Here is a 51,971-nt window from a genome sequence, read left to right on the forward strand (position 1 = left end):
TTAGTATTACTTTACTAATAATTATTTTAAAATAAACTATGAGAAAACTTTTATCATCTGTAGCATTTGCTTCGGCAATTTGTTATTTTGCGCAAAATTTGCCATCATATCAGCTTCCTGCTCCCGGAATTTCATCTTCCATCTACAATTACAGCGAAAATCCAAGGACGATCATTTATGGAAAAACTCCTCCAAACTTTAACGGAAAAACATTGCTTTTCATGCATGGATTTATTTCATCTTCCAGTGTTTTTCTTTTGGATAACGATATGTATCTGGAAACATACAAAGCCGGTTACAAAACAGCCTTTGTATCTGCAACGAAAGGTGAAGGCGATTGGGTAAATGGTGAAATTCTTTCACAAGCGATCAACCAGATAAAAAATTATTTAGGAACTTCTACAGTAACTATTGTTGCCCATAGCAATGGCGGAAAAGCATCTGAAGTAGCCATGTTCGAATATAATAAGACAAGTTCTGTAGATAAAGTTATTACACTTTCCACGCCTTTCCGAGGAACTCAAATTGCCGATGTAGCAAGCAATCCCGCAATTAGCTGGATTGTAAATCTTGTAGGTTTAGGAACTGGTGCAGCTTATTCTACTACCTATTATTGTGATGGTTATTTTAGACCATATTTTGACACTAAATCCAATAATCTTCCAAAAAAATTCTTTAATGTGGGAGGTTGGGGATATTCCAGACTTTTTGGAGCTTCTTCTTACCTTATGATTCCGGCAGGCGGAATTATTTATGCAGCAGGTGGAGGAAAAAATGATGGTGTTACCCCATTTTACAGTTCAACCAGACCTGGAGGAAAACAAGTTTTTTCTTCTTCTGATGACCGAACTTATCTCAATCATAGTGATATTACCAATTCTGATAATGTTTGGAACAGTATTGTAAAACCAATTCTTGGCGGAACTTATGGCAAAATGAATGAAAATTCTTTAAATAATGATTCCGAGAGAACATTCGAATATAAAGTTTCCAGTAATTATCAAATTCTAAATTCTAATGAATATACGTATGCTTTGATTTCTCCAAAATCCCATCAATATGAAATCCAACTTATTACGGAAAAGAAAAATGATAAAGTGAATATTGTAGATTCTGAAAATTCTAAAAATATTAAAGAAATCATTACAGATAAAGAAAATAAAGCGATTCAGAAATTTGATAACATTTCCAATTCTGTACAAAAGCTGAAAATGGAAACTTCTAATAATTATCTTGCATTTGTAAATGATGGAATGGATGAACCAATGGAATACAAAAATGTAGCAAACAATATATTACAAGTAAATTTCCCTAAAACTTCATCTGACAAATTAGGACAAATTCAGATTTCCGCAAAAGCATATCTTATTGGTGGTTTGAAAGGAGAATCTATCAATAAACAAGAATTTGCTATTCAGTTTAATAAAAATGGTCAAAATTTCATTGCTGATGTCAATTCTCTTCCGGAAGGAATTTATTCCCTAAAAATATCAGGAGAAATCAAAAACGAATACAAACGTGATTTGATTAACGGATTTGTAATTTCCGAAAAGCAAATACTGAAAAATAATGATGCAGATATTGAAAACAATGATTTCAAATTATCCGACAATCCTGTAAATGAATCTACTCGATTAATCACCAATCAAAATCTTAAAAACACGATCAATATTAAGATTTACAATAATTTTGGGCAGTCGATAAAAGAATTGAATATTGAAGCGGCAGGATTAAAATCCTTAAACATTGGACAATATCTCAATAATCTAAGTAAAGGTTTTTATGTATTGGAAATCAACAATGGAGCTAAAAAACAGCAAATCAAATTCTTAAAATAATTTTAGTAATCTGGAAATTCAATTTTGCAGATTATTGATTAAAAAATTCTATTTGAATTTATCATTCATAAAAATGCCCCTAAAAAGTATATTTTTAGGGGCATTTTAAAATAGCAGAGCTATTATTATTTTTTAACAAGTTTCAATGATTTCACAAAACCGTCTTTATTATAAGTTCTTATATAGTAAATACCTGCCGTCAAATCTTTAACATCCACTTTATCCGTTTCATTATTGATATTTGCTTTTTTTACTAATCTTCCTTCTGAACTAAATATTTCCAATTCAGTAACTTTCATCAATGGAGAAGCAATAGAGATGTATTGAGTTGTAGGATTTGGAAATACATTAACAGCATCATATTTTTCGACATCAGTTACACTTAGCGTTGCACAGCCATTAGAATTTAACAAACTTGCTCTTGGGCCAACCATGGTATTTTGTGCTATTGTTTTTTGATCATTGGTAAACATTGCCATTTTATTGTCATTTACATAATCCATATAATTCATAAACATAGCTCCGTTTGCTGTTGGAGTACACATATAGGTATTATCCGGAAATGATGGTGCTCCATAATAAGCAGCATAAGTATTGGGTGTGTCTGCACAAAAATCATCATTAGTTGCACTTCCACATGTGTCAGTATCTCCATTTATAGATCCCCAAATATGTTCTAATCCAAAATAATGACCTATTTCGTGGGTAGCAGTTCTACCTAAATTATAAGGTGAGACCACTGTTCCTGTTGTTCCAAAATATTTATATCCAATAGCAAGTCCATCAAAAGCTTGTCCGGCAGCATCAGGAAGATATGCCCATCCAAGATAACCGGCGCTTATATTTCCTACCCATATATTTAAATATTTTGTAGGATCCCAAGCAAGTAATCCGGAAGATTTATAATAATTATTATCAAAATTAAAACCCGAAGCTACAGATTTTCTTTCAATACCAGTAGTGGCAGATCCATCTGGTTTTTTAGTAGCTAAACAAAAAGCCAGTTCAAGATCGGCTGCGGAAGGTTTAAAAACTGCAGGAACAGCTGTATTAAAATCCGAATTCAATTTTCTGAAATCATTATTTAAGACCGTCAATTGAGACATAATTTGAGCATCAGAAATATTCATGGTTGCATTTGAATATAATACATGAACTACAACAGGAATAGTAACTACAGCTTTTTTTGTTTTCTTGTAATCATTATGTACCAAAAAATCTTTTAAAGCCGCTCTATTTGCTTTTGCCTCTGGATGAGTTGCAAAAAACTCCGCCATTTTCTCATTTGTTGCACAATTTCTTTGACTATAAACATTTAGAAATAATGCACTGGATAAAAGTAATAAAACTTTTTTCATGATGTATTTTTTTTATTTTTTATTAATGCAAATTTATATACTTTTTTATTAGGATACAATTTTATTGAAATTAATTCAAAAAATAACCTTTGATAAAATTAATATGATAAAATTATCCTGAAATAGATCAATATTATAACAAAACCATTATAATAAAGGATTTTTATCTATTTTTGAGCAAAAACTTCTTTAATGTCACAAGAATTTAATCCCAGAGATATTACTTGGCTCGCCTTCAATGAACGTGTAATGCAGGAAGCAATGGACGAGACAGTACCTTTGCCTCTGAGAATCCGTTTTTTAGGAATTTTCTCCAATAATCTTGACGAATTTTTTCGTGTTCGTGTAGCCGGTCTTAAACGTGCAATGGATTTTAAACAAAAGATACTTTCAGATTCTTTTTATCAGCCACCTTCCAAAATTCTTGCCCGTATTACCAATATCGTAATCAAGCAACAGGAAGATTTCAATAAAACCTGGAAAAAAATTCAGGAGGAAATGGCAGAACATAAAGTATTCATTAAAACAGCCAAAAACCTTACCTCTAAGCAAAAAGAATTTGTAAAAAATTTTTTTGATGAAGTCGTAGAATCCAATATCATCCCAATTCTTCTTCATGAAAATAAACCAATGCCCTACATGCGAGATAAGAGTCTCTATCTTGGGATTGCAATGCGTAAAAAAGAATGGCTGTACCAAAGTAATTTTGCGATTATAGAAGTCCCATCAAGATTTGTGGGAAGATTTGTAATGCTTCCTTCCGAAAAAGACGAAAAAAACGTAATGCTTTTGGAAGATGTAATTACCTTTATGCTTCCAGAAATTTTTGCCTTTTTTGGATATGACGAATTTGAAGCTCATGCATTCAAGGTAACAAAAGATGCAGAATTTGATCTGGATAATGACATCCGTACCAATCTGGCAGAAAAAATCGAAAAAGGAATCAAAAGCCGTAGAAAAGGAAAACCAACACGATTTGTTTTTGACAAAGATATGGACAAGGCTCTTCTGGAATTTCTCATTAAAAAATTAAGCCTCTCTAAAAAAGATAGTATTATTCCCGGTGGAAAGATTCATAATTTCAAACATTTTATGGATTTTCCTGATGTATTTAAAGAATATGCAAAACCGGAAGAAAGAACCTCTTTCAACCATCCGAAATTTCCAAATGACCACAGAATTACTGAAACAATTCTAAAAGAAGATATCCTTCTTACTTTTCCCTATCACGAGTATCGACCTGTTATTGATTTGTTGCGGGAAAGTGCGATGGATCCGGATGTAAAATCCATACAGATTACCGCTTATCGTTTAGCAAGCAATTCCAAAATAATTAATGCTCTTATCAATGCTGCCAGAAACGGAAAAGAAGTTACGGTAATGATGGAGCTTCGTGCAAGATTTGATGAAGAGGCAAACCTGAAATGGAAAGAACGTCTGGAAGAAGAAGGAGTAAAAGTTTTAGTAGGAATTCCAAATAAAAAAGTACATGCTAAACTTTGCGTCATCAAAAAACGCCAAAACAATAAAACTTTGCAATATGGTTTTGTAAGCACCGGAAATTTTAATGAAAAAACGGCTAAAGTATACGGAGATCATCTCCTGATGACAGCCGACAGAGGAATAATGGCCGATATCAACAAAATTTTTAAAGCACTGAATAAACCAAAAGAAGATCCTTTATCCGTTCTGAAAACGTGTAAAAGTTTAATGGTCTGTCCACAATTTATGCGGGAAAAAATCATGCATCATATTGATCGGGAAATAGAAGAAGCAAAAGCAGGAAGAAAAGCTGAAATGATGATTAAAGTAAATTCCTTCAGCGATCGCGAACTTATCACCAAAATCTATGAAGCAGCCAAAGCTGGCGTAACCATAAAACTGATTGTACGAGGAATCTACTGCGCTGTAAACCAAAAAGATTTCAAAAAAGAAATAGAAGCTATATCTATCGTGGATGAATATCTTGAACATGCAAGAGTAATATATTTCTTTAATAAAGGAAATGAGGATATATACATCTCTTCTGCCGACTGGATGACACGAAACATGGATTATAGAATAGAAACTGCTGTAAAAATTACCCAGAAAAACCTGAAAAAAGAACTAAAAGACATTATAAATATCCAATGGAAGGATAATGTAAAAGCCAGAATTCTTGATAAGCAACTGAAAAACAAATATGTAAAAAATAAAGAAAAGGAGTTCCGCTCACAGATCGAAATCTACCGCTATCTTAAACAAAAAAGCAAATAGTTTCCATTGATCTGAAAAAATGTTTTTAAATTTAATTTTTATATCCACCTTAATTTAAAAATCGTAACTAAAAAATGATAATTGCAGCAATAGATATAGGAAGTAATGCAGCCAGACTGCTGATAAATGAAGTAAAAGAATCCCCAAAACAAAAACCCGAATTTATAAAACTGAATCTCCTGAGAATTCCTTTACGTTTAGGAATGGATGTTTTCACAAAGGGAGAAATTGGTAAAGAAAGGGAAAAAATGGTAATAGATTCCATGAAAATTTTCAGCGATCTGATGAAAATTTATAAAGTAGAACATTATCGGGCTTGTGCTACAAGTGCAATGCGTGATGCAAAAAATGGCAGCGAGATTATAAAACAGGTGAAAAAAACTTCAGAAATAGATATTGAAATTATTTCTGGAGATGAAGAAGCTACTTTGGTATACGAAAATCACGTTGCAGAAGGACTTGACAAAAATTTTGGTTATTTATATATAGATGTTGGTGGTGGTTCTACAGAGCTTACTTTTTATGAAAACGGAAAAATGAAATATGAACACTCTTTCAATATTGGAACGATCCGTTTACTTAATAACCTCGTTACAGATGAACATTGGAAAGAAATGAAAGAGGAAATCAAAAGTAAAATCACCAGCAAAAAACCAATCGTAGCTATTGGTTCCGGAGGCAATATCAATAAACTTTTTTCGATGAGTAAAGTGAAAGACGGAAAACCTATATCCAACAATTATCTGAAAAAATTTTTAAAAGAAACAAGTAATCTTTCCGTAGAAGAAAGAATGGTTCGGTATAATCTTCGAGAGGATCGGGCAGATGTTTTGGTTCCGGCGCTCACTATTTTCACGAATGTTTTATCTTGGGGAAATATCGGAAAAATTTATGTTCCAAAAATTTCGGTTGCCGATGGGCTGATTCATCATATCTATGATAATCTGAAGAAAAAAAGAAAAACAAATATAAAGTAAAACTCCACCTAAAACGTCATATCAACCTTGCTATTTTTCAGAATTCTGTAGCGAATTAATTTCTTGCATGGCAATCCAAGATATGATCATTCACCATTCCGGTTGCCTGCATATGAGCGTAAACTACTGTAGAACCTAAAAATTTGAAGCCTTTTTTCTTTAAATCTTTAGCCAATGCATCCGATACTTCTGTTGTAGCAGGTACATCTTTCAAGGTTTTAAAATTGTTTTCAACTGGCTTTCCACCTACAAAATTCCAGATATATTTAGAAAAACTACCAAATTCTTTTTGTACCTCCATAAATTTTTGTGCATTGGTGATGGTAGCCAGAATTTTCAGTCGGTTGCGGATAATTCCGGAGTCTTGCATCAGCTCTTCTACTTTTTCATCAGAATATTTTGCAATTTTTTTGTAATTAAATTTATCAAAAGCCTTACGAAAATTTTCCCTTTTACTCAAAATAGTATACCAGCTAAGACCTGCCTGAAAACTCTCCAGAATTAAAAATTCAAAAATCGTTTCATCATCATACACAGGTTTTCCCCATTCTTCATCATGGTATTTACGGTAAAGATCGTCTTTTTCGCACCACCCGCATCTTATTTTTTCGCTCATAACAAATAAGTTTCACAATTGATGGTTCAAATTTACATAATTTTCATATTAGTATTTATTTAACACTCATACTTTTTAAATGGCTGAATTATTGAATATTACAAAATATATTAATTCATTAAATAAACAAATTATTATGGACAGTCAAAATTATAACAAAGCCAAGAATGCCGTAAACAAGTCTCAGTGGAAAGTAAATGAATATGCTGAAAAAGCCAAAGAATACATTAGAGAACAAAAAGCGAAAAATGAAGAACCAACACAAGAAGGATGGCTTGAAAAAGTAAAGGAAAATGTTTCCGATAAATGGGAGAATACACAAGATACTGCAAAAATAGCATGGAAAAAAACTAAAATTTGGGCAGATGAAACTTGGGACAAAAAGTAGAAATGACAAGGATAAAAAAGCAACCAACTAAAATTAATTTTAAACTTTCTTCGGAAGGGAAAAGAGAATCAATTTTTTGATTCTCTTTTTAGTTTTTCTATTTCAGAAACAAAAAAATCAATAACGCTATCTTCCGTTGCCCATGATGTAACCAAACGAATGGCAGAAAATTCTTTATCTATCTTTTTCCAAACATAAAACTCAAAGTTTTTTTGCAAAATCTCAATTTCAGAATTCTTCAAGATAGGAAAAATTTGATTTGAATACGTTTCCGATAAAAAATCAAAACCATTTTGCTTAAAAGAATTTTTAAGTTTTTGGGATTGTTCATTCGCTTTTCTGGCAAGATCAAAATAGAGATCATCTTCAAAAAGGGTCTGAAACTGAATCCCCAAAAATCTTCCTTTTGCCAGTAGTCCTCCTTTCTGTTTCATGTGAAAGCGTATATCTTCCAAAATTCCGGGATGATTTACAACTACAGCTTCCCCAAACATGGCACCATTTTTAGTTCCGCCGATATAAAAAAGATCAGTCAGTCTTGCAATATCTTCTAATTTCACATCCGAATTTTCTACCGCCAAAGCGTGTCCTAATCGCGCTCCATCCATAAAAAGATAAAGATCATTTTCTTTACAAAATTGTGAAAGATTTTCCAATTCTTTTTTTGTGTAGACTGTTCCCAATTCAGTTGAATTGGAAATGTAGACCAATTTTGGTTTTACCTGATGCGGAAAATTGGTATGACTCTCAAGAACCGGCATAATAATCTCTGGAGAAAGTTTTCCATCTTCAGATTTTATATTATGAATTTTATGGCCGGAATATTCTATTGCACCCGTTTCATTAGAATTGATATGACCGGAATCGGCAGAGATCACACTTTCATACGATTTTAAAATTCCTGAAATCACAACAAGGTTGGCAAATGTACCTCCTAAAACGAAAAAAACTTTTGATTGTGGAGATTTGCATTTCTCTAAAATCAGTTTTTCAGCATTTTTAGAAAACTGATCTTCTCCATATCCATCTTCCTGAGTAAAATTATGTTTTTGCAGATTTTCAAGAATCTTCGGATGACAACCTTCGGAATAATCGTTTCTAAATAAATATTTCATGAAATAAAAATATAAAAAATAATCTTTTATACACTCTTTTACTTGTTTTATCATAAAAATATACCTGTAGCATTTAAAAAATTATTTATTTTTGCCTCCTTTAAAAATCACACTATGAAAAAAATAGTTTTTCCTTTATTATTGGGACTTCCCGTTTTAGGATTTTCCCAAACTCTTATAGGAAATATCAATTCAGGAGCTGTTTCTAATGCTAATTTTGCTCATTCGGTGGGAGAAATTTATGTAATTCCTACTGATGCCGACAAAGCTAATTCCGGAACAATGGGAATGCTTTATCAGACTGTTTTACAGGTTTTAGGCATCAACGAAGCTGAAAAAGAATCCGTAAAAATCTATCCAAATCCAACTTCTGATTATGTCTTCCTGAAACTAAACTCCAAAACGAAATTAGAATCTGTAGAGATTTATGATCTTTCAGGAAAATTGGTTTCACAATTGAAAATTTCGGAAGAAAAACTGGATCTAAGATTCTTGCGATCAGGAATTTATCTATTAAAATTTAAAAACTCAGACATTCAACCTATAAAAATTATAAAAAAATAAAAACCAAATGAAAAAATTCTACTTAGCTTTAAGTTTATTTTTGGCCTCTTTAGTATATTCACAAGTTCCGCAAGGATTTAGTTATCAAACTATTGCATTCAATTCCGCAGGAGCACCAATTGCCAATGGAAACGTAAATTTACGAATCAGCATTTTGGATAATTCTGCAACCGGAACTGTTTTATATACGGAAACGCATACTAAAACCACCAATTCCAAAGGTTTAGTAAACCTGAATATCGGACAAGGAACACCTGTAACCGGAACTTTTTCCGGAATTAATTGGGGAACCAATTCAAAATTTGTAAAAGTGGAAATGGATCCTGCCGGTGGAAGTAATTACACGAATGTTGGTGTAAATCAGTTGATGAGTGTGCCTTATTCCCAAGTTAGTAAAACTGTTGTAACAGGAGCTGGACAAGGTATTACTTTGGTTTCTCCAAATGGAACAAAATATAATTTAAGTGTTAATGATTCAGGCACTTTGAGTTTGCCAACATCTTCAAATTCATCAAGTAATGACTTACCATCAAATTTGTATATGTATGGCTCATATAACAACTTTAGTGCATCTTCATCAGAATTAATGAGAGGAAATGGAAATCCAAAGATTGGTTATAAATATTTTCAGGCAAACACACAAGTAAAATTCTTAGCTTCACCCGATAATGGGGCGCAAACTTATGGATCTGATTCTAATGGAAATATTGTTGCAAATGGAAGCAGCTACAATGTAACTTCTAATGGATTTTATCAAATATATGTAGGTTATAATACTACAACAACTATTGGTATTATTTTTGAAAATTTTGCTCCTAAAATTCAGTTTACCTCAACAAACGGAATCCCTCCTACAAGCAATGTATCTTACAACACTACAACCGGAAAATTTACAATAAATGTGTATGGAGTTACAAATAGCAATGGTGGATCTTTTTATATTCAATTGGCTTCAAATGGCATAGAGCCTGAATATTTGGGTGATAATCTAAATGATGGAGCTTTCGACGTAGATGGTTCCGCAATTAGTTTTCCAAACCTAACATCAACTCCTAAAAACTTTAAAATTGAATTTAACATTAATTTCAATGCAACAGGTTCTTATACTATTACTCAAATATAATATTTGAATTACAAATTAAATATCAAAGAGGCAATCGCCTCTTTTTTTATTTCAATTATAAAAAAAACAATCATATTTATTACATTTGTCAGTCTTAAAAAATTGAATTAAAAACGTAAACTATAATGTCAGAAAAATCTAAAATTTACTACACACTTACGGATGAAGCTCCAATGTTGGCAACGCATTCGTTTTTACCTATCGTAAAAGCATTTACAAAATCTGCAGATATTGAGATTGCCGTTCCGGATATTTCATTGGCAGGAAGAATTTTGGCCAATTTTCCAGAATATTTAAAAGATGACCAAAAAACGCCGGATGCTTTGGCAGAATTAGGTGAATTAGCCACAAAACCTGAAGCCAATATTATTAAACTTCCCAATATTTCTGCTTCCGTTCCTCAGTTGGACGAAGCTATTGCGGAATTACAATCTAAAGGTTTTGCAGTGCCTAATTATCCTGCCGAACCTAAAAATGATGAAGAAAAAGCTGTAAAAGCAAAATATGCCAAAGTTTTGGGTAGTGCCGTAAATCCTGTATTAAGAGAAGGAAATTCTGACAGACGTGCTCCAAAAGCCGTTAAAAATTATGCAAAAGCCAATCCTCACAGAATGGGTGAATGGAAATCTGACAGCAAAACTGAGGTTGCTCACATGGAATCCGGAGATTTCTACGGAACGGAAACTTCAACCACTGTAGAAAATGAAGGAAAATTTAAAATTGTATTCTACGGAAATGATGGTTCTTCCAAAGTTTTAAAAGATGCTTCTCCTTTAAAAGCAGGTGAAGTGATTGATAGTTCTGTAATGAACCTTAATTCTTTAAAAACATTTGTTCAGGATACTATTGAGAAAGCAAAAAATAATGATGTTTTGCTTTCTGCGCACTTGAAAGCAACCATGATGAAAGTTTCTGATCCTATTATTTTTGGGGCAATTGTGGAAACTTATTTTAAAGACGTTTTTGAAAAATATAAAGACACTTTCAACGAATTAGACATTAACCCGAATTTTGGATTGGCTACTTTGTTTGAAAAAATAGCAGGAAATCCGAAAGAGGCTGAAATAAAAGCAGACATCGAAAAAGCCATCGAAAACGGACCAAGAATTGCGATGGTAAATTCGGATAACGGAATTACCAATTTCCATGTTTCTTCGGATGTGATTGTAGATGCTTCCATGGCTGCTTTGGTAAGAGGTGGCGGAAAAATGTGGAATAAAGACGGGAAAGAAGAAGATACGGTTTGTATCATTCCTGACAGAACGTATGCAGGATTTTATGAAGCCGTAATTGACGATATGAAGAAAAACGGAGCTTTAGACCCGAAAACAATGGGATCTGTTCCGAATGTTGGATTAATGGCTCAAAAAGCTGAAGAATACGGTTCTCACGATAAAACTTTTCAGGCAGATGCAGACGGAACTATAAAAGTAGAAGACGCTGATGGAAATGTTCTTTTAGAGCAAAAAGTTCAGAAAGATGATATTTTCAGAATGTGTCAAACCAAAGATGCACCGATTCAGGATTGGGTAAAATTGGCAGTAAACAGAGCAAAATTATCCAACACTCCAGCGATTTTTTGGTTGGATAAAGGAAGAGCTCATGATGCGCAAATCATCAAAAAAGTTGAAAAATATTTGCAAAATTATGACTTAAATGGTCTTGACATCAGAATTATGGATGTGAAAGATGCAATGGCAGAAACTTTGAAAAGAGCAAGAGAAGGAAAAGATACTATTTCTGTTTCAGGAAACGTATTGAGAGATTATCTTACAGACCTCTTTCCTATCTTGGAATTGGGAACTTCTGCAAAAATGCTTTCCATAGTTCCGTTGATGAATGGTGGTGGTTTATTTGAAACCGGAGCTGGAGGCTCTGCTCCAAAACATGTGGAACAATTTTTACAAGAAGGATATCTGAGATGGGATTCTTTGGGTGAATTTTTAGCATTACAGGCAAGTTTGGAACATTTGGCTCAAACCCAAAATAATACAAAATCTCAAGTTTTAGCGGATGCTTTGGATGAAGCCAACGCTAAATTTTTAGCAACAGATAAATCTCCTGCAAGAAAAGTAGGACAAATCGACAATAGAGGTTCTCATTTTTATTTGGCGATGTATTGGGCTGAAGCATTGGCAAACCAAACTGCAGATGCAGAAATTGCTGAAAAATTCAAGCCTGTTGCTGAAGCCATGCAACAAAATGAAGCAAAAATAAATGAAGAATTAATTGGAGCTCAAGGAAAACCTCAAAATATTGACGGATATTACAAAGCTGACGAAACTAAAACATACGCAGCAATGAGACCAAGCCAAACTCTGAATTCTATTATTGACGGAATCTAATTTTTGAATCAATATACATAGAAAGCTCCTTATGTAAGGAGCTTTTCTTGTTATAAAACAATTATATACTTGATAGGATTTCCATCCTATCCTTTGTTAAATCGCCACTTTGTGGCTCATTGAATGTAAAAAAAATGACTGGTTTTCTTTACCAATCATTTTTAAGCTATTCAAAAATGCTGAAAAATTAATTTTAGTAACTTTTCTTATGCATTTTGTCTTTTTTCATCATGTGTTTGTATTTCATATCATTATTTTTATTTCTGTTGTATACTGCCACCGGATTTTGACCTTTATAGTATTTATTTTTAAATTCCATATACTTATCATTACCTAAAATCCTTTCTATTTCAGCATATCGGTCAGTTTTCCATCTTCCCGGATTACCATGATACACTTTATACCATTCATTATAATCCGGATACATCGCATTAAGAGCGTTCAATTGATTGGTTTGTTCCGGGGTAAGCATTAAATCAGTAGAGACAGTCTGCCAATTAAGATCGGAGATGCTTTTTCTATAATCGTTATAGTATACAGATTGAGAATATCCCAATGCAAAAACAACTAAAAACAATGTTAAACTTAAGAACTTTTTCATAATAAGTATTTTTTAAATTAATGAAAAAGTAAAGCCAACTAATATGCCATAAACTGCTATTACTCTTGTAACATTCTTTGAAATAGTTACTTAAATCCCATTTCTAATTCTCAAATTCAGTAACAAGGTTTTCGATTTTTTTGATATGCTTTCCGTAAAAATAGTTGAACCATAAATTTCCCAAAAAATACAATGCAAATAATCCGAACAAAACAGAACACACTAAAAGCAAAGCCAAATAAGTATTGGTATAATGACGTACGTGCGACATGGATTCTATTAAAATTATCATTTCACAAACTATGAATGGCGCAAAACTTACATAAAAGGAAAGATAGTATTGCTTGTTAAGATTGAGTTCATGAAGCAAGTCTTTGAGCGAAGCATAAGTTTGCAAAATAGGATTGCTTATTTCTCTGTAAATTTTAAAAAACTTACTGAAAAAGAATAAGGTGACAAAAACCATTGAAGCAACCAATATTTCAATATAAAGTTTACATCTAAAAGGTATCTGAAAAAGCCATATCATGATCAGTATAAAAGCTAAAAGAATCATTGTAGACCAAAATTCCATTCTCATATTTTTTCTTATTTTTTCCAAAGGCAAATGAATTTCTTTTTGCCTTTCCAATGAGATTTCCGGAGTTTCGGAAATTTCCTCTTTATTCCAAAGTTGTTTTAAATTATCCAGTTCCATATGATTTTAATTTGGTGCTTAAATTTTATTTATCAATATTTTTAGCTTTTCTTTGGCTCTGTTCAGTTTCACTCTGGCATTCACCTCAGAAATTCCTAATTGTTCTGCCATTTCTTTTCCGGAAAAATCTTCCAGATAATAGAAAATCAGCGCTTTATCAATAGGATTCAGTTTTTGAATAGCTTCATACATCAATTTCAGATTTTGTTCGTCTTCATAATTGTATTCTTCATCTTTAATTTTGAAATTCTGAACTTCCCCATTTTGAATAACACTTCTCTTTTTTTCAGACTTTAGGAAGATAATAGCAGTGTTGAGTGCAATTCTGTAGAGCCATGTCGAAAATTCACTTTTCCCTTCAAATTTTTCATACGATTTCCAAACCTGATAGGTGATTTCCTGAAAAAGATCCTTCTGATCATCCGGATTATCCATATACATCCTGGAAATTTTGAAAACCACACCTTTGTGTTTTTCCATTCGTTCCAAAAATTCTTTTTCCAGTGATGCCATTCTTAATTTTCTACCGAGTAAGTATATGAATAAATAAAATGTTACAAAATTTCAGCAAAATAATTTAATTTTACTGTATTATAAAACCTGTTTATAATTATCCATAAAACTGGTTTAACTTAAACTATAAAATTTTAAATATTGAAACATATCATTTTTTTTTCTCTTTTAATTTTATTGAGTTCTTGTGTTTCCATAAAGGAATACAATGCAAGATTAGAAACTCCTATTGCTCCCGAAAAATTAAAAAAGGATATAGATTTTACCTACCAGAATCTACAGAAACTCCACCCAAAACTTTACTGGTACATTTCCAAAGATACGTTGGATTATAAATTTGACAGCCTGAAAACCACCATCACTACTCCACTGAAACCTGGTGAATTTTATTTGAAATTAGCACCTGTAATTTCAAGTATCCGAGAAGGTCATCTTCGTTTGGTTCCGCCAGAAAAACGTTTGACCAAAAAGGAAATCAAAAAACTGAAAGATCAAAAAGGTCTATTGGGAAGAATGAATTATGTGATTGAGCAGGACAGAATCTTTGTAAAAGACAATCCCGATAAATTTGAAGGGATAAAAACAGGCACAGAAATTCTTAAAATAAAAGATATCCCAGCAAAAAAATATATAGAAGAATATAAAAAATTTGTAAACAGTGATGGGTATAATACTACTTTCCAGAAATATTCTATGGCAAGAAGATGGCCTATATTTTTCACCATAGACCACGGAATTTTAGATAGCGTAAAAATCCAGACGAGCTATAATGGAGAAATCAAAGATTTCTATATTCACCGCGAAAAGAGAACAAAAAATGAAAAGAAAGAGGAAAAGAAAAAAATTGCTTTAATCAAAAAAGATAATAGTCGGAAAAATAAAGACTATAATCCCGTGATCCGATCTTATAATCGTGATTTACAGTTTTTTGGTAAAGACAGTAGCATTGCATACATGAAAATCAAGACATTTTCCGGAATCTATTCTTCCAAATTCTATAAAGGAAGTTTTGCAAAAATTCAAAAAAATAATAGCAAATATTTGATTCTGGATGTAAGGGATAATTTGGGAGGATCACTCTCGGAGATTAATAACCTGTATTCTTATCTTGCATTGGACAATTTCAAATTCATTACCGATATTGAAGTCACCAATAGAAGTTCCATGTATCATGCAGATTTTTTCAGTGAATTTCCCGGACTTATGAAACCTGTTTCTGTAGTTTCCTATCCTTTCTATCTTATTGGGACGGCACTTTCTACAAAGAAAAGAAATGACAAAATATATTTAAAAAACAATAATATTTTTACCATCCGAAAACCTAAAAAAACAGCCTTCAAAGGAAAAATCTATGTATTAATAAATGGGAGTAGCTTTTCTGCATCTTCCATCATTTCTTCAAAATTGAAAGGAGACAAGCGTGCTACCTTAGTAGGTGAAGAAACAGGCGGAACTAATGATGGAACTGTCGCAGGTAGATATTCCACAAAAAAACTTCCAAACTCCGGAATAGATCTTCCCATAGGTTTAATGGTGATTCAGCCTGATATTGAATTTACCCAAACAAAAAGAGGAGTGATTCCCGATGTGGAAATTATCCCAACACTTTCGCAGATACTGGAAAAGAAAGATGTTCAGATGGAATGGGTGATGAAGGATATTGCAAATAACGATCTTAATTAAGTATTTATCACCCGTTTTTTTTCTTTTAAATATTTTGGGTGAAGGTTAATTCACTATTGGAGTAACTGCAAACAATGATTTTTTCAAATTACTAATAATTGGTGATTTTTTGTGTTACATATCATTATACATTTGTACCACTAACCATTAAAAACTTTTTAATCATGAAAAAATTATTTACAAGTGTTGTTACACTTATGACTTTCGGATTTGCATTTTCTCAAGCAAATGTTGACATTTCTACACAAATGGGTAACCTTAACCAAGCGTATGTAAACCAAACCGGACTTGCTAACTTGAATGTACTAACACAAGATGGTGATTCCAACTATGCTACTGTAGACCAAAATGGAGTTTTCAATGCTAATTATGCATTAAGCCAAGGTGATTCCAACTCAATTGACGTTGATCAAGTAGGGATTGCAAACCTCAATAATACTGAACAGTATGGAAATATGAACACTGCAACTACCCTACAAATGGGCGTATTAAATGATGTAGACCAATCACAAACTGGCGATCTTAATAGTGCTTCAGCTACTCAATTTGGATTTGATAATGAAATAGACCAAATCCAAAACGGTGATTCCAATGATGAAACTGCTACACAATGGGGAGCAGGAAACTATTCTTACCAAATACAAGATGGAACATTTAATACAGGTAGTGTTGTGCAGATAGGATTAGACAATACTGTTTGGCAAGAACAATTTGGAAACTATAATGATGCAATGGCTTTACAAATTGGAACTGACAACTTTATTTGGCAAACACAAGACGGTGATGGAAATAGTGCATCTCAAACACAAGTAGGTTCTGACAACTATGCAGATTCTTGGCAAGTTGGTGATGATAACACAACTTTCGGATTACAATTTGGAAATGACAACTACCTATTCCAATATCAGTTTGGTGATTACAATACTGCTATTGATACACAATGGGGAAATTCAAATTACATTTATGTTGAACAAAGTGGAACCAGCCATTTCCATTTAGGAACTCAAGTTGGTAATGGAAACACTTTGGTTACTTATCAAAGTAATTAATTCCAAGTCATTAACTTATAACAACTAGGAGAAACCCCGCGTTTCTCCTAATTTGTTTGTAAAGACAAGAATACCGTGATTTCACTTATTCCTTACAAGAGTTTCACTCATTTGATACTGAAAAGCAGTGATTTTAAAATCTAACGGAATACCGTGATAAACAAATCACGAAATATGATTAACTTTAATAAAACTAACCATGACTACTTTAGCTAAAATATTTTTATCATTGATGCTAATGTGCATTTCATCACTTTCTGCACAGCAGATTTCATTTGAAAATATTAATAGCAATAATGCATTGAATCTTATTTCTCAAACAATTTCTATTCCCGATTCTGAGAAAAATTCCGATTCAAATATTCTTCAATATGGTAATAATAATTATGCAGAACTCTATCTGAATGGTAAAACTGATCTTTCAGCTATGCAAATTGGGGATTACAATTTTCTGAATTTTGATAACTCATTTGAAAAAAGACCATCAAAATCCACCATCATAGCCGAAGGAAATAATAACATTATTGATATTGTGGGAAGCAACAGCATTTCTGATAAAATTCAGATCAATGTAAAAGGTGATAACATGACCATATTTATGAGAAATTATTAAACCTTATGAAAAATGAAAACGCTCCGCTACATATTATTTCTTACATTGATGTTTTCAGGAGCCTTTTCTGCACAGGAAGAGACCAAAAAAATATCATCCAAAATTGAAAGTAGTTTTATAGAAGGTAATTTAAATCTTAAAGCTACAGCCTCCAACAATTCTTCGGCATATCAGGAAATCAGCTATCTTTTTGTTTCCATAAAAAAAGGAGGTTCCGGAAATCTTTCCAATAATAAACAATCAGGAAAAGCCACTCTTGCTCCTGATGAAACCAAAAAACTTTCGGAAATGACCATCAATATCCAGAAAAACGATGCCGTAAAAGTATTTCTTTACATAAAAGACGATCAGACCCAAAAACTACTATCCAAAGACAGCCTCGAAATAAATGCAAAAAAATTTGAAAATAAAATCAGTAATGTGAATGAAAATGAAATTTTCGAACTAAAAGGCTTAACCATAGATGAAACCAAAACAAAAATCGGAAAAGATTTTTACGATATTTTCTATATGGAATACTCTAAGCTGCCTGAAAAATCGGAAAATGCCATTACCATAAACGAACTCCCCACACTTATCGGAAGAAGCAGCCAGATTTCTATAATAATAGAAGACAAAACAATTTACAGTTTTGTTTCCAATCCCAATGAAGATTTTCTAAAAGAACAGGCCAATTTTACTATGAAAGTGCTTTCCGATTATTATGCGAAAAAAAATTTGATCAAAAACGAATTCAGATACTAAAAACGATAACCATGAAAACTTTTATAATTATTATCCTTCTTCTAATGAGCTGTATTGGCTTCAAAGCTCAGCAATTGGTTTATAAGCCAATAAATCCTGCATTTGGAGGAGATACATTCAATTATCAGTGGCTTTTAAGCTCAGCAAATGCTCAGAATCCTTTTGATGATGCAAAGAATAATTTTAGCAATTTATTAAAAGACATCAACTCTCTTGATAGTTTTACACAAAGTTTGAACAGGCAGCTTCTGAACCAGCTTTCCAATAAATTATTTTCGGATCAGTTTGGCAGCGGCTCAATTTCTCCCGGAAAATATATGTTCGGATCTTTATTTCTTGATATCACAGAATCTTCGCAAGGTTTGGTCATCAATATTTTGGATACACAAACTGGAGAACAGTCTCAAATAATTATTCCTCGATAATTCGTAAACTATAAGCCATGAGAACTCTAACCTATTCCAGAACAGGTACTACTCTGCTCCTGCTTTTCCTTCTCCAAAGCTGTACTACTTTATTTAATCTTCCTGCAAATGGGCAAAAATCAACTTTAGGAGAAGTTACCAATCTTACAACTGAATTAAAAGAAATTCCACCACCAAAAGAAAAAATAGTAGTGGGAGTTTACAAATTTCGGGATCAGACAGGACAATATAAACCTTCAGAAACGGGAAGCAACTGGAGTACGGCTGTTCCACAAGGAACCACCACCATCCTTATAAAAGCATTGGAAGACAGCAAATGGTTTATTCCTATCGAAAGGGAAAATATTGCAAACCTTCTGAATGAAAGACAAATAATCCGTTCCACTCGGCAAGAATATTCCAAAGATTCAGACAAAAATGCACAAATGCTACCTCCACTACTCTACGCCGGAATTTTGTTGGAAGGCGGCATTATTTCTTATGACACCAATGTAATGACTGGCGGAATTGGAGCCCGGTATTTCGGAATAGGTGGCTCTACACAATATCGGCAAGATCGCATCACCGTATATTTAAGAGCTGTCTCTACTTTGAATGGCGAAATTCTGAAAACCGTTTATACTTCCAAAAACATTCTTTCGACAAGTATAAACGGCAATTTATTTAAATATATTGATACCGAACGTTTAATGGAATCCGAAGTAGGATTTACGCAGAACGAACCTGTACAACTGGCGGTAACCGAAGCTATTGAAAAAGCCGTAAAATCTTTAATTATTGAAGGAATTCAGGATAAAATATGGGGAAATGCCATTGATGCAAACAATACCAGCTACAATAAGATCATTAATAATTATGAAGCTGAAAATAAGGAAAATAATACAAGACTTTTAGGAAATAAAGTAGAAAATTCTATCCGGAAAAACATTTCTGTCTTTGTAAATGCAGAAGCACAAAAAATAAATGGGGACTATAAAGATGCAGCTTATAATATTGGAAGTAAACTTGGTCTTAAATTTTCGATCACCAAAAATCTTAACATTGAGCCAAGTTTCAATAATGTAAAAATTGAAAATAAAGGAATCGTGGAAAGAAATTATTATGGCCCTGAACTAAATCTGGAATATATGTTTCTTCCTCAGTTTAAGCTCACTCCTTTTGTGTATGCAGGAGGTGGTGTACTTTTCTCAAAATACAAACCTTTTTATAAAGCCAATTTAGGTGGAGGTATGGATTATCTTTTTAGCAAAAGTGTTTCTGTAAAAGCCTATTATCAATATGATTTTGGATTTCGTGACAAGTTGGACGGACTGATCAGTGGTAAGCAAAACGATAATATTATGAGATTCGGTCTTGGGTTCAACTTTTATTTCGGAAAAAAATAACTAATACAACTAATAACCATGAAAAATCTATATAAAATTTTATTGATCAGTCTGCTTTCTTTAGCGTTTTTTTCGTGTAAAGAAGAGGTTGTAGATCAGGTTCAGACGGCAACCATCAAAGGAAAAGTAGTAAGAAGAGGAACGAATAGCCCGATTCCTAATGCAAAAATCACCACTGCACCTACTACCAATACTGTTTTCAGCGGTACAGACGGAAGTTTTGAAATTACCGATGTTCCTGTTGGAAATTATTCCGTAAAAGCAGAACTTTCGGGATATCTTAATAATTTTCAGGCAGCCAATCTTCAGAATTCCGGACAGATCGTAAGCATCGTTTTCGAAATGGAAGATGATGAGTCTCTAAACACCGCTCCAAGCATTCCGGAACTTATCAGTCCGATTGATAATGCAGTCGATCAGCCTTTATCAGTTCAGCTTTCGTGGAAAGCCACAGATCCTGATACTTTGGATGTTTTGAAATACAGATTAATTGTAAAAAATAATCTGAATACGAATGTTCTTGAAGTAAATGATCTTGAAGAAAAAACCTATACACTTACAAATTTGAATTATGGTGTGAGCTATTTTTGGCAAGTTTCTGTAAATGACGGAATTCATGATGAGGTTTTCAGCCCAATTTTTAAATTTACCACGAATGCAGTTCCTAACAATCGTTACCACTATGTAAGAAAAGAAAACGGAAATTTCTTTATCATTTCCAGTGATGAAGGAGGCAACCATTTCAATTTTACCAATACTTCATACAACAGTTGGAGGCCGAGAAAAAACAATAATGCGGGACTGATCGCCTTCTTGCGAACCGAAGGTGGTAATACTCATATTTTTACGGCTAAACCTGATGGTTCCAATGTTTTTAAAGTAACGGGAATTCCATTGGCTGGTTTCAATAATTTGGAATTGGATTATTCTTGGAGTACAAACGGAGAAAAATTCATCTATCCAAATTTTGATAAACTTTACAAAATCAATAAAGATGGAAGTGGACAAGAATTGCTCTATACAACCGGAGACGGAAGTCTGATCTCAGAATGTGACTGGAGCTACGACGGAAGCATGATTGCCCTTAAAACCAATGATTATAACGGATATAATACCAAAATTATCATTATTGATCTTTTAGGAAATACCCTGAAAACTATTCTGACAGGTGTAACAGGAGCATCAGGCGGTCTCAATTTTTCTGTGGATAATAAATACCTAGTCTATACACATGATGTTTCCGGATATCAGGACAGCAATTACCGACAATTGAATTCCCATATTTTTGTTTATAACCTTACGGATGATACTGTTCGCGATGTATCGACTGAAAGTGAAAAACCAAACGGAACCAATGATCTTGATCCAAGATTTTCACCAAATAATGCACAAATTATTTTCACTAATACTTCTAATGATGGAATTTCACAAAGAAACATTATGGTTATCAACCTGAATCTTTCAACAAATGCAAGCAGAGCTAATCTTTTTGAGAATGGCGAAATGCCGGACTATGAGTGATTCCAAAAACACAATATTTTAAAAACAATATGCTGGAAACTATTCCAGCATATTGTTTTCAGCAGCATATTTTACAATGCCAATGGAATTTTTTACGTTGAGTTTCATCAGGATTTTTTTTCGGTGTGTTTCCACTGTATTGATGCTGATAAAAAGTTTTTCCGAAATCATTTTACTGCTGTATCCTTCACAAATCAGTTTCATTACTTCCAGTTCTCTTTTTGTAAGAGATTCAGAATTTTGCTGAAGATGTTGGTCTTGATGACTGATGTATCCTATCATTCTTTCTTTGGCGCTACTGCATATATAGATATCTCCGGATTTCAAAGATTTCATCGCTTCCAAAAATTCATCAAAACTTGTATCTTTATCTAAATAGCAATAAATTCCTTTTTCAAAAAGTTTCCGAATATCATGCAGATCAAAATAATTTCCTACAACAACAACTTTTACTTTAGTATTAATATCTGATATTTCTAAAATGGTATCAATAATATCATGGACATTATGCTCATGTGAACCATGAATAACATAATCAGTAGGTTTTTTTTTATAATTTTCAATAAAACTATCATGAGAATTATATTGATATACTGAAGTAAAAATTTGATTATCCAACAGAATATTTGAGAGTCCTTGTATATAAAACACAGGATCATCATAGATGGTTAAACTATGTTTCATGGTGGTGGTAATTAGTTCTATGCAATTTAAGAAAAATATTCCACACAGCCTTTAAAAATACAATAAAAACAGTTAAAACACTATTAGTTATAAAAAATTAATGAAAATATATAACTTTTTTTAAATAATATAAAAAATAACATATTCTTTTCGGTTCTTTTATATTATTTTTTTAATTACTTGAATTTTTTATTTTTTTCCTTTCTTTTTGGTAGTAATCAATAGTACTCCGTTCTTTCCTTTTTCGCCGTAGATTGCTGTTGCAGAAGTTCCTTTCAAAACTTCCATTTTATCTATTGTATTTTGATCAATTTTTCTGAATTTTTCCTCGGTAATGATTTTTCCATTTAATACATATAACGGTTTTTCTACATTTCTGTAAGGTTGTACTCCACCAAGAATAATCTGATGTTGTTTTGTGGTATCTACTTTTAAACCATTAGAATTTGCAGCAACTTTTCCCTTAATTTGATTTTCCTTTTTAGAATCTTTTTTGGTGTCACATTGTTGTTGTGCATTTACAGAAACAATTCCACCTGTTGTGAGTACAAAACCTACCGCAAATTTTGCAAAAAGGGAATTGATATAAGAATACTGCAAATTTCTGTTGAGTTGGGTTTCATTAAAGTTGCCACAAATATTTTCTTCCGGAGCCTTAGCAAATGTGTCTATAATTTCCTCATCGGAAGAATGGGTAAAATCTCTAACGGTTTTAGAACAAACGGCGCAAAATCTTCCTTTTTCTTCGGCAGTCATCTTGTTCCAATCTTCGTGACAAGGTTTTGGGATGGTAATTTTCATAAGTTCTTTTTTATACCAGATGTGCTTTTTTTGGAGAAGGTTGGAAAAGAGTGTTATTTTTTTAAAGATTTGTAATTTTCATCGGGATCTTGAAAGTTTTGGAGAATACGATGTATATACAAAATATCTTCTATATAACTATAAATAATGGAATTGTGTTTGGTAAGAAGAAATTTATGAAAATGTGTATCCTCATATTTTTGAAAAATAGCTTTCTTTTCCAATAAAATCTTTATTGCATCCTGAAATTTTTCAAAGAAATCTACCAAAACTTCTATGTTCCATTTTTCTAAAAGATAAGCTTCGATATTTAAAAGATCATTTTGTGCTTTTTCAGATATTTCGTAACGCATTAAGTTTATAGTTTTCTATACGTTTTTTCATATTCTCCAACACAATTTCTCCAGGAATTCCTTTTCCGTTTTTAAAATCTTCTTCGGTTTGTCTTAAAGATTCTAAAATTTCTTCTTTGGTTTCATTTTTCCATTCTCTTATTTCGATTGTTTTAGAAATTACTAAAAGCTCTTCTGGTGTAAATCTTTTTTCTTTTAGTTTTTTGAAAAAAGTTGGTTTCTTAATTCCAGATTTCTCAATAATATAAGACATCTTGAAAGGAGAGTTTTTCAAAATCTCATCTATATTATTTTGGATTTCGATATATTTTTCTATTTCTGCTATCATTTTATTATATTTATAAGTATCATTATTTGATACAAATATAATCAAATTATGATACTTAATTTTACTTTTTTGATATAATCTTAAGATCTATAAATTTTGTAAAATTTTCGTTTTAGGTCTTTTTAAAATTTTAGGTTTTCATTTTCCATTAAAAATGGAATTATTGCAAAAAAAATCAGAAGCAAATTGCTTCTGAGTTTTAGTATATTAATTTTTGTTATATGCTTATTTCTTAATAATCTTTTTGACAATCACATCTTTTTGATCATTAAGATTCATTTTTACGTTATAAATACCTTTGGGAAGATTACTTAAATTTAATTTATTAACATTATTTTCAGTTCTGATAATCTTACCATCTATTGAATACAATTCTACTTTTTGAATATTCTGATTAAAGTTAAGAACATCTGTAACTGGATTAGGATAGAACTCAAGTTTTTTAGACAAATCTTCAAAAGTTGAAAGTGTAGGTGATAAACTGAAACGCGCCATTAGTACATCCAAACCTTCATGACCGCATACATATATTTTACCATTACTTGTTAATGCAATATCATACATCATACAACCATTAGCATAAGCTTGTCTTGCAATTCCGTTTGTACCAAAAGTATTATCCAAATAACCAGAAGCAGTAACTCTTATTAAACCTATATCTTGATAAGAACCTGCCGTAACACTTCCAAGCAATAATATTTTACCATCGCTTTGCAATTTCATTGATTGTGGTGTATCATCAGAAGTTCCGATTCCAACACTAAAAATCCCATCTCCGTTAAAGGTATTATCTAAAGTCCCATTTGCGTTTAATCTTACAATGGCAAAATCATCTCTATTCGATGAATTAAAATATGCGCCCCCAATAATTATTTTATTATCGTTCTGAAAAGCAACTCCAATGGCATTATCATTATTTGGTCCTAATGTAATAGTTTGTTTTCCATCTCCACTAAATGTTGTGTCTAATGTACCATCGGTATTATACTTAACTACGGCAAAGTCTGCAGAATTTGAACTATAACTATAACCCGCCACAGCAATTTTACCATTATTACTAATAGCTATAGATTTTGCATAGTCATTATTACCTAAAACATCCGTTGTAACTTTACCATCTCCACTAAATGTTGTATCTAATGTACCATTTGTATTAATTCTCACTACAGCAATATCATTGTAGGAGCCTGTAAAAGAAGTACCCGACACCAATATTTTACCATCTGGCTGTATCGCAATCGACTCTGCAACATCTTCTCCCGTAGCAAAAGAAACTGTTAGTTTTCCAGTATTATTAAAAGTGGTATCTAAAGAACCATCAGCATTTAATCTTATAATAATAAAATCTGATCTGTTGCTACCATCATTCCAATATCCTGCCGCTATTATCTTATTATCCGACTGAATTTTCACATCATTTAAAAGTGCGTCCTGACCTCCAAGAGTTATAGAAGCTACTCCATTCACTCCAAAACTAGTGTCTAATTGACCCGCTTGAGAAAACCGGTAAAACTTAAATACTTTACTGTAATTGTAAGTACCGACAATTAAGTTTTGGTTAGAGTCTAGTTCTAAGCATGTTCCATAGGCTCCACTATTATATTTAAGATAACCCGAAGTCCCAAAACTTGTATCTAAAATACCATCATTTTGAGCGAAAAAGAAAGTTGAAAAAAGTGTAAGAAAATAAGTAAAAGTTTGTTTCATATTTTTTTTGTTTGCAAAAATAATTTTTTTTTCAAATTAAATGAGCAATTTATTATCATTTTTAGAAAATTGAAATTTCATATTGAAATATGGTAAATCCAATTAAATTTAACAGATTGGTTTTCCAAAATTTTTAATACCTCCGTTTTCGAGGTCAAGTTTGTAACTTCCAGAGTTTTACGGAAGAGATAAACAGAAGTGTTTTAAACCAACGGAGAAGTACGGAGGTTTATTTTATTAGTGCTTGTGAGTTTTGGAATGGTTGGGTGGTTTTCATTGATTTGGTTTTGAGATAATAAAATTTTTCTTTTTTCTGTGAAGTTTTGCTTTATTTTTTGATTTCTTATTTTTGTTGGTAATGAAAAATCTTTAGTATTAAAAAATTACAAATGATGAAATTTCTAAAAAATACAAAATCTTTAATCCTCCTGATTCTAATATACGGTTGTGATAATGGAAGAAAATTTAACAGTTCCGAGTGGAAAATGGAAACACCTACTTCATTAACCATAACTCGAAAAGAAATGGTAAAAGATTTAATTAAAAGCAAAATATTAACAAACAAAACCGATAAACAAATTGAGCAATTAATTGGTGACTCTGTAAGAACCAATTCTAAAACTTTAGAGATTTTTCCATCCACGAGAAAATATTGGGTTTACGAATCTATAGAAAATGAATATGGATTTATTTATATAGATTATGACCAAAATAGAGTCTCTAAAAAAGTAGAATATAAAACTGAAAAATCTGAATAAATTTTTACATAATTCCTGTATTGCTAAAAAACTCCCTTTCTATCTCATACTTTAAACCAAAGAAACTTTTTGAAGTTTTCCCACAACTTGCAGGGGACTTCAGAATTTCTCCGTTGGTATAAACAAAAGTGTTTTAAATCAACGGAGATGTACAGAGGTTTATTTTATTAGTGTTTGTGAGTTTTGGAATGGATTGAGCAGTTTTCATTGATTTGGTTTCAAAATAATAAAATTATTCTTTTTATGTGAAAATTACGAAAAAAAAATAATGTAAAATGCTAAAAATATGACATTTGAATAATTCAAAGCCAAAAAGTCATTTTATCTAATTGATTTAAGACATAATGACTGATAGCTTATATGCAAATAATTAGGTGTGATATTTGTCATGTATAGATTTAATTTTAAATTAAAATAATATGAAAAATTTCAACAATCTAATTACAGCGAATTCTAAACTTAAAACTATTCTCGCAGTATGGAATTCAGGAGAAAAAGGAAAATCAGAAAGTGTTAGACAATTTGCTAATTCTTTATTATTGGCATATCCGAATTACACTCCAATATATCCAGTCCTTACTAAGATTCCTACTATACATGATTTTAATTTAATTGTAGAAATAAATGGAGTTATTATAGGAATTGAAAGTCAAGGAGACCCAGGAACAAATTTAAAAAATAGATTAGTAGATTTAGTAACAAAATATAATTGTGATATTATTATATGTACTTGTAGAACAAGAGGAGAAACTGTAGCAGCTGTGGAAAACATTCATAATACTTATGGATTTCAAACAATTTGGACATCAACTTATCAAATCGCAGATAAAGCTCAACATACACTAGTTAATCAACTCAAAGGTGAACATATTTTAGAATTGATTCAAAACTTAAGATTAATCTAATAATAAAGCAAACAAAAAACCTGTTTTAACAAAGGTTTTCCCATATCTAAAAATTTTAAAATAATTATTATGAAAGCAAATGTACAATATAACGATTTTATAGGAAGCTCAGCAGCAGATATTTCAGACTATTTAGGAACAAAATATAACGATGATATTGAAAGTTTTGGAAAGTTTTTTAAAATTGATGAAGAAAGGTTCAAAGTTATAGGAATTTCGATTTATGGAGTTCAAGATCCTTATATCTCTTTATACTGCATTGATAAAAATAGAACTACAGAGTTCAAAGAACATATAGTGAAAATTTCTGTTCCTATTGAAGAAGAAGATCAAAAAGAAATTCTTGAAATTCTCTTCAAAAGATTGCACATTGTTTTACATTCAAGATTCGATGAAAAGTTTCCTAATCTTGACTATGATGAGGAAGCAAGATATTCAGATTTTCATGATACACAAGAAGGATAAAATAAGAATTAATTTTATAATAATTAACCTCCTTACAGCAAAAAACCTGCCTCACAGCAGGTTTTCCTATTTCAAAACTTTGTCAAAGATTTTAAACTTTGACAAAGTGGTCTAAAACAATCCCTCATCCACAAAATTCAGCAACTTTACTTTCATATTCAGTTTATAATGACGAAAATGTTGCCCGAATGTAAAACATTATTACCCAAATAAATTTGGAACAAGTACCAAAACTTGGTATATTTGATTTTAGAAATTAAATCATAAAGTGATGGCTAAGAATACTTCGATTTTATTGGGCGATTATTTCGAGAACTTTATTAATTCACAAATAAAAACCGGAAAATATTCCTCTGCAAGTGAAGTGGTAAGAGCCGCTTTGCGACTGTTTGAACACGAAGAAACCAAGAAATCCGAATTAATTAAAGAACTTAAAAAAGGAGAAAAATCTGGATTTTCAGAAAATTTTAATCGTGAAGCATTCAAAAAAAATCTGCATCAGAAATATTCTACCGAATAATGAAATACAAAATCAGTAAACAAGCTGAGATTGATTTAGAAAATATTTGGCTCTATACTTTTGAAGAATGGTCGTTGCAACAAGCTGATTATTATTTCGATTTGATAATGAACGAAATAGAATATATTTCTGAAAATCCAAAATCAGGAAAAGATTACAGCAATATTAGAAAAGGATATTTTCGTTCTAGGATCAAATCTCATTTTATATTTTACAAAATCAATCCAAAGGAAGAAAAAATAGAAATTATCCGCATTCTTCATCAACAAATGGATATTGATTCTCATATTTAAGAATGGCTAAACGAAATGATAGTTTAAAGATTTTAACATAAATTTCTACGAAAAAACCTGCGTTGATGCAGGTTTTATGATTTCAATTTGCGTCATCTATTACAATTCAAGCAATTCATCCGAAACAAAATTCGGCAACGTAACTTTCAGATTGGGTTCTGCTTCCATCGCTCGTTTAATGGCAAAAATTGCGCCTTCATTTCTTGCCCAGCTTCTTCGGGAAATTCCATTGTTCACATCCCAAAAAAGCATAGATTTTAATCTTCTGTCGGCATCTTCAGAACCATCCAGCAACATCCCAAAACCGCCATTGATGACTTCGCCCCAACCAACACCGCCTCCATTGTGGATAGAAACCCAAGTTGCACCTCGGAAACTGTCGCCAATCACGTTGTGAATTGCCATATCTGCGGTAAATCGGCTTCCGTCATAAATATTGGAAGTTTCACGATACGGAGAATCTGTCCCCGAAACATCGTGATGATCTCTTCCCAAAACTACGGGTTCTATTTCTCCGTTTTTAATGGCTTTATTGAAGGCTTCTGCAATTTTCATTCTGCCTTCCGCATCGGCGTACAAAATTCTTGCCTGAGAACCGACTACCAAATTATTTTCCTGAGCTCCTTTTATCCAAGTAATGTTATCCTGCATTTGCTGCTGAATTTCGGCAGGAGAATTTTTCATTAATTCTTCTAAAACTTCACACGCTAATTCATCGGTTTTTTGCAAATCTTCGGGTTTTCCGCTGGTACAAACCCAACGGAAAGGTCCGAAACCGTAATCGAAACACATCGGTCCCATAATATCTTGAACGTAAGAAGGAAATTTAAACTCTCTTCCCAACGTTGGATTTTCTGCCAAAACATCGGCTCCCGCTCTGGAACATTCCAAAAGAAAAGCATTTCCGTAATCGAAAAAATACGTTCCTTTTGCAGTATGTTTGTTTACAGCAGCAGCGTGTCTTCTCAAACTTTCATAGACTTTTTCTTTGAACAATTCCGGATTTTCCGCCATCATTTTATTGGATTCTTCAAACGAAATTCCGACAGGATAATAGCCTCCTGCAAAAGGATTGTGAAGTGAAGTTTGATCGCTTCCTATATCAATTTTTAAATTTTCTTCATCAAATTTCTCCCAAACTTCCACCACATTTCCGAGATAAGCCAAAGAAACGGTTTCGTTATTTTCTTGCGCTTTTCGGACTCTGGAAACTAATTGATCCAAATTTTCGTGGATTTCATCAATCCATTTTTGTTCGTGTCTGATTTTGGTAATTTTAGGATTCACTTCTGCACAAACTGTAACGCAACCTGCAATATTTCCAGCTTTTGGTTGTGCTCCACTCATTCCGCCCAATCCGGAAGTCACAAAAAATCCGCCTTTTGGAGATTTTTTAATTTTTCTGAAAGCATTGAGAACCGTAATCGTTGTTCCGTGAACAATTCCTTGTGGACCAATGTACATATAACTTCCCGCCGTCATTTGTCCGTACTGTGAAACTCCAAGTGCATTGAATTTTTCCCAATCATCTGGTTTAGAATAATTCGGGATCATCATTCCGTTTGTCACAACTACTCTTGGTGCATCTTTATGACTCGGGAATAATCCCATTGGATGACCAGAGTACATTACCAAAGTTTGTTCGTCTGTCATTTCGCTTAGATATTTCATCGTGAGAAGATATTGCGCCCAATTTTGGAAAACTGCACCATTTCCACCATAAGTAATGAGTTCGTGAGGATGTTGTGCAACCGCATAACTCAAATTATTCTGAATCATCAATTGAATGGCTTTTGCTTGCAACGATTTTCCAGGATATTCGGAAATGGGTCTTGCGTATATTTCGTAATCCGGACGGAAACGATACATATAAATTCTACCATATTTTTCTAATTCTTCTTTAAATTCCGGTAATAATTCGGCGTGAAATTTAGGTTCGAAATAGCGAAGAGCGTTTTTCAGAGCGAGTTTTTTCTCTTCTTCGTTGAGAATTTCTTTACGTTTTGGGGCGTGGTTAATCTGTGGTTCGTATGGTTTTGGTTGAGGTAATTCGGTTGGAATTCCTTGTTGGATTTGTTGTTGGAAAGTCATTACTTAGTTGATAGTTGTTGGTTGATAGTTGATGGCTTTTTTGTGGATTTAAAGATATTCAAAATAAAAAATATGAAGCAAATTGTAGACAAAGGAATTATAACATTATAAATAAGAATGTAGATATACTGGCAATAGAATTTAATAATTTTATCACTATTTCGTCCTATAATTTTCAAGATATATGGGTGACATTGATTTCAATTTACTATTTAAACCACTAAAATTGTGGCATTTATAAAATACCGCAAAAAAATATCTGTTTTTTTAATATTTTTCTAATAAATCTTGCTAACTTTGATTAATTTTTCAACAAACACTCACTTTCTAATATTGATTTAATGATGCTGAATTCTTCCAAAAAAATAAGAGCTTATATCAAAGGAACAGGCAGTTATGTTCCACCAAAAATTTTAAAAAATGATTTTTTTGAAGCAGTAGGCTCTTCTGATGAGTGGATTTTTAAAAATTTAGGAATCAAGGAAAGAAGAATTGTGGATGGAGAAGTAACCAGTGATCTTGCCTCCAAAGCTGCATTGAAAGCATTAGAAGGAACAGAAATTTCTCCAAAAGACTTGGATTTAATTATTGTTGCTACTTCCACTCCAGACAGACAGGCTCCTTCTACTGCTTGTTTCGTTCAGGAAAAAATAGAGGCTTTTCAGGCGGTTGCTTTTGATATTTCTGCAGTTTGTTCCGGTGGACTTTACGGAATTGCCATCGGCTGCCAATTTATAGAAACCGGAATGTATAAAAATGTTTTGGTAATCGGTGCTGATACATTTTCCTCCATTACCGATTGGGAAAGAAAAGATTCTGTGTTTTTCGGAGACGGAGCTGGTGCAATTTTACTTTCTGCAACTACTGAAGATAAAGGCTTTTTTGATTTTAAACTTCATGCAGATGGAAGAGGAAAATATCATTTTAATATTCCGGCTGGTGGTTGCGAAATTCCCGCTTCTGAAGAAACGTTGAAGCAAAGGCTTCATTACTTCCAAATGAACGGAAAAGAAGTTTTTGAAACGGCAACTCGGGTTTTACCGGAAGGTATTGAAGAAATTCTACAAGCCAATCAATTGACCAGTGAAAATGTGGATTGGGTAATTCCGCATCAGCCAAGCATTCGGATTTTGCAGGAAACTGCCAGAAAAACAAATATTCCTTTCGAAAAAGTAATGACCAATATGGACAAATATGCAAATACTTCCGGAGGAACAATCCCGATTGTTTTAGATGAAACCTATAAAAGCGGAAAAATAAAACCGGGAAATTTATTACTTTTTGCAGCAGTAGGTTCCGGTTGGACTTGGGGAACTGCACTTTACAAAGTTTAATTTGGTTATTGATTTTTAGAATTAAATATTTGAAACCCAATTAACAGATCACCATCAACCGACCACTATCAACTATCAACTAAAAAAATATGCTAAATAATCAAACTTTTCTTATTACAGGTATTGCCGATGAAAATTCACTTGCCATGAAAACGGCTGAAAAAATTCTTGAAAACAACGGGAATGTCGTTTGTACCGGTCTTGGTGTTACCCCATTTCACGGAAATATTTCACCAAAAGCAGAAGATTTTCTAAACAAAACTTATGATGATTTTCAAAATGCCTGCAAAAAAGTATTGGGCGAAAATGTGTATACCGCACCTCTAGATGTTACTTTGCCCGAAAGTTTGGATTTTGTTTCAGAAGAATTAAAAGAAAAAAATATCCAGTTGAATGGCTTTCTTCATGCTATTGCTATGGATAAAACCATTAGAAATAAATCGGTAAAACCAATGCTGGAAGTTACTCCGCAAGAATTTAGCGATACCATGAATGTTTCTGCATTTTCCCTGATTTCGCTTTCTCATGCTTTATTAAAAAATGGGGTTTTACAAAACGGTTCCTCAATAGTTTCTCTCAGCTATATAGCTTCAGAAAGAGTTTCGTTTTTTCCTTACATCAACATCAGTATTGCTAAAGCAGCTCTGGAAAGACTGACTTTGGAACTTGCCTATGAATTGGGAAAAAAATACGGAATTCGTGCCAATTCCATCAGATTTTCACCATATATGGGAAGCAAAGCAGGAAACGCAACTTTGAAAACAGAAGATGTACAAAGAGCGCACGAAATCAGCCCATTAGGAAATGCAACTCCCGAAGATTTAGCCCATGAAATTGTTCATCTTTTCCGCAAAGAAACCAGAATTACGGGCGAAATCCGACATGTAGACGGAGGTTATCATATTATGGGATAGTTTTCAAAATTTTATAAAAACAAAAGCCGGAAATTTTCCGGCTTTCTTATTAATCATTTTCTGATTCTTCTAAATTTTCGTGATTCTCTCCTCCAAGACTCCAATAATTATTTTCTTCATCTTCAGAACCTATAGCTTCCTGATCATCATCAAGTTCAGAACCCGGAACATCTAAGCTCATTTCCATATCAACATTTTCGGTATCGTTTTCCAGAGGTTCGCCATTTTCATCAAGAGCAATATGTTCTTCCTGATTGAAAATATCTTCACTTTTAGGATAATTCATTCTTTCTAAATTTCTATCCTGCTCTTTTATATTTTCTTCGGGTATCATATACTGAAATTTATGTACTTCTAAAAGTATAAAAAGTACATCATTTCAATCTTATAAGTTCTCCTTTCCGTTTTACAATATTTTTATAATCCCATTGAATTTCTCTAGATTTTTCGAGCCATCTTTTTAAATCAACTTCATCAATTTCATTCAAATTATTATAAAAAACAGATGCATCCTGAAATTTTTCTCCTTCTACATTTAGTTTTTCTTCACCAAAAGATTTTCCGCTCCAAAACATTAGCCGAATTCCTTTCTTTTGTTTGCTATACCCAACAATCGGATTTCCTTCCAGAAACCAAACCGGATGTCCGTGCCAGATTTTATTTTCAGCATCGGAAAGTTCTTTATCAATTAAAAATGAAATTTTCTCACAAATTGATTTATCAGAATTGGTTTGAACAATGTGATAATCTAAAATATCAGGATTTATCATAAATAGACTTTTTTAAGGTAATGGAATGGCCAATTTATAGCCGGATTCTTTTTCAAATTTTTCTTGCCAGTTTGCACCATATTTTTTTTGCATCAGATCCATTACTTTTTTATTGTGGGAATTGGATTCTTTAAGCTGAACAGGAGAAACCTCACAATCTGCAATTCTTTTTATTTTGAAACCGTACTTTTCTGTGACAGGATTTTCATCATTCAGATAATTAAAAGGAGCCAATTCTCCGTATATATAAAATGTAGGAAGCTCTGTATTCTTAGAAATTTCTAACTTTTTACATTCGATTTTCTTACAATTGAATAAGAAAATGAATACAAAAATTAAAGACCATTTCATAAAAAGCTATTTGTTAGTATTATTCAGCATTGGAACAAATTTATAAGCTCCAAATTCTTCTTTTTCGAATTCTTTTTCAGAAATTTTTGTAAATCTGTAAAGTATCTGTTCATCAGTTTTCCCTAAAGGAATTACCATTTTCCCTCCTATTTTTAGTTGATTCAATAATTCGATCGGGAGTATTTCAGCTCCGCAAGTCACAATTATTTTATCAAAAGGAGCAAATGTAGGCAGTCCGGCAAAACCATCCCCAAAACTTTGAAATTGTGGACGCAAATGAAGCTCACGAAGTTTTTTCTGTGAAAAATCAAACAAATCTTTTTGTCTTTCTACTGTATAAACCATAGCATCCATAGCTATGAGAACAGCAGTTTGGTAACCACAACCCGTTCCTATTTCCAGAATTTTTTCCTTTGCTTTCACCTCCAGAAGTTCTGTTTGTTCGGCAACTGTGGAAGGATGTGAAATAGTCTGATGTGCAGCAATCGGAAAAGCGCGGTCTTCATACGCAAAATCTTCAAAAATACTTTCGATAAAAAGATGTCTGGGAATTTCATTCATTGCTTTCAGAACATTTTCGTCAGAAATTCCGATTTTCTCCCGAAGATAATCCATCAGTTGTTTTCTTTTTCCTTTATGTACAAATGAATCCTGCATCTTACAAAAATAGGAATTTAGCTTTTAAATTTTTATAAAATACTGAACATTTTCAGATCTTCAATATTGCTTTTTATTTTCGAATTCTAATTGAAAATACCCGAATTCTAATCCATATGCAATTTAAAGAAAAAAGTATATTAAGTTTACACCAGAAAAGGCATTTATGAAAACAAAATTTATTTTTTTCGTTTTGTTTTGTACCATTTTCTTGGTACAAACAAACGCACAAGTAACACTGAAAAAAGATACCAGCTTTGGAAATAATGGTATGGTTGCATTTTCAACCAATTCATCAAATTTTTTATTTTCTAATGATAATAAAATTTATGTTTTCTTTGATAAAGCTCCCAACCCAAAAGTAATAAAACTTAATATGGATGGGACTTTAGATACCTCATTTTCTGTGGGTGGGGCTTTTATGCTTAATTCTATCTCTTCTAATCAAGTATGCAAAATGTTTCTAAATCCTAGTGATACCAGTTTTTATATTGTATATGGAAATAAATATTACTACAGCTACGAAGGTTATGAAGGAATAGAATCTGGAAACACTTTTGTTTATAAATATAAATATGATGGCACATTAGATAACTCTTTTGCAAATAATGGAGTTTTAGAAATACAGAACACCACCAGAATTACTTTAGGCGTATTGCATGATGGAAGTATATTGGTTACAAATAATAACTCCAATATTAGTAGCAAATATAGCTCAGCAGGAGTTTTAGATTCTTCATATTCTGTGAATTGGGGGACTAATAATTCTTATGAATCTCTTCCAAATATTATTTCTACGTCTAATAGCAATACAGATTATATACTTCATAATTCTAATAATTTTGCATTAACGAAAAACGAAAACAATCTCACTGTTTTTGCTATCAATGATAATGATCAATCCCTTTCTTCTGTTGAATTTTCTGTAAACACTGATGGTACTTTACAAACAATAAAAGATTATACGACTGTATCAAATATTGTATATGACAACTACTATCTGATAGGTTATGATCAAAATGGAATTTCTAATGGAGGTACTTTGATTGGATCTTCTACATCGGGATCTCCTTCAAGTTCTGGAACACAATATTACTATAACAGTCCTTTAAAAATAAAAAACAATTATTTCTTTATAGAAAAGCAATACCATTTTGATAGTGGATCTTCTTATTTTACAAAATCTTTAAAATCAATTTCTTCACTTGCACCATTTTCTTCACAAAATATCAATGGACAATCACAATTTACAGATGAAGGAATTTTGGATGATATTCAGAAAATAAAAACAAAGAATAACGCTTTGTATGTTCTAAATGGTTTTTCTCTGCTAAAATATAACTTAAGCAGTACTACAGAAGTAAAATTAGACCTCAGTACCGGAACTAATGCAGACGGCAGTTTTATGTCTACCAATTCTGTTCAGGATACCGATTGGTTGTATATGCGTCCTGACGGAACTTTGGAAACTCCTATAACAAGAGAAGCCTATTCTGGTTGGTCATTTCCAACTTTAGCAGATGGAACACAAAAAAGTATTTGGCTTTCCGGAGTGAACGATACTTCGTTTGATGGATATTACAATTACATCACCCAATTCTTTACAATTCCTGCTGATGCTACTGATGCAAAACTCAACTTAAGAGCCCTCGCTTTTGTAAGAAACTGGGTATATTTGGTAAAAGATAATGGTGATGGAACTGTAACCGAAACTGAAATTGCCAAAACGGCTTACATGTCGGATGGTGCAAAAGGTTGGTTAAATAGCAGAAATCCTCTAGTTACAGATTTGCCGATTGCTCCGGGAAAATATTTTATCAAAGAAAAAGTATATACCAATAATTCTTTGATCCGACAGTCCATTAATGTAAATGCAAATGTTACCTACACTTCTGCAAATCCAACTCCGATTGTTGGTGGATTTTATTACAGAATGCAAAACCCGACATTATCTACACAAGATAATACAAAAACTGAAAATCTAGAAATATACCCTAATCCTGCAAACGATTTTGTAACCATCCAATCTCACGAAGACATTCTTTCTGTTGATTTGTATGATATGAACGGAAGACTATTGTCAAAAACGCAAAATGATAAAGGAAAATCAATAACTATTAATGTTGCTCATTTTTCCAAAGGCAGTTATGTAGCAAAAATTACCACGAAAAAAGAAACCCTATCTAAGAAAATGATCAAGAAATAAACCACAAACAGATGAATCTTAGCCTTGCAAAATATATTTGCAGGGCTTTTTATTCTTTTATCTTCAGCAATTCCGATTTCTAAAATAGAACATCTTTTATTATCTTTACGAAAATTAAAATTTCTATGCTGAAAGCAGGTTTGGTAGGTGCCGGTCACCTCGGGAAAATTCATTTAAAACTTTTAAATCAGTCTGAAAAATATGATTTTGTAGGTTTCCATGATAAAGATACCGAAAATGGGAAAAAATTGGAAGCCGAGTTCGGTTACAAATATTTTGAAAATTTCGATGATTTGCTCGATCAGATTGATATGCTTGATATCGTAACACCAACGGTCTATCATTACGATTATGCACTAAAAGCCATAGAAAAAGGTCTTCATTTTTTCATTGAAAAACCGGTAACACAAACTCTACAACAAGCGGAGGAAATTTTATACAAATGCCGTGAACACGGAATAAAAGCACAGGTTGGTCACGTTGAACGATACAATCCTGCTTTTATAGCGACCAAAGAATACATTCAGAATCCGATGTTTATTGAGATTCATCGTTTGGCAGAATTCAATCCGAGAGGAACGGATGTTTCCGTGGTTTTGGATTTGATGATCCATGATTTGGATATTTTGCTGAGCATTGTAAAATCCAAAGTAAAAAATATCCACGCAAGTGGTGTTTGTGTAGTAAGCAAAACTCCTGACATTGCCAATGCAAGGATTGAATTTGAAAATGGCTGCGTTGCCAATCTTACAACTTCCAGAATTTCCATGAAAGCAATGCGAAAATCAAGGTTTTTCCAGCAGGATGCTTATATTTCTGTAGATTTTCTGGAAAAGAAAGCCGAAGTAATCCGAATGAAAGATGCTCCGGAAAATCCGTCTCCTTTCGATATGATTATTGAAAATTCTGACGGCGAAAAAAATCAGATCTTATTTGAATATCCTAATATCCAACCGAATAATGCAATTCTGGATGAGTTGAATTCTTTTGCTGATGCCATTACCGAAAACAAAAACGTTGAAGTTTCTCTGGAAGACGGAACTGAAGCATTGAAAGTAGCTTTGGAAATTATGAAATTGATTTCTTAATTTGAATTATATTTTCTCATTTTGCTTTCAATCCTTTTCGAGGGGATGAAATAAAATTTTATTTAAAATCATACTTCAAGTATACTATAACATATTGTTTCCATTACAAAAACTTAAGCTATTTATTATTTGCTTAAATAAAAAATGGTTTAATATTTTCTGAATAAGTAGTATATTTAGAAATCAAATACTTTTTGAAAAAATGAAAAAAATATTTTTGCTTATAGGAATCTTTTCGTGCATATTGATTTTCTCACAAAAGAATAAAAATTATATAGCCATAAGTTATTCCAGTGTATGTTGCGGAACACCTTCTGATGAACCTGTTATGAATTTTATTGCTAATTTTCAGAAAAAAAATAAGCTCAAAACATTTGAAATTTTACTTGAATCCGGACTCGGAAAAGAAGGAGAACATCGTTTTTACATTGGTACAGATCAGTTGAAAAAAACGACTTTGAGTAATTTCCAAAAAGGACTAAAAGAAGTGATAAAGAAACAAAATGACCTGAAAGAACAAAGTTCAGGAAATGTAATCATGGATGAAGCCTTTATCTCCCAAAATGAAATAATCACCTTACAAGAAAAGCCACGAACAAGAATCAGCAAAATATCAACTTATAATTATAATTCAAAAAAATAAATGAAAAACATCATTGTTATCGGTGCCGGAACTATGGGAAACGGAATTGCCCACACATTTGCACAAACAGGTTTTAAAGTAAATTTAGTAGATGTAAAACAGGAAAATCTGGATAGAGCTTTAAAAACCATCACTATAAATCTGGACAGAATAATCGCAAAAGGCAATCTAGCTGAACAACAAAAAGCCGAAACTCTTGGAAATATTACCACCGTTACCAATATTGAAGACGTTGCAAAAACGGCAGATCTAATAGTAGAAGCCGCAACCGAAAATCAGGATCTGAAACTTAAAATTTTTGCTCAGATCGATCAATTAGCTCCGGAAAACTGTATCCTCGCAACCAATACTTCTTCTATTTCCATCACAAAAATTGCTTCCGCTACAAAACGTCCCGACAAAGTAATCGGAATGCACTTTATGAATCCGGTTCCGATTATGAAATTGGTGGAAATCATCAAAGGCTACTCTACTTCTAAAGAAACTTTTGACACCATTTACGAAATGTCTAAAACTCTTGGAAAAGTTCCTGTGGAAGTGAACGATTATCCCGGATTTGTTGCCAACAGAATTTTGATGCCGATGATTAATGAATCCATTGAAACTTTATACAACGGAGTTGCAGGTGTGGAAGAAATAGATACTGTGATGAAACTTGGTATGGCTCATCCAATGGGTCCACTTCAATTGGCTGATTTTATAGGATTAGATGTTTGTTTAGCAATTTTAAACGTAATGTATGACGGCTTTAAAAATCCGAAATATGCCCCGAATCCGTTACTTGTAAATATGGTAATGGCAGGAAAATTAGGTGTAAAATCAGGAGAAGGTTTTTATGATTATTCTGAAATTAAAAAAGCAGAGAAAGTTTCTAAAATGTTTTCGAAATAAACGGACTTATTTAATGAAAAAATTAACTTTGTCGAGAGAATTTGAATCTTGACAAAGTTTTTTATTTAATGTCATTTATGCGAAAAAAGTAACTATGATTTTCCAAAGATCTAATCGAAAAAAAGAAAAATTTATTCAAATTTTCTTGATAATCATTACTTTAGCAATGATCATTATACGCTTTTTGCTGAATGAGAAAGGAAGAGTGAGCCCGGATTCTATCCGATTTATGCGGACATCAAAAGTTTTCCCGGTCATTGATAATACCATTACTCCGCTTGGATATCCGCTTAGTTTAAAATTTTTTACAATTTTTGGTTTGGATGAATTCTGGGCAAGCAAAATTATTGGGATTCTGGCTTATTTATTTATCATTTGGTTTGCATGGAAAAAGAAATTTTATCTGAAAGAAACCATTTTGATCGGAGGTTTGTTCAGTTATGTTTCCATATATTCATTTACAATGAGCGAATCTCTGATTCTCCCTTTTGTATTTGTTTTCCTATATATTTCAAGAGAAATTATTATTGGAAATCTAGAAAAAATCAAAGCAATTTTTTATCTCAGTCTGATTTTAATTTTATTATACAATATTCGGTATAGCGCACTATTTTTCATTGGAGGATGTTTTGTTTATGGAGTTTTAAACTTTAAAAAGAAGTATTCAAAACCATTTATTATTTCTTCGCTAATCGGATTTTTGTTTGTGGTTTTATATAAGTTTTTATTCATTGACAATTTTAATGAAAACTATGTAAAACAGGTTTTACAAATTGGTTTGCATTCTACTTCAAAACTTTTATTAGAATTATTTCAAGGTTTAGCCACCAGTTTCAATCCGTTTATTCACATGGCAAATCCCAGTGGCGGAATCTTAAATATTGGAATTTATGGAATTGGTGTTCTCAATATTCTTTTAATGGCATTTCTTTTCATTAAAAATAAATTATCCGAAACTGAAAAATGCCTTGTTTTCATAGGAGTGATTGGAATTGTATGTTCGTATTTTATACAATACTTTTATTCGGTGAATGCGTTAGATTATCGTCTTTTGTCACCTTTTATTCTTTCGATATGGATGGTTTATTTTAAAAAACTTTATCAGATTTTTGGAAAATTGACCTACGGAATTACAGTTCTGAGTTTAGTAGTAGGATTCGTTTTTACATGGCTTTCCAAAGGAAATTATCTGGAAAACAGAAAGCAAATGGATAAATTTTTGGAATCTGAAAATATGAAAAATATTCCCCTGAAATTTTACACCACCGAAGAAGAAGATCTTGATAAAATACAGGTTGCAGAATTGATAAGCACTATTAATCCTAATCTAAAGCTCACTTTCAAACCGGAAGATACATTGAAAAAAAACGTCCTGACTGAGCATAAAGTTTTACGAAAAATTAAAATTGACAAGAACAAATATCAATAAAATTATTATCTTTGATAAAGTTTAAACATTAGAAAAATGAAATTACCGAAGTTTTTATTAGCTGACAATTCAGAATTTCCTGAAGATTTATTTGTAGTACATACTGAATATCCGCGTTTTATCCTAAATGTGGAAGAAGAAGAAGTGGAATGGCTGGATGATTTGGAAGGCGATGATGAAGAAACCATGGCCGATGAAGCTACAAAAGTAGTAGAAGCTGCTTTCAAATGGTGCGATGAAGAGCTCGCAAAATATGATGAAGAAGACGAAGACTAATCATATATAAAAAGGAACTCCAAAAGAGTTCCTTTTTTACTTTATTCTGTTTTATTGAATTTCATCAACAGTAGATTGTCTTTGTACAGTTCCAAGACATTTCCGTTTACGATATATTTATTTGCTTGTGAAAGCATTAGCAGAAAATTATTTTCTACACTCATATTATCACAGGCTTTCTTGGTAGAAGCTACTTTACTTGCTGCAAAATTTCCTGCAGTAGCTTCAAGCATTACTTCGCCAAAATAATTATTGCATCCCGCATTTCCACTTATTTTTCCACTTTCAATTTTAAGCGTAGGAACTGTTCCTCTTACATTATCACTTAATGCCCAATTGGTATCCACAATAGACGGTTGCGAATTTCTTGCCTTAGGTTTGGAAGTAGCAACTGATGAACAAGAGGTCAAAATTACGGCTACCAATATGCTTAAAAAAAGTTTTTTCATATTTTTCAAAATTAGAAGGGAATCAAATTTAAGCATATAATTCGACTTTTAACGCAATTCCGCAGAAAATTCCTTCTCAAAAGATTTGATGAGAGCATTCATTACTTCGGAAATTTCTTTTTCTTCTAAAGTTTTTTCCTCATTCAGAAGTTCAAAACTCAAAGCATAGGATTTTTTTCCTTCAGGAAGGTTTTTGCCTTCATATACATCAAAAAGACTGATATTCTTCAGATATGGAGATTTATTTTTCCTTGCGGTTTGGTATAATTCTGCATAGGTTACATTTTTATCCAACAATAACGCCAAATCTCTTCTGATTTTGTTGAATTTCGGAATATCCACAAACTTCAGATTTTCCTGAGAACGAAGTTTTTGAGCAGTTTCCAACTCCACTTCGGCATAGAAAACTTCTTGGTCAATATCATATTCTTTCAAAAGTTTTGGAGAAACTTTCCCAATTCTTGCAACTGTTTTTCCATTAGACAAAAGTTCCAAAGCATCAGAAAAACGATCATCTTCCAAAGATTTTTCCTCCAATTCGATGCCTATTTTTTCTAAAAGAACTTTCACATATCCTTTCAAATAAAAGAAATCGGTGGCAGATTTTGGCTGAAGCCAATTTTCGGAAACCTCTCTTCCGGAAGTTACAATTGCCAATTGTTTTCTTTCTTCGTACTTTTCTCTTTTATGGTAAATTTTTCCTAATTCAAAAAACTTAATATCAGGATTTTTTCTATTGATATTGTATACTGTGTTTTCTAAAAGTCCTTCCAATAAAGATTTTCTCATAAAAGCTAAATCTGAACTTAAAGGATTGAGAAGTTTTACGGCATCCGTTTCGTCTTTTACCGAAGTCAAGGAATTGTTCATTACTTCACTGAAACCATTGCTTTGCAAGGTTCTCGCCCATGAATTTTCAAGTTCATCCTGATCGTTGAAACTCAGCTTTACAGGTGTAAATGAAATTTTCTGAGGAGCATCAATTTTATTATATCCGTAAATTCTCAATATTTCTTCGATTACGTCTATTTCTCTCGTAACATCTGCTCTGTACGCAGGAACAGAAATTTCCAAACCATTTTGAATTTCATTCAGAATACTGATTTCCAGAGATTTCAAAATTTCTTTCACTTTTTCTCTGTGAATTTTAGTTCCTAAAATCTGTTCTATTTTGGAAAAACGAAGAATAATATAATGATCTTTTACTTTTTTCGGATAATGTTCCAGAATCTGACCTACCAATTTTCCACCTGCAATTTCCTCAATCATTTTGATAGCATGAGTGATGGAAGTTCTGGTATTATTCGGATCTACACCTCTTTCAAAACGGAATGAAGCATCGGTATTCAGTCCGTGAGATTTTGCAGCTTTTCTCACAGCTACCGGATTGAAATACGCACTTTCAAGGAAAATGGTTTTCGTATTTTCAGAAACTCCGGATTCTGAACCTCCGAAAACTCCGGCAATACACATAGGTTTGTTTTCTCCGTCTTTAATCATAATTTCAGAGCCGTTCAAAGTTCTTTCTACTCCATCCAAAGTCGTGAATTTTGCCCCTTCTTTTAAAGTTCCAACTTTTACGGTTTTTCCTGAAATTTTTTCTGCATCAAAAGCATGCAAAGGCTGTCCCAGTCCATGCAAAATATAATTGGTGATATCAACAACATTATTGATAGGACTTAAACCTATTGCTTTCAATCTGTTTTTCAGCCACTCCGGAGATTCTTTTACTTCCACATTTTCAATGACAGCTCCTATATATCTTGGGCAAAGCTCATCGTTTTCCACTTCTAATTTGAAATCGTGTTGTCCTTCAATTTCGATAGGTTTTGAAGCAATTTTTGTAAATTGTGATTTCATATCATTGGAAATCAAAAATGCATTCAGATCTCTTGCAACACCATAATGCGACATTGCATCGGTTCTGTTTGGCGTCAAACCAATTTCGAAAACCTGATCGTTTACAAGTTCAAAATAATCTGCAAATTTTTTCCCAACTTCATACTTTTCAGCATCCAAAACCATAATTCCGCCATGATCGTCACTGAGACCTAATTCATCTTCGGCACAGATCATTCCTTGAGAAACTTCGCCTCGGATTTTTGCTTCCTTGATTTCAAAAAAACTTCCGTCTTTTGCATATATCTTTGTTCCAACTACAGCAACAGGAACAGTTTGTCCTGCTTCCACATTCGGAGCTCCACAAACGATATTTAGGATTTTACCTTTTCCAATTTCTACGGTCGTTTTCTTTAGTTTGTCAGCATTTGGATGTTTTTCGCAGGTCACTACTTTTCCTACTACAATTCCTTCAAGGCTTCCTTTTACACTTTCAAATTTTTCGATTCCTTCCACTTCCAGACCTATGTCTGTAAGATATTCTCCTATTTTATCAGGTTTCAGTTCGGTTTGGATATAGTCTTTCAGCCAGTTATTTGAAATTTTCATTTTTTTAATTTGATGTTTGAAATTTGAAATTTGATATTCCAAAGTCGTTTGCGTACGCAAATATCAGGATTTTTTAAAGAATAGAAAAATTGAGAATTTGAAAAAACTATAAACCATAAATATAAATCATCATTTTTTTGGATGATCTGATGGTGCATTCTCACATCCAATTACACATTTACCATCTTTATTTATTAAAAAAGTCTTGTCATTAATTTCTACTTCTGCCAGTCCGTCTGCCTCAAAATCTTTAGAAAAATCATAAATACAGGGAATTTCTAATGTTCCTTTTTCATTAATGAATCCCCACTTTCCATACATATTTACACGAGCTCTATTTTCTTTAAAAACACTCGCAGAATCATATTTAATTTCTATTACTATTTTCCCAGACTTGTCAATAAAGCCATACTTCTTATTTAGTCCAACCAAAGATTTACCATTACTAAAAGGACCTGCAGAATCATAGATTTGTGGTATTATTTCATTTCCGGAATTATCAATAAACCCGAATTTAATACCGCCATCTGCATATCCTAAACTGCTAACTGCAGCCAATCCCTCAGAAAAATTTTCAGCATTTGCAAAAACGAAAGGTATCTTTTCTTTTCCTTGTCTATCTAAAAATCCATATTTACCATTCAACAGAACGCGTACCAATCCTTCAAAATAAGTTTTTCCATTATCATAACTTGAAATATAATTATACTTTATAGGAATAACCACATTGCCTGATTCATTTATAAAACCAAAATTATTTTTGAGCTTTACCAAAGACAAACCTTCATTAAAATTAGCAGCAGAATCATAAACTAAAGGTACTAATTCTTCACCCGTACTATCTATAAAGCCATATTTCCCATTTAGCTTTACTAATGCAAGTCCCTCATTAAAAGGATTGACCCAATCATATTTTATTTCAGAAATTTTTTTCCCTTTTGTATTGATAAATCCATATTTTTCTTTTTGCTTCACAATAGCAAAACCTTCAGAAAAACCATATGCTTGATCATACTTCGGAGAAATTATTTCATTTCCATTTTTATCAATATATCCGTATTTATGGTTGTCCTCTATTACCGCAAAACCCTCTGAAAAATATGAAATCTCATCATACTTTGGTCTTACAATTTCTTTGCCTGATTTATCTAAAACACCCCATTTGTTATCTTTTTTCACAATCATTAAACCATCTTTGAATCTTGTGGCATTATCATATAAAGGAGGTTTAATTTCTTTTCCTGATATTTCTATGAAACCATATTTTCCATTTTTTCTTACTTTGGCCAAACCTTCATAGAACAACCATACAAAGTCATAATTCAGGATTTTTATTTCAGACAAATCTTTACTAATAATTCCAAATTTACCAGATGTAAGTGAACAAAGAGCAAAATCATTATTGAAATTTGTTATATAAGCAATATTTCTCAGATTTTGTAAAATTTTAGAATCTTCAGCTTTTTCATCTTTACAGGAAACAAAATATTTCATACATTTTGTTGCTTCTGATATTTCGTTATTTTCTATTGCAGTTGTCATCTGGTCAAGAAATATAGAACAATCTTGAGCATTACATAATATCAGTGAAAGTTGTAAAGTAAAAAAACAAATAAATTTCTTAATCATATTTATTACCTTTTTTAGATTTAATAAAAATATTAAAGAATATGGATATCACCAAAGTTTTAATTCCGTTAAAATAAAAAATAGAATCGATTATAGTATTGTATATAACTTAACAAAAAAAGAGATCTGAAAAACTTCAAATCTCTTTTTATCTATATTTTCAAAAAATTTACATTCCAATTACCGGCATAGAAAGCATAAGCAAGTTTTCTTCTGCTTCAAGACCATCCACAGGTTCCAAAATTCCTGGTCTGTTTGGTTGTGACATTTTCAGAGTAACATCTTCAGAACCCAATACAGAAAGCATTTCGGATAAAAATTTGGAACTGAATCCGATATTGATATCTTCCCCGTTATAATCACAAGGAATCTGCATATCTGCTTTGTTTGCAAATTCTGTATCTTCCGCATGAAGATGAAGCACATTTCCTGATAATTTGAAACGAACCTGATTCGTCGATTTATTTGACATAATGGAAGCTCTTCTAATAGCACTTAAAAGAAGATTTCTATTAATAGTAAGAATATTAGGATTTTCCTTCGGAATTACTGCGGAATAATTCGGATATTTTCCATCAATCAATCTACAGATCCAAATATTATTTCCAAAAGTGAATTTCGCCATATTTTCGTTGAAATCAATCACTACTTCATCGGAAGAATTAGCCAAAATATTTTTGAAAATAGAAAGCGGTTTTTTCGGCATGATGAATTCCATGGGTTCAGAAATCAAATCCGTTCTTTTATACACCACCAAACGATGCGAATCTGTGGAAACAAAATTGGTTTCATCTTCCTTAAACTGGAACAAAACTCCCGTCATTACAGGTCTAAGGGAATCATTGCTGGTTGCAAAAAGTGTATTGGTCAATGCTTCCGAAAGAACGCCTGCAGGAACTACAACACTTTGTGCAGCATCAAATTCAGGAAGTTCAGGATAGTCGTCTGCATTATCCAAAGCTACAGCAAAACTGTCTTTTTCGTCTAAAATTTCCAAAAGACTTCCCGTTCCTTCTGCGTTGTCTTTTACAGAAAGTGTCAAAGGCTGTTCGCCATACGTTTTCACAAAATCCTGAAATATTTTTGCCGGAACTGCAAATTTTCCTGTATCATCAGATTTTACTTCCAAAGAAGTGATCAATGTGGTTTCACCATCGGAAGCTGTTATTTTAAGAGTATTTTCTTCTAATTCAAAAAGGTAATTTTCTAAAATTGGTCTTGATTGTGAACTTGAAATAACACCACTTACAGTTTGCAGTGCTTTCTGCAGTTCACCACTAGAAACAATAAATTTCATCTGTTAAATTAATTTTTACAAATATATAAAATTGAAGCAGATATCCGAAATTAAACCCATTCTTTTTGTTTTAATTTTTACGGAAAAGTTATTAACATTAAGGCTTTAGAGAGAATGTTTTTATAAAGTAATGCTGCATTTTCACATTACATCTCCATTCATTAAAAATGGCCTGAAAATTCAGACCATTACTTTGATATTTTTCTTTTTTCTCATCAGTCGCGCAAATAAATTTTTGAATAATTTTTTATTCATTAATTTTTTAAAATTTGCAAAATAAAGATACAATTTATTTTTTTAAATAAACAAAAAATTTATCATTTATTTTTTCTTCAAATTTTCAGTAATTTTGTAGGTCTTATTTTCACAATGGCTACAACACAGGAAATCAATATCAAAAAAGAAATTTTCGTCAAAAATGCACATCTTAATAATCTGAAACATATTGATGTCATTATTCCTAAAAACAAACTAATTGTTATCACCGGAGTCTCCGGAAGTGGGAAATCTTCTCTCGCTTTTGATACGATCTATGCGGAAGGACAGAGAAGATATGTGGAAAGTCTAAGTTCCTATGCTCGTCAGTTTTTGGGAAAATTAGAAAAACCGAAAGTGGATGATATAAAAGGATTGGCTCCTTCCATTGCCATTCAGCAAAAGGTAATCTCTTCCAATCCGCGTTCTACCGTAGGAACTTCCACAGAAGTGTACGATTATTTGAAATTGTTGTTTGCAAGAATAGGAAGAACATACTCTCCTATTTCCGGTGAAGAAGTGAAAAAAGATAGCGTTTCCGATGTAGTTGATTTTATCAAAAATTCTAAAAAAGATTCCTCGTTTCTTTTAAGAGCACCTCTATATTACGATAATAATAATTTTAAAGAAACTTTAAACACTCTTAAAGTTTCCGGTTTTACAAGACTGGAAATCAACGGAAATATTGCCGGAATTGAAGATTTGGAGAGTTTTGGTTTTGTTCCGGAGGAAGGAATGGATGTCCAATTGGTAATTGACCGTTTTTCGTATGAAGAAGACGAAAGTTTTCTGCAACGTCTTGCCGATTCTATTCAGGTGGCTTTTTATGAAGGACATGGAGTTTGTTCTCTGAAAGATGCTGAAACCGGAAAAACAAGAGAGTTTTCCAATAAATTTGAACTTGACGGAATTGAATTTCTGGAGCCAAATGTTCATTTCTTTAGTTTTAATAATCCTTATGGAGCTTGTCCGGTTTGTGAAGGATACGGAAAAGTAATCGGTATTGATGAAGATCTGGTTATTCCCAACAAGAATCTTTCCGTTTTTGAAGATGCCGTTTCTGCATGGAAAGGCGAAAGCATGAGCGAATGGAAAAAGGATTTCATTAAAAAAGCTAAAGATTTTCCAATCCATAAACCTTATTTTCAATTAACCAAAGAGCAGAAAAATTACCTTTGGAAAGGAGATAAATCCAGAAGTTTTCCAAGTATTGATAATTTTTTCAAAATGCTGGAAGAAAATCTTTACAAAATCCAATACAGAGTAATGCTTTCCCGCTATCGTGGAAAAACTACCTGCTATGAATGTGAAGGTTTACGATTGCGTAAAGAAACCGAATGGGTAAAAATTGACGGACACAATATCCAATCCATGATCGAGCTTCCGCTGGATGAACTTTTACCTTTGATCCAAAATCTGAAACTTACAGAATACGAAAGCGAAGTTGCAAAAAGACTGGTTTACGAAATTAATTCTCGACTTGAATTTTTAATAAAAGTCGGACTTGGATATCTAACTTTGAACCGAACTTCCAATACACTTTCGGGAGGTGAAAGCCAGAGAATTAATCTGGCAACAAGTTTGGGAAGTTCTTTGGTAGGTTCAATTTATATTTTGGATGAACCTTCTATTGGTCTACATTCCAGAGATACGGAAAATTTGATCGAAGTTTTGAAACAATTACGAGATTTAGGAAATACAGTGATTGTGGTGGAACATGATGAAGACGTGATGAATGCCGCCGATTACATTATCGATATCGGGCCAGAAGCTGGATATTTGGGTGGTGAACTGGTTTTTGCTGGAAATTTTGAAGACCTGAAAAACGCCAATACATTAACTTCGGATTATTTAACAGGAAAGTTGGAAATTGAAGTTCCTGAAAATCGCAGAAAAGCAAAAGAATGGATCCGTATAAAAGGAGCAAGACAAAATAATCTGAAAAATATTGATGTCGATATTCCTTTGGAAAACCTGGTGGTAATTTCAGGAGTTTCGGGTTCGGGAAAATCGACTTTGATGAAAGAAATTCTGACAACCGATATTCAGATTCAATTAGGAATGGGCGGAAAAAAAGCTGACTACGACAGTGTGGAATTCCCGAAAAAACTCATCAAAAATATTGAACTGATCGATCAAAATCCTATCGGAAAATCTTCACGTTCCAATCCTGTAACGTATCTGAAAGCATACGATGATATTCGTGATTTATTTTCCAAACAAAAATCTGCAAAATTATTAGGCTTAAAACCGAAACATTTTTCCTTCAATGTGGATGGAGGAAGATGTGACGAATGCAAAGGAGAAGGTGTTATTACCGTTTCCATGCAGTTTATGGCTGATATTGAACTGGAATGCGAAGTTTGCCATGGAAAACGTTTCAAAAATGAAATTCTCGAAATAAAAGTAGACGACAAAAATATTTCCGATATTCTGCACATGACTGTGGATAGTGCCATAGAATTTTTTAAAGAAAATAAAGAAGAAAAAATTGTAACCAAATTAAAACCATTACAAGAAGTTGGTTTAGGATATTTACAATTGGGACAAAGCTCTTCTACTCTTTCCGGCGGTGAAGCGCAGCGTGTAAAACTGGCATCATTTCTTGTGAAAGGTGTAACTACTGATAAAACATTATTTATTTTTGATGAACCTTCCACAGGTCTTCATTTCCATGATATCAAAAAATTATTAAAATCCTTACAAGCTCTTATTGAACTTGGTCATTCGGTAATTGTAATTGAACATCAACCTGATATTATAAAATCCGCAGACTGGATTATTGATATTGGGCCGGAAGCTGGAAAACATGGTGGCGAGGTAATATTCGCAGGAACTCCTGAAGATCTAATTAAAGATAAAAAATCTTATACTGCAAAATTCATTGCGGAAAAACTAAAGTAAAATGCCTTTAGTCTCATCGCAATATTTACCAAAAAGAATTTTCAGAAATTCGGATATTTCTACCCTTTATTCAGCTCTTATACGGAAAGTAGAAGGCGTGAAACAAATAAGGGAAAGACTGGAACTTTCCGATGGAGATTTCATGGATCTGGAATGGAGCTTTGCCCATAAAAAAACGGACAGCTGTATTATTGTTTTGCACGGATTGGAAGGAAATGCACAACGTCCTTATATTTTAGGAACAGCAAAAATTTTCAATGAAAACGGAATTGATTGTTGCGCCGTGAATTACAGAGGTTGTTCCGGCGAACCCAACCGAATATTTTCTTCTTACCATTCCGGAAGAACAGAAGATGTAAAAATCGTTCTGAATCATATTCTTGAGAAAAATATTTACAAAAACATTTACATAAAAGGATTCAGTCTTGGCGGAAATCTTACCCTAAAATATACCGGAGAAACAGAAAATTTGCCTATAGAATTAAAAGCCGTGATCGCCGTCTCTACTCCGGTAGATTTAGAAGGCTGCATGATATCTCTTCAAACTCCAAGAAATTTCTTATACTCTACTGATTTTCTGCTTACTTTAAAAAAGAAATTAAACGAAAAAGAACGTTTATTTCCAGAAAAATTGTCCAAACTTGAAATCAAAAAAATTAGAACCTTAAAAGAATATGATGATTTTTATACTTCAAAAGCCAATGGTTTTATAAATGCTTTAGATTATTACACAAAAAGTAGTTCTTTGCAGTTTCTTCCTCATATCAAAATTCCGACACTGCTAATTAATGCAAAAAATGATAGTTTTCTTTCAGAAAGTTGTTACCCGATAGAAATCGCCCAAAAAAGCAAAAATCTGTTTTTGGAAATTCCGGATTATGGAGGACACGTCGGATTTGTAGACAAGGAGAATGTCTATTACAATGAAAAACAATCTTTCAATTTTATAAAAGACATAAGTCTATAATTTTCATTATTTTTTTTTATCCACATTTTTTTGTGAATAACTTGTGAATTTTAACATTAAATTCATCTTTTGTATTTATTTATTTTCTATCTTTATAAAAGAAATGTTTTAAAAGTGGAAACCATTTACTTTTATTTTGATTTCAGAACTTATTTAAATTTAGATAAAATTTAAGCATAGCTTTGTCGGCTATGCTTTTTTATAAGTGTATAACTAAAAAAATGAGATGTTCTTCTACTGAATCTGCTTCTAAAGAGCAGATTCTTTTTGTAATAACGATTTTATACTGTAATTTTATCTTTTTGAATGATTTGGCCTCATAGTTCAACGGATAGAATAGAAGTTTCCTAAACTTTAGATCCAGGTTCGATTCCTGGTGAGGCTACAATTAATGAAATTTAGAGGCTGTCTCAAAAAAGACGGTCTTTTTTTATGTGGCAAATTTTGCAAAGTATAAGTCTTTTATTTTCGCTTTTAAAGCTCTTAGAAGAAAAAAAATTTCTATTTCAAAAATTGATTCTACAAAATAAAAAAGAGGTTGCCAAATTTTGGACAACCTCTTTAATATAATAGTTACTTAATTATTTTTTAATTTTTTTAGTGATTATTGCATCACCGGAAAGTTTTGTTTTTATAACATACATACCATTTACCAATACATGTGACTGGATTCTAACTTCTTTATCATCAGATGAAAGTTTTACCACAAGTCTTCCACTTGCATCATACACTTCCACTTCTTTGATG

The 51,971-nt window shown here is 32.4% G+C and carries 50 protein-coding genes and 1 tRNA gene; 30 read left to right on the forward strand and 21 right to left on the reverse strand.

Annotation, left to right across the window (positions count from 1 at the left end; translation table 11 throughout):
• The first annotated feature begins 38 nt into the window (after window positions 1-38).
• Entirely contained in the window at window positions 39-1,838 is a 1,800-nt protein-coding gene (locus AC2A1C_RS11885) for a T9SS type A sorting domain-containing protein (RefSeq protein WP_484025936.1), read from the forward strand.
• Between the two features lie 125 nt (window positions 1,839-1,963).
• On the opposite strand, the gene AC2A1C_RS11890 is transcribed toward AC2A1C_RS11885, so the two are convergent.
• Window positions 1,964-3,196, reverse strand: coding sequence for a zinc-dependent metalloprotease (locus AC2A1C_RS11890; protein ID WP_484025937.1), 1,233 nt, complete (start codon window positions 3,194-3,196; stop codon window positions 1,964-1,966).
• A gap of 192 nt (window positions 3,197-3,388) precedes the next feature.
• Here AC2A1C_RS11890 and ppk1 point away from each other — a divergent pair, with 192 nt between their 5' ends.
• Entirely contained in the window at window positions 3,389-5,452 is a 2,064-nt protein-coding gene (gene ppk1, locus AC2A1C_RS11895) for a polyphosphate kinase 1 (protein WP_484025938.1), read from the forward strand.
• Between the two features lie 74 nt (window positions 5,453-5,526).
• Complete coding sequence (locus AC2A1C_RS11900) at window positions 5,527-6,429, forward strand: Ppx/GppA phosphatase family protein (RefSeq protein ID WP_484025939.1); 903 nt, start codon at window positions 5,527-5,529, stop codon at window positions 6,427-6,429.
• A 55-nt stretch (window positions 6,430-6,484) separates the two neighbouring features.
• On the opposite strand, the gene AC2A1C_RS11905 is transcribed toward AC2A1C_RS11900, so the two are convergent.
• Window positions 6,485-7,045 carry a DNA-3-methyladenine glycosylase I gene (locus AC2A1C_RS11905; RefSeq protein WP_484025940.1) on the reverse strand — a complete coding sequence of 187 codons (561 nt, stop codon included), beginning with the start codon at window positions 7,043-7,045 and terminating at the stop codon, window positions 6,485-6,487.
• Between the two features lie 79 nt (window positions 7,046-7,124).
• Between AC2A1C_RS11905 and AC2A1C_RS11910 the strand changes: the two genes are divergently transcribed.
• The gene (locus AC2A1C_RS11910; RefSeq protein WP_484025941.1) at window positions 7,125-7,433 is read left to right on the forward strand and encodes a hypothetical protein; all 309 of its coding nucleotides are present in this window, start codon (window positions 7,125-7,127) and stop codon (window positions 7,431-7,433) included.
• 68 nt (window positions 7,434-7,501) lie between these two features.
• Here AC2A1C_RS11910 and AC2A1C_RS11915 read toward each other — a convergent pair whose 3' ends face one another.
• Window positions 7,502-8,548, reverse strand: coding sequence for a threonine aldolase family protein (locus tag AC2A1C_RS11915; RefSeq protein WP_484025942.1), 1,047 nt, complete (start codon window positions 8,546-8,548; stop codon window positions 7,502-7,504).
• A gap of 114 nt (window positions 8,549-8,662) precedes the next feature.
• Between AC2A1C_RS11915 and AC2A1C_RS11920 the strand changes: the two genes are divergently transcribed.
• The 3 genes from AC2A1C_RS11920 (at window position 8,663) to AC2A1C_RS11930 (ending at window position 12,580) form a co-directional block, all read left to right on the forward strand.
• The gene (locus AC2A1C_RS11920) at window positions 8,663-9,112 is read left to right on the forward strand and encodes a T9SS type A sorting domain-containing protein (RefSeq protein WP_484025943.1); all 450 of its coding nucleotides are present in this window, start codon (window positions 8,663-8,665) and stop codon (window positions 9,110-9,112) included.
• 7 nt (window positions 9,113-9,119) lie between these two features.
• Window positions 9,120-10,235, forward strand: a complete 1,116-nt coding sequence (locus AC2A1C_RS11925) for a cadherin repeat domain-containing protein (protein WP_484025944.1) — start codon at window positions 9,120-9,122, stop codon at window positions 10,233-10,235.
• 125 nt (window positions 10,236-10,360) lie between these two features.
• Entirely contained in the window at window positions 10,361-12,580 is a 2,220-nt protein-coding gene (locus AC2A1C_RS11930) for an NADP-dependent isocitrate dehydrogenase (protein ID WP_484025945.1), read from the forward strand.
• A gap of 193 nt (window positions 12,581-12,773) precedes the next feature.
• Here AC2A1C_RS11930 and AC2A1C_RS11935 read toward each other — a convergent pair whose 3' ends face one another.
• The 3 genes from AC2A1C_RS11935 to AC2A1C_RS11945 form a co-directional block, all read right to left on the reverse strand.
• Complete coding sequence (locus AC2A1C_RS11935; protein ID WP_484025946.1) at window positions 12,774-13,181, reverse strand: hypothetical protein; 408 nt, start codon at window positions 13,179-13,181, stop codon at window positions 12,774-12,776.
• Between the two features lie 103 nt (window positions 13,182-13,284).
• Entirely contained in the window at window positions 13,285-13,878 is a 594-nt protein-coding gene (locus tag AC2A1C_RS11940) for a hypothetical protein (protein WP_484025947.1), read from the reverse strand.
• An 18-nt stretch (window positions 13,879-13,896) separates the two neighbouring features.
• Window positions 13,897-14,391, reverse strand: coding sequence for an RNA polymerase sigma factor (locus tag AC2A1C_RS11945; protein ID WP_484025948.1), 495 nt, complete (start codon window positions 14,389-14,391; stop codon window positions 13,897-13,899).
• 141 nt (window positions 14,392-14,532) lie between these two features.
• Between AC2A1C_RS11945 and AC2A1C_RS11950 the strand changes: the two genes are divergently transcribed.
• The 7 genes from AC2A1C_RS11950 to AC2A1C_RS11980 all read left to right on the forward strand — a co-directional run bounded on the left by AC2A1C_RS11950 (window position 14,533) and on the right by AC2A1C_RS11980 (window position 21,811).
• Window positions 14,533-16,074, forward strand: a complete 1,542-nt coding sequence (locus AC2A1C_RS11950; RefSeq protein WP_484025949.1) for a S41 family peptidase — start codon at window positions 14,533-14,535, stop codon at window positions 16,072-16,074.
• 164 nt (window positions 16,075-16,238) lie between these two features.
• A complete protein-coding gene (locus AC2A1C_RS11955; protein WP_484025950.1) occupies window positions 16,239-17,123 on the forward strand; it encodes a hypothetical protein in 885 nt (294 codons plus the stop codon).
• 199 nt (window positions 17,124-17,322) lie between these two features.
• Entirely contained in the window at window positions 17,323-17,736 is a 414-nt protein-coding gene (locus AC2A1C_RS11960; protein WP_484025951.1) for a hypothetical protein, read from the forward strand.
• A gap of 12 nt (window positions 17,737-17,748) precedes the next feature.
• Window positions 17,749-18,480 carry a CsgE family curli-type amyloid fiber assembly protein gene (locus AC2A1C_RS11965; protein ID WP_484025952.1) on the forward strand — a complete coding sequence of 244 codons (732 nt, stop codon included), beginning with the start codon at window positions 17,749-17,751 and terminating at the stop codon, window positions 18,478-18,480.
• Between the two features lie 11 nt (window positions 18,481-18,491).
• Window positions 18,492-18,905, forward strand: a complete 414-nt coding sequence (locus AC2A1C_RS11970) for a curli production assembly/transport component CsgF (protein ID WP_484025953.1) — start codon at window positions 18,492-18,494, stop codon at window positions 18,903-18,905.
• A 17-nt stretch (window positions 18,906-18,922) separates the two neighbouring features.
• Window positions 18,923-20,290 carry a CsgG/HfaB family protein gene (locus AC2A1C_RS11975; RefSeq protein WP_484025954.1) on the forward strand — a complete coding sequence of 456 codons (1,368 nt, stop codon included), beginning with the start codon at window positions 18,923-18,925 and terminating at the stop codon, window positions 20,288-20,290.
• An 18-nt stretch (window positions 20,291-20,308) separates the two neighbouring features.
• Window positions 20,309-21,811: a carboxypeptidase regulatory-like domain-containing protein gene (locus AC2A1C_RS11980; RefSeq protein WP_484025955.1), complete on the forward strand. Its 1,503-nt coding sequence runs from the start codon at window positions 20,309-20,311 to the stop codon at window positions 21,809-21,811.
• A gap of 39 nt (window positions 21,812-21,850) precedes the next feature.
• On the opposite strand, the gene AC2A1C_RS11985 is transcribed toward AC2A1C_RS11980, so the two are convergent.
• The 5 genes from AC2A1C_RS11985 to AC2A1C_RS12005 all read right to left on the reverse strand — a co-directional run bounded on the left by AC2A1C_RS11985 (window position 21,851) and on the right by AC2A1C_RS12005 (window position 25,684).
• Window positions 21,851-22,495: a response regulator transcription factor gene (locus AC2A1C_RS11985; protein WP_484025956.1), complete on the reverse strand. Its 645-nt coding sequence runs from the start codon at window positions 22,493-22,495 to the stop codon at window positions 21,851-21,853.
• Window positions 22,496-22,684: 189 nt separating this feature from the next.
• Window positions 22,685-23,296, reverse strand: a complete 612-nt coding sequence (locus AC2A1C_RS11990) for a hypothetical protein (RefSeq protein WP_484025957.1) — start codon at window positions 23,294-23,296, stop codon at window positions 22,685-22,687.
• A 53-nt stretch (window positions 23,297-23,349) separates the two neighbouring features.
• Entirely contained in the window at window positions 23,350-23,649 is a 300-nt protein-coding gene (locus tag AC2A1C_RS11995; RefSeq protein WP_484025958.1) for a type II toxin-antitoxin system RelE/ParE family toxin, read from the reverse strand.
• Window positions 23,630-23,977, reverse strand: coding sequence for a hypothetical protein (locus AC2A1C_RS12000; protein ID WP_484025959.1), 348 nt, complete (start codon window positions 23,975-23,977; stop codon window positions 23,630-23,632). Before AC2A1C_RS12000 ends, AC2A1C_RS11995 begins: the two co-directional genes overlap by 20 nt.
• Window positions 23,978-24,202: 225 nt before the next feature.
• The gene (locus AC2A1C_RS12005; RefSeq protein WP_484025960.1) at window positions 24,203-25,684 is read right to left on the reverse strand and encodes a T9SS type A sorting domain-containing protein; all 1,482 of its coding nucleotides are present in this window, start codon (window positions 25,682-25,684) and stop codon (window positions 24,203-24,205) included.
• Window positions 25,685-26,073: 389 nt separating this feature from the next.
• Here AC2A1C_RS12005 and AC2A1C_RS12010 point away from each other — a divergent pair, with 389 nt between their 5' ends.
• The 5 genes from AC2A1C_RS12010 (at window position 26,074) to AC2A1C_RS12030 (ending at window position 28,625) form a co-directional block, all read left to right on the forward strand.
• Complete coding sequence (locus tag AC2A1C_RS12010; RefSeq protein WP_484025961.1) at window positions 26,074-26,442, forward strand: hypothetical protein; 369 nt, start codon at window positions 26,074-26,076, stop codon at window positions 26,440-26,442.
• A 419-nt stretch (window positions 26,443-26,861) separates the two neighbouring features.
• The gene (locus tag AC2A1C_RS12015) at window positions 26,862-27,347 is read left to right on the forward strand and encodes a hypothetical protein (RefSeq protein WP_484025962.1); all 486 of its coding nucleotides are present in this window, start codon (window positions 26,862-26,864) and stop codon (window positions 27,345-27,347) included.
• Window positions 27,348-27,416: 69 nt separating this feature from the next.
• Window positions 27,417-27,812 carry a hypothetical protein gene (locus tag AC2A1C_RS12020; protein WP_484025963.1) on the forward strand — a complete coding sequence of 132 codons (396 nt, stop codon included), beginning with the start codon at window positions 27,417-27,419 and terminating at the stop codon, window positions 27,810-27,812.
• 271 nt (window positions 27,813-28,083) lie between these two features.
• Complete coding sequence (locus tag AC2A1C_RS12025; protein WP_484025964.1) at window positions 28,084-28,332, forward strand: type II toxin-antitoxin system ParD family antitoxin; 249 nt, start codon at window positions 28,084-28,086, stop codon at window positions 28,330-28,332.
• On the forward strand, window positions 28,332-28,625 hold the full coding sequence (locus tag AC2A1C_RS12030; protein WP_484025965.1) for a type II toxin-antitoxin system RelE/ParE family toxin: 294 nt from the start codon (window positions 28,332-28,334) through the stop codon (window positions 28,623-28,625). Before AC2A1C_RS12025 ends, AC2A1C_RS12030 begins: the two co-directional genes overlap by 1 nt.
• Window positions 28,626-28,724: 99 nt before the next feature.
• Here AC2A1C_RS12030 and AC2A1C_RS12035 read toward each other — a convergent pair whose 3' ends face one another.
• Window positions 28,725-30,716, reverse strand: a complete 1,992-nt coding sequence (locus tag AC2A1C_RS12035) for a urocanate hydratase (protein ID WP_484025966.1) — start codon at window positions 30,714-30,716, stop codon at window positions 28,725-28,727.
• Between the two features lie 341 nt (window positions 30,717-31,057).
• Here AC2A1C_RS12035 and AC2A1C_RS12040 point away from each other — a divergent pair, with 341 nt between their 5' ends.
• Together AC2A1C_RS12040 and AC2A1C_RS12045 are read left to right on the forward strand one after the other, a co-directional pair.
• Window positions 31,058-32,050, forward strand: a complete 993-nt coding sequence (locus tag AC2A1C_RS12040) for a 3-oxoacyl-ACP synthase III family protein (RefSeq protein ID WP_484025967.1) — start codon at window positions 31,058-31,060, stop codon at window positions 32,048-32,050.
• An 89-nt stretch (window positions 32,051-32,139) separates the two neighbouring features.
• Window positions 32,140-32,964: an SDR family oxidoreductase gene (locus AC2A1C_RS12045; RefSeq protein ID WP_484025968.1), complete on the forward strand. Its 825-nt coding sequence runs from the start codon at window positions 32,140-32,142 to the stop codon at window positions 32,962-32,964.
• Window positions 32,965-33,013: 49 nt separating this feature from the next.
• Here AC2A1C_RS12045 and AC2A1C_RS12050 read toward each other — a convergent pair whose 3' ends face one another.
• From AC2A1C_RS12050 to AC2A1C_RS12065, 4 genes are read right to left on the reverse strand one after another with little or no spacing between them, the layout of a single operon-like run.
• Entirely contained in the window at window positions 33,014-33,298 is a 285-nt protein-coding gene (locus AC2A1C_RS12050; RefSeq protein WP_484025969.1) for a hypothetical protein, read from the reverse strand.
• Between the two features lie 40 nt (window positions 33,299-33,338).
• The gene (locus AC2A1C_RS12055) at window positions 33,339-33,734 is read right to left on the reverse strand and encodes a DUF1801 domain-containing protein (protein WP_484025970.1); all 396 of its coding nucleotides are present in this window, start codon (window positions 33,732-33,734) and stop codon (window positions 33,339-33,341) included.
• Between the two features lie 12 nt (window positions 33,735-33,746).
• The gene (locus tag AC2A1C_RS12060; protein WP_484025971.1) at window positions 33,747-34,085 is read right to left on the reverse strand and encodes an FEKKY domain-containing protein; all 339 of its coding nucleotides are present in this window, start codon (window positions 34,083-34,085) and stop codon (window positions 33,747-33,749) included.
• A 6-nt stretch (window positions 34,086-34,091) separates the two neighbouring features.
• On the reverse strand, window positions 34,092-34,742 hold the full coding sequence (locus tag AC2A1C_RS12065) for a protein-L-isoaspartate(D-aspartate) O-methyltransferase (RefSeq protein WP_484025972.1): 651 nt from the start codon (window positions 34,740-34,742) through the stop codon (window positions 34,092-34,094).
• A 166-nt stretch (window positions 34,743-34,908) separates the two neighbouring features.
• Between AC2A1C_RS12065 and AC2A1C_RS12070 the strand changes: the two genes are divergently transcribed.
• The 6 genes from AC2A1C_RS12070 (at window position 34,909) to AC2A1C_RS12095 (ending at window position 41,275) form a co-directional block, all read left to right on the forward strand.
• Entirely contained in the window at window positions 34,909-36,948 is a 2,040-nt protein-coding gene (locus tag AC2A1C_RS12070) for a T9SS type A sorting domain-containing protein (RefSeq protein ID WP_484025973.1), read from the forward strand.
• 125 nt (window positions 36,949-37,073) lie between these two features.
• Window positions 37,074-38,036, forward strand: coding sequence for a Gfo/Idh/MocA family protein (locus tag AC2A1C_RS12075; protein ID WP_484025974.1), 963 nt, complete (start codon window positions 37,074-37,076; stop codon window positions 38,034-38,036).
• Between the two features lie 202 nt (window positions 38,037-38,238).
• Window positions 38,239-38,679 carry a hypothetical protein gene (locus AC2A1C_RS12080; RefSeq protein ID WP_484025975.1) on the forward strand — a complete coding sequence of 147 codons (441 nt, stop codon included), beginning with the start codon at window positions 38,239-38,241 and terminating at the stop codon, window positions 38,677-38,679.
• Window positions 38,680-39,570, forward strand: coding sequence for a 3-hydroxybutyryl-CoA dehydrogenase (locus tag AC2A1C_RS12085; protein WP_484025976.1), 891 nt, complete (start codon window positions 38,680-38,682; stop codon window positions 39,568-39,570).
• Window positions 39,571-39,664: 94 nt separating this feature from the next.
• A complete protein-coding gene (locus tag AC2A1C_RS12090; protein ID WP_484025977.1) occupies window positions 39,665-40,999 on the forward strand; it encodes a hypothetical protein in 1,335 nt (444 codons plus the stop codon).
• A gap of 36 nt (window positions 41,000-41,035) precedes the next feature.
• Window positions 41,036-41,275 carry a hypothetical protein gene (locus AC2A1C_RS12095; RefSeq protein WP_108411504.1) on the forward strand — a complete coding sequence of 80 codons (240 nt, stop codon included), beginning with the start codon at window positions 41,036-41,038 and terminating at the stop codon, window positions 41,273-41,275.
• A gap of 41 nt (window positions 41,276-41,316) precedes the next feature.
• Here AC2A1C_RS12095 and AC2A1C_RS12100 read toward each other — a convergent pair whose 3' ends face one another.
• The 4 genes from AC2A1C_RS12100 to dnaN all read right to left on the reverse strand — a co-directional run bounded on the left by AC2A1C_RS12100 (window position 41,317) and on the right by dnaN (window position 47,098).
• Window positions 41,317-41,724, reverse strand: coding sequence for an META domain-containing protein (locus AC2A1C_RS12100; RefSeq protein ID WP_484025978.1), 408 nt, complete (start codon window positions 41,722-41,724; stop codon window positions 41,317-41,319).
• Between the two features lie 48 nt (window positions 41,725-41,772).
• Entirely contained in the window at window positions 41,773-44,172 is a 2,400-nt protein-coding gene (pheT, locus tag AC2A1C_RS12105) for a phenylalanine--tRNA ligase subunit beta (RefSeq protein ID WP_484025979.1), read from the reverse strand.
• 129 nt (window positions 44,173-44,301) lie between these two features.
• The gene (locus tag AC2A1C_RS12110) at window positions 44,302-45,801 is read right to left on the reverse strand and encodes a WG repeat-containing protein (RefSeq protein WP_484025981.1); all 1,500 of its coding nucleotides are present in this window, start codon (window positions 45,799-45,801) and stop codon (window positions 44,302-44,304) included.
• Window positions 45,802-45,970: 169 nt separating this feature from the next.
• The gene (gene dnaN, locus AC2A1C_RS12115; protein WP_484025983.1) at window positions 45,971-47,098 is read right to left on the reverse strand and encodes a DNA polymerase III subunit beta; all 1,128 of its coding nucleotides are present in this window, start codon (window positions 47,096-47,098) and stop codon (window positions 45,971-45,973) included.
• Between the two features lie 369 nt (window positions 47,099-47,467).
• Between dnaN and uvrA the strand changes: the two genes are divergently transcribed.
• From uvrA to AC2A1C_RS12130, 3 genes are all read left to right on the forward strand, one after another.
• On the forward strand, window positions 47,468-50,257 hold the full coding sequence (gene uvrA / locus AC2A1C_RS12120) for an excinuclease ABC subunit UvrA (protein WP_484025985.1): 2,790 nt from the start codon (window positions 47,468-47,470) through the stop codon (window positions 50,255-50,257).
• Between the two features lies 1 nt (window position 50,258).
• Entirely contained in the window at window positions 50,259-51,224 is a 966-nt protein-coding gene (locus AC2A1C_RS12125; RefSeq protein WP_484025987.1) for a YheT family hydrolase, read from the forward strand.
• A gap of 313 nt (window positions 51,225-51,537) precedes the next feature.
• Window positions 51,538-51,609 (forward strand) — tRNA-Arg (locus AC2A1C_RS12130).
• 196 nt (window positions 51,610-51,805) lie between these two features.
• Here the strand turns inward: AC2A1C_RS12130 and AC2A1C_RS12135 are convergent.
• A complete protein-coding gene (locus tag AC2A1C_RS12135) occupies window positions 51,806-51,961 on the reverse strand; it encodes a T9SS type A sorting domain-containing protein (RefSeq protein ID WP_484025988.1) in 156 nt (51 codons plus the stop codon).
• Window positions 51,962-51,971 lie beyond the last annotated feature (10 nt).

This window comes from Chryseobacterium sp. HNCC26DJ241 (assembly GCF_057180505.1).

Excerpts from the sequence above, each read along its gene's own strand:
- AC2A1C_RS11975 (WP_484025954.1), top strand. The coding sequence starts at position 18,923 with ATGAGAACTCTAACCTATTCCAGAACAGGTACTACTCTGCTCCTGCTT.
- AC2A1C_RS12065 (WP_484025972.1), bottom strand. The coding sequence starts at position 34,742 with ATGCAGGATTCATTTGTACATAAAGGAAAAAGAAAACAACTGATGGAT.
- AC2A1C_RS11990 (WP_484025957.1), bottom strand. The coding sequence starts at position 23,296 with ATGAAAATTACCATCCCAAAACCTTGTCACGAAGATTGGAACAAGATG.
- AC2A1C_RS12085 (WP_484025976.1), top strand. The coding sequence starts at position 38,680 with ATGAAAAACATCATTGTTATCGGTGCCGGAACTATGGGAAACGGAATT.
- AC2A1C_RS12050 (WP_484025969.1), bottom strand. The coding sequence starts at position 33,298 with ATGATACCCGAAGAAAATATAAAAGAGCAGGATAGAAATTTAGAAAGA.
- AC2A1C_RS12055 (WP_484025970.1), bottom strand. The coding sequence starts at position 33,734 with ATGATAAATCCTGATATTTTAGATTATCACATTGTTCAAACCAATTCT.
- AC2A1C_RS12030 (WP_484025965.1), top strand. The coding sequence starts at position 28,332 with ATGAAATACAAAATCAGTAAACAAGCTGAGATTGATTTAGAAAATATT.
- AC2A1C_RS11970 (WP_484025953.1), top strand. The coding sequence starts at position 18,492 with ATGAAAACTTTTATAATTATTATCCTTCTTCTAATGAGCTGTATTGGC.
- AC2A1C_RS11985 (WP_484025956.1), bottom strand. The coding sequence starts at position 22,495 with ATGAAACATAGTTTAACCATCTATGATGATCCTGTGTTTTATATACAA.
- AC2A1C_RS11960 (WP_484025951.1), top strand. The coding sequence starts at position 17,323 with ATGACTACTTTAGCTAAAATATTTTTATCATTGATGCTAATGTGCATT.
- AC2A1C_RS11920 (WP_484025943.1), top strand. The coding sequence starts at position 8,663 with ATGAAAAAAATAGTTTTTCCTTTATTATTGGGACTTCCCGTTTTAGGA.
- AC2A1C_RS12060 (WP_484025971.1), bottom strand. The coding sequence starts at position 34,085 with ATGAAATGGTCTTTAATTTTTGTATTCATTTTCTTATTCAATTGTAAG.
- AC2A1C_RS11905 (WP_484025940.1), bottom strand. The coding sequence starts at position 7,045 with ATGAGCGAAAAAATAAGATGCGGGTGGTGCGAAAAAGACGATCTTTAC.
- AC2A1C_RS11940 (WP_484025947.1), bottom strand. The coding sequence starts at position 13,878 with ATGGAACTGGATAATTTAAAACAACTTTGGAATAAAGAGGAAATTTCC.
- AC2A1C_RS12095 (WP_108411504.1), top strand. The coding sequence starts at position 41,036 with ATGAAATTACCGAAGTTTTTATTAGCTGACAATTCAGAATTTCCTGAA.
- AC2A1C_RS11930 (WP_484025945.1), top strand. The coding sequence starts at position 10,361 with ATGTCAGAAAAATCTAAAATTTACTACACACTTACGGATGAAGCTCCA.
- AC2A1C_RS12080 (WP_484025975.1), top strand. The coding sequence starts at position 38,239 with ATGAAAAAAATATTTTTGCTTATAGGAATCTTTTCGTGCATATTGATT.
- AC2A1C_RS11885 (WP_484025936.1), top strand. The coding sequence starts at position 39 with ATGAGAAAACTTTTATCATCTGTAGCATTTGCTTCGGCAATTTGTTAT.
- uvrA (WP_484025985.1), top strand. The coding sequence starts at position 47,468 with ATGGCTACAACACAGGAAATCAATATCAAAAAAGAAATTTTCGTCAAA.
- ppk1 (WP_484025938.1), top strand. The coding sequence starts at position 3,389 with ATGTCACAAGAATTTAATCCCAGAGATATTACTTGGCTCGCCTTCAAT.
- AC2A1C_RS12020 (WP_484025963.1), top strand. The coding sequence starts at position 27,417 with ATGAAAGCAAATGTACAATATAACGATTTTATAGGAAGCTCAGCAGCA.
- AC2A1C_RS11995 (WP_484025958.1), bottom strand. The coding sequence starts at position 23,649 with ATGCGTTACGAAATATCTGAAAAAGCACAAAATGATCTTTTAAATATC.
- AC2A1C_RS11980 (WP_484025955.1), top strand. The coding sequence starts at position 20,309 with ATGAAAAATCTATATAAAATTTTATTGATCAGTCTGCTTTCTTTAGCG.
- AC2A1C_RS11925 (WP_484025944.1), top strand. The coding sequence starts at position 9,120 with ATGAAAAAATTCTACTTAGCTTTAAGTTTATTTTTGGCCTCTTTAGTA.
- AC2A1C_RS12015 (WP_484025962.1), top strand. The coding sequence starts at position 26,862 with ATGAAAAATTTCAACAATCTAATTACAGCGAATTCTAAACTTAAAACT.
- AC2A1C_RS12070 (WP_484025973.1), top strand. The coding sequence starts at position 34,909 with ATGAAAACAAAATTTATTTTTTTCGTTTTGTTTTGTACCATTTTCTTG.
- AC2A1C_RS12010 (WP_484025961.1), top strand. The coding sequence starts at position 26,074 with ATGATGAAATTTCTAAAAAATACAAAATCTTTAATCCTCCTGATTCTA.
- AC2A1C_RS12000 (WP_484025959.1), bottom strand. The coding sequence starts at position 23,977 with ATGATAGCAGAAATAGAAAAATATATCGAAATCCAAAATAATATAGAT.
- AC2A1C_RS12045 (WP_484025968.1), top strand. The coding sequence starts at position 32,140 with ATGCTAAATAATCAAACTTTTCTTATTACAGGTATTGCCGATGAAAAT.
- AC2A1C_RS11945 (WP_484025948.1), bottom strand. The coding sequence starts at position 14,391 with ATGGCATCACTGGAAAAAGAATTTTTGGAACGAATGGAAAAACACAAA.
- AC2A1C_RS12075 (WP_484025974.1), top strand. The coding sequence starts at position 37,074 with ATGCTGAAAGCAGGTTTGGTAGGTGCCGGTCACCTCGGGAAAATTCAT.
- AC2A1C_RS12125 (WP_484025987.1), top strand. The coding sequence starts at position 50,259 with ATGCCTTTAGTCTCATCGCAATATTTACCAAAAAGAATTTTCAGAAAT.
- dnaN (WP_484025983.1), bottom strand. The coding sequence starts at position 47,098 with ATGAAATTTATTGTTTCTAGTGGTGAACTGCAGAAAGCACTGCAAACT.
- AC2A1C_RS12040 (WP_484025967.1), top strand. The coding sequence starts at position 31,058 with ATGATGCTGAATTCTTCCAAAAAAATAAGAGCTTATATCAAAGGAACA.
- AC2A1C_RS11900 (WP_484025939.1), top strand. The coding sequence starts at position 5,527 with ATGATAATTGCAGCAATAGATATAGGAAGTAATGCAGCCAGACTGCTG.
- AC2A1C_RS11965 (WP_484025952.1), top strand. The coding sequence starts at position 17,749 with ATGAAAACGCTCCGCTACATATTATTTCTTACATTGATGTTTTCAGGA.
- AC2A1C_RS11890 (WP_484025937.1), bottom strand. The coding sequence starts at position 3,196 with ATGAAAAAAGTTTTATTACTTTTATCCAGTGCATTATTTCTAAATGTT.
- AC2A1C_RS12035 (WP_484025966.1), bottom strand. The coding sequence starts at position 30,716 with ATGACTTTCCAACAACAAATCCAACAAGGAATTCCAACCGAATTACCT.
- AC2A1C_RS12005 (WP_484025960.1), bottom strand. The coding sequence starts at position 25,684 with ATGAAACAAACTTTTACTTATTTTCTTACACTTTTTTCAACTTTCTTT.
- AC2A1C_RS12110 (WP_484025981.1), bottom strand. The coding sequence starts at position 45,801 with ATGATTAAGAAATTTATTTGTTTTTTTACTTTACAACTTTCACTGATA.
- AC2A1C_RS12090 (WP_484025977.1), top strand. The coding sequence starts at position 39,665 with ATGATTTTCCAAAGATCTAATCGAAAAAAAGAAAAATTTATTCAAATT.
- AC2A1C_RS11935 (WP_484025946.1), bottom strand. The coding sequence starts at position 13,181 with ATGAAAAAGTTCTTAAGTTTAACATTGTTTTTAGTTGTTTTTGCATTG.
- AC2A1C_RS12100 (WP_484025978.1), bottom strand. The coding sequence starts at position 41,724 with ATGAAAAAACTTTTTTTAAGCATATTGGTAGCCGTAATTTTGACCTCT.
- AC2A1C_RS11915 (WP_484025942.1), bottom strand. The coding sequence starts at position 8,548 with ATGAAATATTTATTTAGAAACGATTATTCCGAAGGTTGTCATCCGAAG.
- pheT (WP_484025979.1), bottom strand. The coding sequence starts at position 44,172 with ATGAAAATTTCAAATAACTGGCTGAAAGACTATATCCAAACCGAACTG.
- AC2A1C_RS11910 (WP_484025941.1), top strand. The coding sequence starts at position 7,125 with ATGGCTGAATTATTGAATATTACAAAATATATTAATTCATTAAATAAA.
- AC2A1C_RS11955 (WP_484025950.1), top strand. The coding sequence starts at position 16,239 with ATGAAAAAATTATTTACAAGTGTTGTTACACTTATGACTTTCGGATTT.
- AC2A1C_RS12025 (WP_484025964.1), top strand. The coding sequence starts at position 28,084 with ATGGCTAAGAATACTTCGATTTTATTGGGCGATTATTTCGAGAACTTT.